Here is a 50,390-nt window from a genome sequence, read left to right as displayed (position 1 = left end):
TCAGCGCATGTGCAGAAATTTTGTTCAGAATAGCAACATTTACAGGTGTGGTCAAGGCGGATTTCCCTTTATTTACGCGGCTTTTCGGCGATTTTCACTTTAGGTATTATAAAGTTCAAAAAGTACTATTTGTTATATAACGAGGTCGATTTTGTGCAAGGAGGACGGCCGGGATTTTATTCATTTAGATTTTTCAAGGGGATGGATTCGGATGGATTCTCTGCAGGGGATCTCCTTCGGCAACATTTAGGACAGTGACCGTTAAAAACAGCCCAAGATTGACACATGCTCTTATAGTGGCAAGCACACTCCTAAAGCCGGTTTTTATTACAATGATTAAAAAAGACAATGGAGGGTATAAGGAGCGCTACATTGTACAATAGACCGCCGAACCTAAGTTTTGTGAATATATAGATGCGGCACTGAGTTCGCAGGAAGCGACAGACAACGTCATGGGTAAAGAGGGGAGGAGGAGCAGAGGATTTGTCGTGGCGACGCAGAGCTCTTTGTTGTGAAAGCGCTTAAGAAATGGGAGTACATGAAAAAGGAGAGGGTTAACGTATGAAGAAGAGCAAAAGATGGAGCATGCTGGTTCTTGCCTTTATGATCGGTTTATTGACTTTGATTGTGCCTGCAGGTACTGAGGTGCAGGCGGAGAGCACGTCTACGCATTCATTCTATATTTCCCAGCAAGGCTCGGATTCCAATGACGGCTCGGTGACCGCGCCATTCGCCACGCTGGAGGCTGCGAGGGATGCCATTCGGGCCATAAAAGCAAATGGCGGCCTGCCAGCCGGCGGCATTACCGTTTTTTTGCGCGAGGGCCATTATTCCATTAGCGAAAGCTTCGAGCTGACAGGACAAGACTCCGGCTCGGCTACCGCGCCTATCGAATACCGTTCTTACCCAGGGGAAGAAGCCGTTCTTGTAGGCGGAATTCGACTGGACGGCTCGCAGTTTACGGCAGTCGGCAATGGCTCGATTCGAGATCGGCTGCAGCCGGCTGTCCGTGAACATGTGCTTGAATATGATCTGACTCCGCATGGAGCTTTGAACTATGGCTCACATATGCAGGTCGGATTCGGATTAACAGAACCTCCTGGCAGCGGCCAATACGTTCATCACAATCCAAGCTCGGAGCTTTTTGTAGATGCTGAACCTTTCAGGCTGGCACGTTGGCCGGACACTGGTTTCGTCTTGATCGGTGAAGCTGATCCGCTCACAACGAGCACAAGCTTCGAATACCTGGATCCGCGTCCGGAATCGTGGGCAGACTTGACCGATGTATGGATGTACGGATATAAGCGTTGGGATTGGGCCGACGGGAATTTGAGGCTCGATGGTATCAATACGATTACCAAGCGAATTCTTTCCGACCAGATTACGGCGTTTGCCGAAGTGAAAAAAGGACAACGTTATTACTACTATAATGTACTGGAAGAGTTGGATGTTCCAGGTGAATGGTATCTGGATCGTAATGCCAACAAGCTTTACGCCTATCTTCCTCCAACAGGCACTCCAAGCGAGAAGGATATGTATCTTTCCTTGCTGAATGAGCCGATGGTAACGATGGATGGAGCTTCCCATATCACCTTTAAAGGGCTCAGTTTCGAGGCTTCGCGCGATATCGGAGTTGTCGTAGAGGGCGGCAGCAGCGTGGTTCTGGACAATAACATTTTCCGGAATTTGGGTAATATCGCGCTATCTATTGATGGCGGCCAAGATCATATTGTCATCGACAATCAAATTTATAATACAGGTTACGGCGCCATTTATCTGAATGGCGGAGATCGCGCGACGTTAACGCCTAGCAATTTTAATGTAGTCAATAACGAGATTTACAATTTCAGCCGCATACAGGCTACATATTCGCCGGGCGTCGAGCTGCGGGGAGTAGGCCACAGATTTGCGCATAACGAGATTTATGATGGCCCGCATATGGCCATATGGATTCACGGCAATAACCATGTCATTGAATACAATGAAATCTATGATGTATTGAAGACCACAAGCGATGCCGGCGCCATGTATATAGGGTCTGATTGGGCAGAGCAAGGCACCGTCATACGCTACAACTATTTGCACAACCTTTATGGTGTAGCCGGAATTGGACAAATAGGCGTTTATTTGGATGATATGGCTAGCGGTTCTCTCGTGTATGGAAATGTAATAGATCGGGCGCAAACAGGGATGCTGGTTGGCGGCGGTCGCAATAATATGGTTGCCAATAATATCGTGATGGAAGGCAAATATTCGATCCGGATGGATGACAGGGGCGTGACTTGGGCGTGGGGAGCATGCGCTCCGAATGGCATGCTTCATAACAAGCTGCAGCAGCTGCCTATAAATACCGATCCGTGGGCCTCGCGGTATACCAACTTGACGACATTATGGGGCGATACGCCATGTTTGCCAAAGTATAATACGCTTCAGGATAATGTGTATCAACTCAACGAAGAATTGATTATTGATCCCAATGTATCTACTTACGGATATATTCACAGCAACTGGGTAACGGAAGAGGATCCAGGCTTCGTGAACCGGTCTGGAAAAGATTTCTCATTGGCGCAGGATGCGAAAGTGTTCGACAAGCTGCCGCGCTTCAATCACATTCCGTTCGAACAAATAGGGCTTCGCGAGGACCCGTGGACGTATCTGGAGAGCAGCCCGCTTGCGTCGATCGAATTGATCGCGAGCGCCTATATGCTTGTTCATGATGCTGTGCAGCCTTGGGTCATGGCGGATAACACCTCAGGCGTTCTGATGGACATATTCGGCTCTGTCAGCTTCGTAAGTTCAGACACTAGCGTAGCAAGGGTTCACCCGACGAACGGCACGGTTACCGCAGTCGCTCCAGGTAAGGTTACCATAACGGCGACCATAGAGCGGGGAGGCGTGACGCGCACCGACTCGGCTGAGATCGAAGTGCTTGCCGCTGGCTTGGATAGAATGGAGGTGCAAGTCGCGCCTCATTTATTGCGCGTGGGACATCTGGCACAGCTTAACGTCACTGGCGTGTTGACCAACAATGAGCAGACCAATATGGATGTTGCGATGATGACCTATACATCCAATAATAATGGCGTTGCCGAGATCAATCTGGACGGGATCATTAAACCGAAGCAGGAAGGCATTGTGACCTTCACGGCCCACGCGAATTGGTTCGGCGTTGTCAGGTCGGCGAGCATTACGATGACCGTATACCCTGAAGGACACTTGGAGGCGCCTTGGACTCTCGTCAACTACGGCGACACAGATGGCTATGTCGTTCAGAATAACGGGGCGTTCACCATTCGAACCAACGGAGCCAACGTATGGGGTGAAGCAGACGCTTTTACTTATGCGTATCGTAATGTGGATTTAAACGATATAGAGGGCGACTTCGAAATAAGTACCAAAGTAAACTCGCTGGTCAACACGCATCCGGACGCAGCAGCGGGCATTATGATAAGGGATAAAGACAGCGCGAATGCCAAGCAAGTAAACCTGCGCGTTCTGCATGATGGAGTATTGCGCTTTGTTTTCCGGGAGGAAGAAGGAGGAGAGTCGGACTACGCTTTCCCCGCGAATCCAATTCCGCTTCCGACAGAGTTGAAGCTAACGAAATCAGGGAATGTTTTTGAAGCTTTTTACAAGCAAAATAATGAGTGGGTCTCTTTTGCGGAGGCCGAAGTGGAAATGGACAATATGGTGCTGGCGGGTATTATGACCATTGCCCATTCCGATGCCAATACGTACACGACTTCTGTACAATCGAATGTGCAAATGACAATGCCTAACAAGCCGCCTGTCGCACCTCAGAATCTGGCGGGAGTAGCCGGGAATACATCGGTAAGTCTGAGCTGGAGCCCTGTCGCAGGCGCAGACAGCTATACGCTTTATAAGTATCAAGGGGCATCGGCTCCGTTGGATACGCAACAATGGGAGGTTGTTCAAGCCTCGCTTACGGAGGCGTCTTATCAGGTGACGGGTCTGACAAACGGGAATGCATATTCCTTCGCGGTAACAGCAGTTGGCCCAGGTGGGGAAAGTCTATTCTCCACGTCGGCAACAGCGACCCCGTTAGCGCCGACAACGCCTACAAATCCAACACCGCCGCCATCGACGCCGACGCCAACAACGTCGCCGACACCAACACCAACGCCAACAGCAACGCCAACCCCGACTGATCCAAGCGACGGGGATGGAGATTCAAGCGGGAATTCGGAACCTGAATTCTCGGATATGGACGGACATTGGAGTCAGCAGATCGTCAAGAAGGCCGCGTCTCTGAAGTTGATTCAGGGTTATCCCGATGGTAAATTCCGTCCGGATCAGGGCGTAACAAGGGCACAATTCGCGGTTATGCTGGCCAATGCGCTGAAGCTGAATACTACAGTAACCGCGCCGGCTTTTACGGATAGCGAGCAAATTCCGGGCTGGGCTCGGGAAGCGGTTGCCGGGGCGGCTGCAGCGGGACTGATAAACGGGTATGAGGACGGTTCGTTTCATGCAAACGCGATTGTTACTCGTGCCCAGATGGCAGTCATGCTGCAAAGAGCCTTGCGGATAGAGGCCGCGACTGGCGATGCCGAGCGCTTTGCCGACCATGGAGATATTCCGGTATGGGCCAGACCTGCGGTGGAGGCGCTGCGAGCAAGCGGACTGATCGAAGGACGCGGGGGCAATCGCTTCGCTCCGAATGCGGAAACCTCCCGTGCGGAAGCAGCCGCTATGCTGCTGGCCATGCTGGAATTTAAGAACGAATAGAAGTTGTGAAGGGAAGAGGCGTACGGTGGAGAAGTAACTCCATTGTGCGCCTTTTTACGCAGTATCCATACTAACTTCTATAAGAAGTGCTACTTTATCCACATTGTACAATTCCGAATAAGTTCCTTGTGTGCCAATATACAAATAAGAACATTTCCATATTGCCTAGTAGAGATAGCTGGTAGAATAGGATCAGACAGACAGGGTGGGGGGACTGCATATGGGATTTGTAAGGAAACTCAAAGCCAAATACACGTCGAGATTGCATTTGCGTAAAATGGTGATTTTAATCTCCATTTTAACCCTGCTGTCATTGAGCGCGTTTGCTACCGTTTTTTATTTTGTTTCGCAAGAAAAGATCGTGAAGCAGCAGGTGCAATCCAACACCAAAGTGTTGCAGCAGGTTAGATATAACATTACTTATATGAATGAGATTATAAAAAACATGGCCATCTCCATTTTTTTTGACGAAGAATTGATGCCGCTGATGAACAGCCGCAGCGAAGATATATTCGATATGCATAACCGAATGAAGAAACAGAAAAAACGGGTGGATTCCACCTCGTTCCTGTATTCCATTGTCGTATATAACGGAAAGACGCAAAGCTTTTATTCCAATCAATCCAAATATGCCTTGGAGTCCATATCGGAAGAAGATTCCGATAAGCTGCTTGCCAATTTTTTGCCCATCCTGAACAAGGAAGTTCCTTGGGACAAAATGAAGCTCATGCCGATGAGCACGACAAGCATGTTGGACGATAAGCAGCCCAACTATGATATTTTTACGTTGGCCATGTATCAGTCCCTGGACTACTACGAGAAGGGAGAAAGCGTCCTTTTTATTAACGTGAAGTCCGAATGGCTTTTGAACAACTTGAAGATGTTGAACCAACTGGACGGTTTAAACAGCAATGGCGACTTTTTTATTATGGATCGCGAGGGCAATGTCCTGCTTCCATCCCATACGGATCACTCCGATCGGCTGGAGTTGAGTCAATATCTAAATGCCGAATCGACGGAAATGCTAGAGACGCACAATGCCAAGTATTTTACAGCGACTCTTAACGGGGCCAAACAAATCGTAACCATTATGGATGCCGACGTAAACAATTGGCAGGTCGTGATGGTGCAGCCCTACAAATCGGTGATGGAGACGTTGTATCAGATTCGAAATACATTGATTCTGGTTACGGTTTGTTTTCTTATTGTGATGTCCGTACTGGCCGTAATGGTTAGCCTGAGATTGTATAGGCCGATCGATCATCTGATGCTGCAGGTCGGAGGAGATGGTCAGTCGGAGCCATCGTCTATTTCCGCCAAGGACGAAGTAGACTACGTGATCCATGCTTATCGATCCATGAAAGAAAAGCTGGCAGTGCTGAAAACGGAACAAACCAGCAAAAGAAACATTGTAAAGGAGTACTATGTTCAAAAACTGCTAAAGGAAAGCGATTCCATTAATCCTGGGGAATTCCGGCAGTTTATAAAGGATAATGCGCTCCATATCGAAACAGATTCTTCCTATGTGATGGCGCTGTTAACGATCGACGAACGTTCCGTTCGCCAGATGGATGCACAGTTATCCGCTTTTGCCCTGATGAACATTGTGGAGGAGACGTTTTATCGGCATTTTCAGTGTGAAGCCATCGACATGCAAACGGGGCACCTGGTCCTTCTAATCAGTATTTCCGACGAATCGGAAGGAACGATGGATACCATTAGCGAACTGCTGCGCGAGGTCAAGAAGACGGTGACCGGTTACTATGGCATGGCATTTAATGTTGCGATTAGCGAGCCTATTGAAGGTTATACGGAACTATCCGAGAGGTATTTGGAATTGCAGGAGATTGCGATGTATCGCATTATTTATGGAATGGACAGCGTCATCTATCCCGAAATGACGGCAGATAACAGGAAAAACGAGGATGTCGGCATTTCGCTGGATACGGAGCAGAAGCTGATTGAAAGCATCAAGCTAAACAATCAGGACAAGATTAAGCTGCAACTGGAGGATATATTCGCGCAGCTGTCCAGGCTCAATTACCATAACATGATTACGAGCCTGTTCCATCTCATTCTTGTCGTGCGAAAAACGATTACGGAGATGAATACGTACAAAATCCAACCCATCACGATCAGCTTAAACGTGCTGCATCAAAGCTTGTCGGAGCAAAAAACGCTAGAGGAGATCAAAAACGATTTTCTGCGGATTTTCGAGGAGCTGTCCGAAGAGATCCAGGAGAGCGGGAAACAAAAAAATACGGTCCTCATTACAAAAATCAAGGAAATTATCGAGGATAATTACAAGGATGAAAATCTGAGTCTGCAAGGAATATCATCCATGCTCAAAATGTCGTCGGCCTATGTCGGACGTATGTTCAAAGCGAGCGAGGCTATGTCCGTCGGGGATTATATGAACGAGGTTCGCATGAAGCATGTGATCCGGCTGATGGACAATGAAAATTATACGATCAAGGACATGATGGAGATGGTCGGCTACAGCAACTTAAGCTATTTTTGGAGGCTATTCAAAAAGAAATACGGCACGACGCCAAAGGAATACCGACAGAAGAAAGCTGTCCGTTAATAGCGGATAGCTTTTTACATAGAAAGTGTAATAAATACAACGCAGGGATCAAGAAAATACGAAAAGTACAATATACAAGGGCTATATATTGAGCCAAACTGGGGCTTGCAAGACGCTAACCATACAAAATTACAGGAGGTCAGGTAACATGAAAAAAGCGACAAAATGGACGACCGCGGCACTCGCTACTCTACTTGTCTTAAGCGGTTGCAGCGGTAATGGAAACGGAAATGGGAACGGGAACGCAGAAACGCCGAATGCGACAAACGGCAGCCAGCCCGAGGAAACGAGTTCTCAGCAGCCTTTAGTCGAACTAATCTGGTATTACCCGCAAGCGGCGGCCCAGCCGGATCTTGCTTCCGTTCAAACGGCGGTCAACGAGATCACGCAAAAGGAAATCAATGCAACGGTTAAGCTGATGCCTGTCGACTTCGGCAGCTATGAGCAGAAGTTGAATACGGAGCTGGCGGCTAATGAAGCCATCGACATCGTCTGGACCTCGAACTGGTTGTTCAGCTACGAGTTAAACGCTCAAAAAGGCGCTTTTCTTTCCATAGACGAATTGATTGAGGGTTTCCCTGCGCTGAAGGAGCAAATCCCGCAAAAGGTATGGGATGCCGCGAAAATCGACGGTAAGCTGTACGCCGTGCCAAGCTATCAAACGATTACCAACCAACCTGGCTTTTATATGCAAAAAAGATTTATCGATAAATACAACTTTGATGTAAGCAAGGTACAGAAGGCAGAGGATCTTGAGCCGCTTCTCGAGCAAATCGCCAAGAATGAAGAAGGGATCATTCCGCTTGCGAATCCGGTTTTTAATCCGTACGTGCATGGCATGCATAAGCTGAGCGGCGGCTTCGGCGCCAACAGCGCCGTTGTCTATCAGGATGATCCGAGCTACAAGGTTCATGCGTTAATGGATACGCCGGAATATCAGGAATATTTGAAAACGGCGCGTTCCTGGTACGAAAAAGGAATCTTCAAGCAGGATATCGCCATTATCGATATTCAGGCAGAGCGCGGGAAAGGAAACGTAGCCGCTACCTTCGAAACCTCCATTAAACCCGGCGGCGAGGTGGAAGCTCAATCGCGCGGAGGCGGTCATGAAATTGTAGGCATAACCATTATGGATCCCTTTATCGCCGCGGACATTAACGCTACCCTTAATGCCGTCAGCTTTACCTCCAAACATCCGGAGCGCGCCATGCAGTTGTTGAACCTTGTTAATACCAACAAAGATTTATACAACCTGCTAAGCTTTGGCATCGAAGGCAAGGACTACACGAAAGTAGCGGATAACATCATCAAGAAAAATGAAAATGCCGGTTATTGGAGCAATGTAAACTGGGTGTACGGCAATGTATTCAACGGTTATCTGGAGGAAGGAAAACCCGCGGATACATGGGAGAAAACGATTAAGCAAAATGAGGAAGCCACGGTATCTCCTTTTATCGGATTTAAGTACGACAGCAACAATATCAAAACGGAGGAAGCGAACACGACGGCCCTTAGCGAAGAATACGATACCTTGCTGATGACCGGCTCCATCAACCCCGACGAAAAGTTCCCGGAGTATGCGGACCGATTGAAGAAAGCGGGCATCGACAAAATTATCGCTGAAATTCAAACGCAGTTCGATGCGTGGCTTGCGGCAAACGGCATGAAGTAACTTAAACATTCTATTGTGTAAAAAATAGCGGGCGGAAATATACGTGCACATCTTGTGGTCGTCTATTTCCCCTGCCATCTAAAGAGGTGACGCGATGCGACCGAAAAAGAGATTTCCCATCAATATGGAATTAACCGCGCTTGCGCTTCCCGCAGCCATTGCTGTTTTTATATTTTCTTATTTGCCATTGGGCGGTATTGTTTTGGCTTTTAAGGATTTTCGTTATAATCTGGGCATTTTCGGAAGCGATTGGGTCGGGCTCAAAAATTTCGAGTTTTTGTTTACCTCGGATACCGCGTACCGAATTACCCGGAATACGCTGCTGTATAACGTAACGTTTATTATTACAACGATGGTTGCCGCGTTGGTCATTGCGATGTTGCTTAATGAAATCAGCAAAAAATGGCTAAAGCTGTACCAAACGGCCATGTTCTTGCCTTATTTTCTATCCTGGGTCGTCGTGAGTTATATTGCCATGGCCCTGCTGGATCAATCCAGCGGATTTATCAATCAGTTCCTGCAGCAATTGGGCATGGAGCCGAAGCAATGGTACCAGGACCCTTCATTTTGGCCCTATATTTTAAGTTTGACGAATTTGTGGAAAGCCGTTGGATTTTCCGCTTTGATCTATTATGCGGGCATTATCGGGATTGATTCTTCCTATTACGAAGCCGCGACGATCGACGGAGCGTCCAAACCTCAGATGGCATTGAAAATTACCATTCCGTTGTTGGCCCCGCTCATTATCATCTTGTTGATCATAAGTATTGGCAATATATTCAGGGCCGACTTTGGACTGTTTTATTTTATTCCGGACGATTCCAAGTTTATCTATGCCACGACCGATGTTATCGATACGTTTGTCTATCGTTCGTTAAGGCAGCTTGGCGATGTAGGCATGTCCGCCGCAGTAGGACTGTACCAGTCTGTCGTTGGTTTCTTCCTGGTCATTGGCGCCAATCTGCTTATCAAAAAAATCGACGAGGAAAATTCGTTATGGTAAGGGAATGATGACATGAATATTGCAAAAAAAAGGATACGACCGGCCAAGATTGCCATCCATCTGTTTTTCATCGTATTGACGATCGTTTTCGTACTTCCGTTGGCGTTGGTAGTCTCGACTTCGTTATCGAGCGAGGAGTCGTTGCTTCAGCATGGCTATTCATTTTTTCCGCACGAGTTCAGTTTGTTTGCTTTCGAATATTTGTTTAAAGCGCCGCAGGCCCTGTTAAATGCCTATGGCGTAACCATTCTGATCACGGTTATAGGCGCGGCGAGCGGACTGCTGCTCACCGCGATGATTGCTTATGCCATTTCCCGCAGGGACTATAAGCTGGCTCGGCCGCTAACGTTTTATGTTTTTTTTACGATGTTGTTCAGCGGCGGCCTGGTTCCGTGGTATATCTTGATTTCTCAATATTTGCATTTAAAAGATACGATATGGGCGCTTATCCTTCCCATGATGGTCTCTCCTTTTAATATCATCGTCATGAAAGGGTTTATGGCGAAAATCCCGATGGAAATTATCGAGTCGGGCAAAATGGACGGAGCAAGAGAGTGGCAGATCTTTTTTCGCATCATCATGCCGCTATCCACGCCGGCTCTGGCAACGATTGGATTATTGATATCTTTTACGTATTGGAATGACTGGTATTTGGGTCTGTTGTTTATTAACAACGACAATTTGGTCCCCCTGCAGCTGTTGCTGATCCGGATGATGAATAGTATCGATTTTATTAAAAACATGGATGTGTCCATGTCCATGAGCATTAACATCAATGATTTTCCCGACCTGTCCGTTAGAATGGCCATGGTGATGCTGGCGGCGGGGCCTATGTTGTTCGTTTTTCCGTTTTTCCAAAAATATTTCGTGCAAGGGCTGACAGTAGGATCGTTGAAGGGTTAGACCATTCGAGAAGGAAGTGTTGATATGAGATTTCGGCAAGTGCATCTAGATTTTCATACGTCTGAGGCAATTCCGTTAATAGGTGCGTCCTTCAAAAAAGAACAATTCCAAGAGATGCTGCAGTTGGGGCATGTGGATTCCATTACCATATTCTCCAAGTGCCATCACGGCTGGGCGTATCATCCCTCGGAAGCGAACGAGATCCATCCCGGTCTAAGCTTCGACCTGTTGGGGGCGCAGATTGAAGCCGCTCATGAAATAGGGGTCAAAACGCCGGTGTATCTCTCAGGCGGCTTGGACGAGAGATTGGCGAGACGACATCCGGAGTGGCTGATTCGCGATTTCGACGCCGCCACGACATGGACCAAGGGCTATAACGTACCCGGCTACCACGAGTTGTGTCTGAATTCGCCTTATCTGGATGTGCTGCTATCGCAAGTGCGGGAGACCTTGTCCCGTTATGATGCGGACAGCTTGTTCATTGACATTGTCGGGGTGCGGGAGTGTTACTGCCATACCTGCATGGAGGTTGCGCGAAACGAAGGGAAGGATAGACGCGACAAGGCCGCCTTGCGGTCGATATGGGAAAGAACTTATGCAACCTATACGGCCAAAGTAAGGGAGACGGTAGAAGCCGTGAAGCCGGGTTTGCCCGTTTTTCACAATAGCGGTCATATTACCCGCGGGCGTCGCGATCTCGCACGTATGAACAGTCATCTCGAGGTTGAATCGCTGCCGACGGGCGGAGGAGGTTATGACCACTTTCCGCTGTCGGCGAGATACGCGGGTACGTTGGGCATGGACTACCTTGGCATGACGGGCAAGTTCCATACGGCTTGGGGAGAATTCGGCGGATACAAACATCCCAATGCGCTTCGATACGAAGCTGCGCTTAGCCTTGCGAACGGCGCGCGGGTGTCGATCGGCGATCAGCTGCATCCAAGCGGATTGATGGACGAGGCTACTTACGCATTAATTGGCGAAGCCTACCGCGAGGTTGAAAGCAAGCAAGAATGGTGCACAGCGACCCGTTCCGTTGCCGATGTTGCGCTCCTGACACTGGAGGCAACGGGCGTACATCCCAAGGCGCAGATCGAAGAGGGGGCAACGCCAGGGTCTGATGCAGGAGCGATTCGCATGCTTCTCGAAGGCAACTTCCTGTTCGACGTGGTTGATCTTGAGTCAAACTTCTCGGCATACCGCGCCATAATCTTGCCGGATTATGTTCCGGTAGGGGAGGAGCTGCGGTTCAAGCTGGAGGAGTATATCCGGCAAGGAGGCAAGCTGCTGGCGACAGGCTGGTCGGGGCTGGATGAGCAGGGGGAGCGTTATGTGCTTGATCTAGGGGTAAAGCATGAAGGATTAAACCCGTATAGGCCTGATTATTTCCGGCCGTTGTTCCAGCCCGGGAAGCTGGGCAAGGCAGCCTTTGTTTTCTATTCGCAAGGACAGCGGATTAGCCTCTCCGGGGGAACCGAGCTGGGTCGGCGCGAGGATCCCTATTTCAACCGCGATGAAAACAGATTCTGCTCTCACTTGCATACCCCGAACAGTGAAACGTATGGCGGACCCGGCATGGTGGAGAGCGCAAGCGGCATCTACATCGCCTGGAATGTATTCGACGACTATTCGACGAAGGGCAGCCTGATTTTAAAGGAGACGGTACTGTTTGCGCTGAATCGCCTGCTTCCGGACAAAACGTTGGTTACCAGCTTGCCGGCGCAGGGCGTTGTCACGCTGCAGGAGCAGCGGGAGGAGAATCGCCTGATTAACCATCTGCTATATGTGTCGCCGGTGCGCCGGGGCGATGGCATTGAGGTCATAGAGGACATTATTCCGCTTCAGGATACGAAGGTTTCGATTACAACAGACCGCAACGTTGCGAGTGTATATTTGGCACCGCAAATGACTCCCCTATTGTATCAGCAGGATAGCGGAGTGGTTTCCTATTCCGTCCCGGTGCTGGAGTGTCATCAGATGGTCGTTATTGCGTTTGAGAGTTAGGCGAGTTTGCAAACACGCCTTATTGTTGGAAGGTGGAGAGCACTGTGGACAATGGAATCGAGAAGCCGCAAGGACGAGGGATAGATCAGCGCAGGCTTTACCAAGAGGCGGAGAATGCTGGCAATGACTATCGCGAGCGGCAATTCGACGGGCTGAACGACTGGATCGAAGAGCTGCAGCGGGAATCGGCGACGCGGCGTGATCATTATTTTGCGCCGGATTACAGGGATTGCGATGCTTATGCTGCCAGCACGGAACGTTATCGGGGGGACTTCGCCGCGATGTTGGGTTTGCCGCTCCCGTCCCCATTGGATGCTCCCGTGGACGGCGCTGCCTGGCTGGGCGAAGCCCAATATAAAAAAATCGCGGAGGACGGGCTGGGCGAGATTTATCGGGTGACGGTGCCGGTCCATGGGGAATTGACGGCCTACGGCTTGTTTTTTCTCCCGGAGGGAGAGGGACCTTTCCCCTTGGTCATCTCCCAGCATGGCGGCCAGGGGACGCCGGAGATGACGGCCGGATTTTTCGATTCCAGCAACTATAACGACATGACGCGCAGAATTCTGAGGCGGGGAGCCGCCGTGTTCGCTCCCCAGCTTCTGTTGTGGGAGGGAGGCCGCTTCGGTCCGGGCTTCGATCGCACCATGATCGATGTCAGGCTGAAGCAGCTCGGCACCTCCATTACGGCTGTGGAATTGGCGAAAATTCGGCGTTGCCTGGACAGCTTGCTGCTGCGTCCCGATATTGACGGCGGACGGGTCGGTATGTTGGGGTTGTCTTACGGGGGCTTCTACACGCTGTTCGCGGCCGCGCTGGACACCCGGATTTCCGTCGCCGTATCCTCCTGCTTCGTGAACGATCGGTTCGCCAACGGATGGTCCGACTGGACCTGGACCGGTTCCGGGAATACGTTCCTGGACGCCGAAATATGCGGCCTTGTCTGCCCGAGGCCGTTATACGTCGAAGGCGGCTCGCGCGACGAGTTGTTCGCGGCGGAGGGCTTCCGGTCGGAGAGCGGGAGGGCGAAGCGGCACTATGAGAGGCTGGGCATCGAGGAACGGTTTCGGGCCGTCGTATTCCAAGGCGGACACGAATTTAACCCGGATGACGAGCCGCTCGATTTCCTATTTCGGCATTTGCGTTAACGCAGGTCGATGTCATCATGGGGAAGACAAAGGGCCAGCGGAAGCGATAGCGCAGGCATAGCAACCCACGCATAGCAAGCACAAGCATAGCAACCAACCACAAGCATAGCAACCAACCACAAGCATAGCAACCAACCACAAGCATAGCAACCATAGCAACTACAAAAGGCCGAGCCGCAGGAAATCTGCGGCCGGCCTTTCGTGTCCGTATAGTATGTTCACCATTTGTCTGCTGGCGATTAATGATACAACGGCGGAGTCTTGGGCTCCGGCTCGTAAGGCGTAATCGTAAGCTCCCGCTTGGCGTTAAGGGAAGCGAAAAATATATCCTCCGCAAGAAGCCCCTTGCTTTCCAATTGCTGATGCAGCCAAGTCTCGCTAAGCGTAAGCTCGGCTAGCGTTTTTTGCAGGATAATACCTTCCTTGACGACCGCGTAGGCGATGTCGACGCTACTTTCAGGTAGCCCCAGAGACTCCGGGGTCACTTGCTGTTTCCGCGCTTTTTTGAGCACGCTTAATTGTCCATCGCCCTCCAGCACGGCCAGCTCTACGACCGCCGGATCAAAGAAGCCCTGCGCGCGGAGCAACTGAAGGATGTCGTCGGTCGTGTACAAGAGCTTCTTTAAGCTGCGATGCAGGAAGATGCCGTCTTTTAGCACGATGGCGGGTTCAAACGAAACGAGCTTGCCGAACTTGCGATAACGGATGACGAGCCGCGAGAACAGCCGCTGCATGAGGCCGATCGCCAGGATGGCGACGGCTGTGTGAATATGCTGAATTTTGGGGTCGGCGATGTCCGCGCCTACGACGGAGCCCAGCGACAGAATGATCAGAAAGTCGAACACGGGAAGCTGTCCCACGGAACGTCTTCCCATATATAAGGTGACGGCCAACAGTAGCGGGTAGATTGTATAGATGCGCGCAATGACTAACAACGAGTCTTTGAGAATCGCCAACGGAATACCACCTCCTTAACGGGAAAGGCGGTTCTCTACGTAGTAACGCCTCCCGTTAAGATGTGTCAGAGACCTGGAAAATATTCCTAAAGCGGCGATTTCTCGCGAAGGGACTTCCATAAGGCAAGCTGTTCTTCCAGTTGCTCCACCACGGCGTCGACCTCGTGCGTAAACAACACTTGACCCTCTCCGTCGGATTCGACCACCAACTTGGCGATGGAACGTGAGAGCTCAGTTTGACGAGGGAGCTCTTGCTGCAGCTTGCGCAGCAAGTCGGACACGTTGACGTTTTTACTAGCCGCCCCAGCTCCAACCGCTTGCGAAGATGAACCGTCTGCCGCCCTTCCGGCGCCGTCATAAGCGGATGGGCTTAACGGTTCGCCAGCGGCGCCACTAGCCGCCTGTGACGTCGTGTAGCCAGTCGATGCCGCTCCGGCCGCGGTCGCACCAGTTGTCGCATTCGATGCTGCCCCGGACACCGACGCACCAGATGTCGCATTCGATGCGTTTCCAGTCGCCGATCCCTTACGATTTGGTTCGTCAGCCTCCGCTTCCTCAGCCGCTTTCTTGTTCTTCCGGTTCTGCTCGTACACCGACCAGGTCTCGATCAAGCCGCTGCCCGTCTTGAGCAGCAGCTTCTCTTTGGTGTTGTCGGAGATTGTTTTGTCCTTGAACAGCTTGGCGATCTTCTTTACGTCGCTGACGGGAAGCTCGTCCCGCGCTGCGATGAGCGCCAGAGGATCCCGATGCTCCATGGACAGATCCTTAAGCGGCATCAGTTGATCCTCCGTCAGCTTATCCTTGCGAATCTCCGTCCCGCTGACGATCAGCTTCTGGACAGCCTTGCTGAACTTCAACAGCTCGCACTTGTTCTTAATGTAGCTCTCCGGCTTGCCGAGCTTGGCGGAGAGAAACTTGAGCGAACTGCGGAACCGTCCATCGTTCATCAGCTTATCGAACGCGATGGCCTCCTCGATGGGGGAGAAGCCCTCTCTCGTCAAGTTCTCCGCAATCTGCTCCAGATAGATTTCCATCTCGTCCGATGTGGTAGAGACGATACACGGGATCGTCTTCCGTCCCAGCATTTCGGTTGCCTTGTACCGACGATTGCCATAAATGATACGGTACCGTCCGCCTTCCATCGTCCGAACCTTGATGGGAGAGAGCAGTCCCAATTCCTCGATGCTCTGCATGAGCTCCCCCAGCGCTTCCTCGTCGAACTGATAGCGCGGCTGATCCTTATCCTCTTCGATGAGCGACAAGGGAATTTCGATAATGTCCATGAGTTCTCTCCTTCATCTATGCATCATGATTGTCGTATTCCTTCTTGATACTGCTGATACTTCTATTATAACTGAGCGCTGATACGAATCAATGAAAGTCCGCGAGATACAAGGTTGTTTCATCCCTGCTTCCTGCGGTTAATAGTAATCAAGCTAGCGAATGACAATTTCAAAAGGAGTGATTCCTATGTTAGGCTGGGCACTATTGTTCTTCATTTTTGCAGTAGCAGCGGGCATCTTCGGATTTATGGGGATTGCCTCCGCGATGGCGGGCATAGCCAAAATCTTATTCGTCGTATTCCTGGTTCTATTCATTGCTTCTCTTATTCTCGGCAGAAGGCGAGTCTAACCCGACTGGGACGGAAGCTACGACAGAACGGAACGGAGACAAAGAACATCACCTATCAAATAGCTGCAATCTATAAGTGAGAGTTCAAAAAGTTCGGTTTTCAGCACCGAGAAAATTGGATGAAGGTAGAAACTGAGTAGCGGAGCGTAGTGGAAGCTACGTGAGCAACGGAAGTTTCGCCTGAATGCAAGATTCGATGTCGAGTAGGCTTCGTGGCTTGCTTCGTGATCAAAAGCGGACTTTTTGAACAACCGCTATAAACGAACCGTAAATGGAGGGAATTCAAATGACAACGATCAACACGCAACTGACGAAGGTTCACACGGTAATGACGAGGGAAGAAGTACAGGAGCAGGTGGAACGGTTCCGCCGGGAAGGTTATGAGGAGGATCGGATTTTCGTTCTGACGCATGACAAGACGAGAACGAAGCGAATCGCAGAGCGGACGGATGCCGAAGAGATCGGCATCATGGATCAAGGAATCGGGACCGCGATCGGCAATATCTTTCGCAGCACGGGAGACGAGCTCAGAGCCAAGATGAGGTCGCTGGGCGTGGCCAAGGCGGAGGCGGAACGTCTCGAGGCCGAGATGGATCGCGACAAAATCGTTGTCATCGCTTGGGGCGGTCGCGAATACGAAAACGACGATTATGACCGCGAAGTTTACTTTCACCCCTATATGATGTACAACAGCTATAATAACCAACCGCCAATGAAATAGGTTGCAATAGCCTGCCCGCGGGGGTAGGCTATTGTCATGGGCATTTATGCGAATCTAGCAAGCATTAATGGGAGGAACAGCACGTGAGCATTATAATCGTAGACGACAATATAACCAACCAAATGATTATTCGCGCTATTCTGACCAAGGCCGGATATACCGATACGCGCATCGCCTCTTCAGCAAGAGAGCTGTATGACCTGCTTGGTTTGGAGGACGACTCCGCTCCGGAGGAGCCCGTCGATCTCATTCTGATGGACATGATGATGCCGGAAATTGATGGGCTTGAAGCTTGCAGACGCATTCAGGCGGGAGAGAAGTACAGGGATGTGCCGATTATTTTCGTTACGGCGGTCGGTGATTCCAATAAGCTTGCAGAGGCGCTCGATGCGGGAGCGTCCGATTATGTGATGAAACCGATCAACAAGCTGGAGCTGTTGGCCCGGATGCGGTCCGCATTGAGGCTCAAGCATGAGAAGGATTGGCATAAGGAGCGCGACAAGCGGATCCAATACGAGCTGGAGCTCTCCAAGCAGGTACAGCGAAGCGTTCTTAGCGGACCAATCCGCAATAGGAGCATCGAGATCGAAGCGGCTTACCGTCCCTCTTCGGAGCTCGCCGGCGATTATTATGCCTGGTTCCGGATGGATGCCAGCAGGTACGGCGTTATTCTGCTGGATATGATGGGACATGGCATTTCTTCTTCATTGGTCTGCATGTTTATTTCGTCTGTGCTGCGCGATATGATCATGCGCGTTAACGATCCCGTAGAGGTGATGCAGGAGCTCAATCGCTACATGGGAGAGCTCTATCGATCGGATGAGCTGATTAACTATTACTTTACGGCTATTTTTGTCGTGGTCGACACGGATTCGAGAAGTATGGAATATGTGAATGCCGGTCATCCGGCAGGTGTTATACTCTCTGGCGGCGAAGTGGTATATATGGAGCCTACCGGACCAGCCGTCGGTTTGTTCGATAAACTTGCTATTCGGAAGGTGAAATTGGCTTATGAGCCGGGTACGGATCTATTTCTGTATACGGACGGATTGCTGGATGCGCTTGAGGTTAGCGACTGCGGCATGCGGGAGCTGGCCGAATCCATGAGCTCGAAGAAAAGTTTGGAGCTTAATCCTGAGGAACTCGTCGAGTCGCTGCTGGCCGAGCATGGCGGGGATAAGCAACGTGACGATATCTGTCTGGTACGTGCCGTCCTGCACTAAAATTTCCTTGCGAAAATAATTCTGACCTGCTGTTTCAAACCCTTCGGAATGGTTTATACCTTATGTATAGACTCTAGCAAAGCGTTTGATTGCAGGGAGGGTTTACGAATGAAAATATTCCTTTTGGTGGCACTGATAGTAAGCGGAATGTTATCGACTGGCGGAGAAAGCCAAGATCATACAGGATTCGAACCGGTGGCCGTTTCGCCGGGTCACGTCGAGGCGGATCAAGCGGCGCCTTCCGAAGTAACGGAGCCTCACGAATGGCCAAGCGGAGAAGCGGCCTATTATCCGGAGGAGGAATCTTCCGTTGTGCAGACCGTCGACCAGGACGAGGCTGCATGGGGCGCCGAAGAAGGTATTCTGCTTCGAAGCGTTCAGGAGCTTACGTTGTACGACGACCGCGCGGCGGTCATCGGCAAGCTGGGCGAGCCGCGCGGCGTAACGCAGGATGAATTCTACAGCGATCTTGTTATTATGGAGTATGAAGATCTGCGCGTTGTTTTCGCCGGCGAATACATCCAGGCTATTGATATTCCCGGCGATGCCAAGAAGATTTTGCTGGACGATGTTACGGTTCCCATGACGGTTGCCGATCTTAAAGCCGTATTAGGCGAACCCGACTATATCGCGGAAGACGGAATCGTCTTCCAGCGAGACGAAGCGCTGCTTAAGCTGTTCCTGGACGAAGAGACAGGGGAGCTTGCATATATCAGCTATTATCATTTGGCAACAGTCTAATCCCTTTAGAGGTTGTTCAAAAAGTCCGATTCCCATTACGAAGTATGCCAAGAAGCTGACTCGACATCGAATATTGAACGCAACCGAACCTTCCGGTGCTCACGTAGCTCTGCTACGCTCCGCTCCTCAGTTTCTAGTTGCCTTCAATCTTCTCGGTACTGAGAACCAAACTTCTTGAACACGCATTTTATTCATTTTAAGAAAGCGAAGTGAACTCATGATGAAGTTGGAACCATTCAAGATTAGAACCGAAGAGCAGGGCAGCGAATACGTCATGTATCTGGAGGGGGAACTCGATCTGGCTGCCGTGCCGCAACTGCAATGCGCGCTTGAGCATGTGTTGAAACGCAAGGATATTGCGCTTGTTTTGAATCTAAGAAATTTGACGTATATCGACAGCACGGGTATCGGCGTTATCGTATCTATTTTGAAGACACGGGATGGATTGCGAGCACCGTTCTACGTACAGGAGATACCGGCCAAAGTGAAGCGTTTGTTCGACTTGACGGGTATTTCGGGATATATAAAGGAAGGAGCCGGAGCGTAAGAGATGAAAGCTGTTCAATTGCACATACCGGCTCATGCGGATCAAATCGACTTGGTCAGAATTTGTTTGTACGGCATCGCCAGCAAGCTTGGTTTCGAATACGAAGATATCGAGGACATGAAGGTGGCCGTATCGGAGGCCTGCAGCAACGCTGTTCTGCATGGAGGACATTCCGGAGAAGGCATGATCGAGGTCACCTTTCACCACGATGACCAAGCCCTTGTTATCCAGGTGCACAACGAAGGTTCGCCATTCGTCCTGGAAGGGGCTGGGCTGGCATCCACTCCGCTGGGCGGAGCAGCAGTGTCAGAGCTTCAGGCCGGAGGGCTTGGCATCTATTTGATGGAGGCGCTGATGGACAAAGTGGAGGTATTTCCCACGTCAGAAGGCACCGATGTATGGTTAACCAAATATCGCCAATGAGACAAACTTCTGTCGAAGTCGTTCGTGGGTGCGGGTTTCGGTTTTCGAATGCTCGAAGCTTATATATTCGATTGTGTTAAAAAAGAGGCGCTCAAACCAGTTGAGGCCTCTTTTTGCGTGCTTATATAGGATCGCCGCTTTTGCGGAAGATCCGCTGCTCCGGGTTAAACTCCGTAAAGCCGTTACGATGGGGGGCCAGCAGCGATTCCTTGCTGCCAAGAACGAGGAAACCGTCCGGCGCCAGGCTTTCGTTAAGTATGCCGTGAACGCGAGACTGCAGCGCAGGGTTGAAATAGATCAACACATTTCTGCATAAAATGACCTGGAATTCATTGAACGAGCCGTCCGTAACCAGATTATGCTGCGCGAACACCATATGATTTTTGAGCGTGGGAAGGAATCGCGCGTAGGCATGGTCGGTTGTGTAATAAGCCGAGAACTCCCGTGATCCGCCTGCCTGTAGATAATTTTTGGTATAAGCCTGCATGCGTTTAAGCGGAAATCGTCCTTCCTTGGAGAGGGCGATTGCAGCTCTGCTCATATCCGTCGCATAGATCATCGTACGTTCCAGCAGTCCCTCTTCCTCCAGTAAAATGGCCATAGAGTATACTTCTTCTCCGGTCGCGCAGCCGGCGTTCCATATTCGCAATCGGTCATACTGGCGGAGCAGGGGCACCACTTCCGAGCGGAACGTCTGGAAGAATGCCGGGTCTCGAAACATCTCCGTCACCTTGATGGAGAAGTCCTCCAGCAATCGTTCCATGCAGCCTTCTTCGTGCAAGATACGATCCTGCAGCGAGGATATCGTCAAAGCGCCTTCCAGATGCATGCGATGGCGAATTCTTCGGCGAAGCGATGAGCGCAAGTAGTTGCGGAAGTCGAAGCCGCGCATACGATGAATGGCCTCAAGCAACAGATCAATCTCCAATTCCTCGAGCTCCGTAATGGCTATGTCGTCGTCGGCATCGCCTGCCGCGGCTTCTTCGTACGCGGCGAAATCATTTGATCTCCTGCCCATTCTGGCGTAATCGAAACTTTCGAACCCCGGCATTAATGTCCCACCTGCTTTGTCAGCCAAACCCTCATCAGCGAGAACAGCTGCTCCATGTGGATGGGTTTGCTGATATAATCCGAAGCACCTGCTTGCAGACAGCTTTCCTGGTCGCTCTTCATCGCTTTGGCCGTGAGCGCAATGATCGGTTTGTCGTGCATGGATTCATCCGCACGCAGCGCGCGAGTCGTCTCGAAGCCGTCCATGATCGGCATCATAATGTCCATAAGAACCAGATCGAAGTTGGAGTCGCTTGCTACGATGTCCAAACATTCTCGTCCATTGCGTGCGATAACGACTTCCAGCCCTTTGTTCTTGAGAGCTTTGTCAATCGCAAAAATATTGCGTTCGTCGTCCTCCACCAGCAAAACCCGCTTGCCCAGGAACAAGGCGGTTTCTTCGGAACCGCCCATTCCAGAGCTTGCGGCGGCAGGCGTGTTCTTTACGGGCTCCGATTGCGAAATCGGAGGAGAAGCGGCTGCCGTCGCGTTATCACCGACGTTTACGTCCTCGAACTGACGTCCCGGAGCAGAATAGGAAGCCGACGCTTGCATAGACGCCTGCTCCAGCTCGATTGCGGCGCAATGAGTCGCCGGCAAGTACAGGGTGAAGGAGCTTCCCTTATGAAGCTCGCTCTCTACGACGATGCATCCGCCAAGCAGATTGGCAAGCTCGTTGCAGATGGAGAGTCCCAGGCCAGTTCCGCCATACACGCGATTTGTATTGCCGTCTAACTGCTGGAACGCTCCGAAGATCAGATCTTGTTTGTCTCTAGGTATGCCTATGCCGGTATCGACGACGGAGAAAGCAAGCAGCTCCTCCGGGGCGCTGCCGGGCATCTTATCCGCCACAACAGCTGGATCTGCCTGATGGAGCTTTAACGTGACGGTACCGGACTCGGTAAATTTGAACGCGTTGGACAACAGGTTTTTCAGAATTTGCTGGAGGCGTTGACCATCCGTGCGGACAACGCTCGGAATATCGTGCTGCAGCTCGATGCGGAACGTAATGCCTTTTTTGTCCGCTACCGGGTCGAACAGCATCCTCATCATTTCCGGAATTTCGGTTACATTGACGTCATCCATGACGAGAGCGATCTTGCCAGCCTCGATCTTGGACAAATCCAGAATATCATTAATGAGGGAGAGCAGATCATTCCCGGACGAATGGATGACGCGGGCATAACCTTCCTCTTCTTCCGTAAGCAGCTTGTTCTCGTTCTCGTAGAGCATCTGGGACAGGATCAGGATACTGTTAAGCGGCGTTCGAAGCTCATGCGACATGTTGGCCAGGAAATTGGATTTGTACTGCGCGCTCTGTTTGAGCTTTTCGGCGTAAGCTTCCAGTTCGGTTTTGGCATGCTCCAGCTCCTTGGTTTTCTGTGCGGCGAAGAGATTCTGCTCCTCCAGATGCTCTGTCGTCATCCGCATCTCTTCCTGCTGCATCTGCAATTCCTCGGATTGCGCCTGCAACTCCTCGGTCTGTGTCTGCAGCTCCTCCGTGAGCGCTTGAGACTCGCTCAGCAGGCGCTCTACTTCCATACGGCCCGTTACATTGTCGATGGTGACGCCGAAGTAGTCCTCGATGCTCTCGAGCAGCTTCAGATGCTGGGCAGTAAACGGTTCAAGCGAAGCGAACTCGACAACGGCTACGACTTTGCCCTCGTATTCGATGGGCACAATAAGCAGATTGCGAGGATGAAGCTCGGTCGTCCCGGATTGAATGCCGGCTTTGTAATCGTCTGGCGCGCTCAGCAGGTACGTTCTTTTATCCATCGCGCATTGGCCGATGAGACCTTCGCCGAACCGGAAGCTTGCCCTGGCCTCTGCATCGCCGGATTCCGCATAAGCCGCCAGCTTGTTCATGCGAGGCTCCGACCCTTTGGCACCTCGGATATAGAAGACGCCGTACGGTGCGCCGACCATGGGAGCCACGCGGCTTAGGAATGATCGTCCAAGCTCTTCCAGATTGTTCAGGCCTTGCGTCATCGTGGCAATCTCCGCGACCCGGGTTGTAATCCAGGATTGCGCCTCCAGACTGACAAGAAGGGCATTTGTAGCCTCGGCAAGCTCCTTGATCTCGTCATTTGTTTTCACATGTATTCGCTTCGAAAGATCTCCCTTTGCAACGGATATCCCTGCAATTGTAGAGGAAACCTGCCGTATCGTCTTGACGATGGAGCTCGAGACAAAGGATACGATGAGCAACGAAACAATGACGACTGCAAATAGCAGAATATACAGGCTCAGAGTGACGACGCGATTGCGGCTTTCGAGCTGTAGAATATAGGATTTGGTATCGTCGATATGGGACAAGCGCATATCCTCCAGTTGAGTCCGGAGCTTGTCGATATCGGCTTTGCCGGGATCGTTCCGGTAAAACGTCTGGATGCCCTCTGTATCGTTATTGGCCCTCATTGCGATTGTCGGTTCGCCGGTGGTGTTAATCCAGTTCTGAATCGTCAGCTTGATCGCTTCCAATTCCTTGAGCGCGCTCGCGTTATTGTCAAGCAAGGCCGCAAGACTGGTGTGGTTGGCTTCCCATTGGGACTTGCCTTCTTGGTAGGGCAATAGATAGGCTTGTCTGCCCGTAAGAAGGTAGCCGCGCTGGCTGGTCTCCATGCTGACTACGTTGTAACGAATATTCGTTATAAAATTTTGGATCTCCAGGTCTCGGGTAACAATCTGCTCCATCTCATTGTGCAAAGTATTAATTCGTTCCGATACGACGGCGATCGTAATTCCGAGACAACAAATGATAAGCAAATAACCAATCGCGATCTTCATGCGAATGGTGTAATTCATATTTTTAAACATAGGGCAGTGGTCCTCTCATTATAGGTTCCGTCCTAAATTAACGATTTAATTTATAAACAACCTCTATAAACAGCCTCTTTTAAACTATTAACCATTATAGCATGTATCGTCCCATTACCCAATTCGGAGGCGGCTTATTCCAGCTGTTTCAAGAGACTTTCGGCGGGGTAAGAACGGATAGAGCATCATAAACCATGAATCGAGGTGACCTTGATGAATATTCTAATCGGCATTTGTTTGGTCGTGATCACAGTATCTCTCATCATACTGGTCTTAGCGGTGACGAAGACGGTCAAACAAGCGGAGACGTTTATTGCGGAGACCAAACGGACCGTTAACGAGCTTCGGACGGAAGTGCTGCAGATGAGCAGCGAGGCCAGGGAAGTTGTTCAGAATACGAATGCGGTTACGGTCGACGCAAGGCGCAAGCTGAAGGATCTCGATGGATTGTTTCATACTGTCAGCGACATCGGAGAAGCGGCGCATGCACTGACGACGGCCGCGAAACATGCGGCGGCAGGCGTGCTAGAGAAGACGGCTGCGAAGACGGAACAAGCGACGCGCGCCGGCATCTCCAATGCTGCGAGAATGGGGCATGAGTCTGCGGGAGCGGGCAATAGCGGAGCTCAGATTAGAAAGACGGCAGCTGCCATTGCAGAGATGGTTGCATCGTCGGTTAAGATCTGGAGCAGAATGAAAGCCAACTGAGTTATACTAGATGAAGACGGAGAGGAACGTGTATATGATGAGCCATTCGCCAATCAAGCTGCGCATACCCGCGGAAGCCGACTATCTGGATATTGTCCGCGCTGCCTTGTATGCCATTGCCGCCAAAGCGGGATTCCCTTATGAGGATATTGAAGATATGAAGGTTGCGGTGACAGAAGCCTGTTCTAATGCCATCCTCCATGCCTATAAGGGAAATGATGACAGAGGCGAGGTCGATGTAGAGTTTATTTGCCATGAGGATGGTCTGACTATGACCGTAAGAGATTACGGCGGCGCCCGTGAAGAACGACCCGAACCGATAAGAACGGCCGGGCTGCAAGGGACCCCTATCAGTGATGCGCCGATCGGCGGCCTGGGTTTGTTCATGATGAGGGCGTTGATGGATGAAGTCAAGGTCCGGGTGAATAACGGTACGGAGGTTGTACTCACCAAGCGCATGAGCAGAAATGAGGAGATGGTATGAATTCAAGTTCCTCTGAGCTGACTCCGCAGCAAACGATGCAGCTTCTGGAGCAGTATCAAGAGACGGGCTGTAACGATACCGCGACGGCGCTCCTCCGACATTACGAGCCAATCGTTCGGATGGCGGCGGGCAAGCTGTCGAGGAGCAGGCCGGATCTGTACGAGGATATGTATCAGGTTGGCCAGATGTCTATGCTGCGGCTCTTCGCGCAGTATAATGCAGATCGTGAAATTCCGTTCGAAGCATACGCGATGAAGAGCGTAGTCGGACATCTCAAAAATTATTTGCGGGACAAGTCCTGGTATATTCAGGTGCCGAGGCGCCTTAAGGAGAAGGGCTTGCTGCTCGGACGCGCGATCGACGACTTATCCGTGCAGCTTGGCCGTTCGCCGAATGTAGATGAGATTGCGAATTATCTGGAGCTGTCGGTTGAAGAAACCATAGAGGTGATGACCTCCAGAGAATCGTACCAATATGTGTCGCTTGATACGCCTTTGTCCTCCGAGGGAGAAAGCGCTGCTACGATCGGCGACATGATCAGCACCAATAACGACGAGATGCTGACGCTGGATGGTCGTCTGGATCTCCAGGAAGCCTTCGGCAAGCTCAAGGATGAAGAAGCCAAGGTGTTGACCCTGGTCTACTCCAGCGGGCTGTCGCAGCGCGAAATCGCAGCCAAACTGGGTATCTCCCAGATGAGCGTGTCCCGCATACAGCGCCGCGCGATCGGCAAGCTTCGCGAGCTTCTGGGCGATGATTACGGCGAAAGCGCCGAGGCTCTGGAAGAACGGGATGACTAAGCATTTCGCGTTGTCCTTGCGTTCTGCCGCAAATTGCCTTTATGCTGTTAATAAACGCCGCCAAGCATCATTGGGGGCGGATTAACTGCATGAAGGCATTTTTTGGGAACCTAGGAAAGGAGGAAACCATCCTTGCGTCTGATCATAGAAAATATCGACAAGCAATTCGGCGACAAACAGGTTCTGCGGTCCGCAAGCTTCAGCTTTGACGGCGGTAAGATATACGGACTTCTGGGCCGTAACGGAGCGGGAAAAACAACGCTGTTCGACTGTCTAAGCGGAGAGAAGGGAATGGATGGCGGACAGGTGCTGCTGGAAGAGAACGGCCGAACGCGGAAGATAACCGAACAAGACGTGGGATATGTCTATTCGCTGCCTATTCTGCCGGAATTTCTGACCGGGTATGAGTTTGTTAAATTTTTTATGGATATCAATAAGGACAAGCTGCAAACGGAATTGACGATCGATGGCTGCTTCGAAATGATGAGCATGACGGAGGAAGAACGGCATCGGCTGATCAAGGGATATTCGCACGGCATGAAAAACAAGCTCCAGATGCTGTTGTTCCTCATCACGAAACCTCCGATTATTTTGCTGGACGAACCGCTAACCTCCTTCGACGTCATTGTGGCTCTGGAGATGAAGCGAATGCTGAAGGAGCTCAAGAAGGACCATATTCTCATCTTCTCGACCCATATTCTGCAACTGGCCTCCGATCTGTGCGACGAGCTGGTTGTCTTGCATAAGGGAGAATTGTCCGCAGTGCCGTCCGAGCTGCTTCATAGTGCGGAATTTGAGCAATCCGTCATTAATCTGTTGAAGGATGATGAGCATGCTGAGAATGTTTAGTACGCTGATGGCGATTCGCACATCCATCGCCGCCAACCTGCTTATCTTCTACATTCAGAAGCTCCCGGTCATGGGCAAGCTTATCAAAAACACGATTTACGCCAATCTTGAGCTTAAAAAAATCATTTCCGTCGCCGCGCTCCTGCTTACATGGATAGGGGGTTTCCTGCTCCCATTTATGTATATTGGACTTTTGATTTATCTGCCTGTCGTGAGTATAGGAGAAGATTTGACGAAGGCGGAGCAACTTAGTCAGTTTATACATATTTTTACCATCATCAGCTTTGTGATTGCGGCTGTCAGCAGCGCGACCATCCTGGAGCCCAAGCGGGAGAAATACATCGCGGTTAAGCTGATGAGATTGTCGCCAGCACGCTATATGAAAACTACGCTGGCCTACCGTTATACGACCTTCGGCATCTATTTGCTGCCTGCCATGTTATTATTCGCGGGACTTCTGGGTGCCGCCATTGTGGAAGCCGTTATGTTGACGGTGCTGCTTGCGCTGTGGCGTATAGTAAGCGAATATTTGCATCTCAAGCTTTTTGAACGGACCGGCGTGGTATTGATTAAACAAACAGCGATTGTTTGGAGCGTTATTCTGGCTGGATATGCCGGAGCGTATGCGCCGCTGCTGCTTGGAGCGGCTCCCATAACGGATAACGTCCTTCTTAATCTGCCGCTGTATATCGCGATCCCATTGGGAGGAGTGTTTGCTGCTTTCCAACTGGCTCGTTATACGGGATACAGAGAAGCCGTTGACGTCGCCACCAAGCGAGACGATCCGCTGCTTAATATGGGCCGTATGATGGCGGATGCGCAGAAGAAAAGCGTGGAGACGAAGCAAAGCGATTATGACACTGTGCTTGTCGGGAAAGGCAGGCTGCTCAAAAAGGAAGGCCATGCATACCTTAACGAATTGTTTTTCATGAGGCATCGGAGCTTGATTCGCGGACCGATTAACAAACGACTCGTCATCATAGGAGCAATTGGAGTAGTCGGAGTCATCTTTATGCTTCTATTCCGCGGGCAACTGCAGGAACAGCAATGGAATGCGGGTACCATCATTCCTTTTCTGGTTCTGACCATGTACTTCCTGTCTGTCGGCGATAGTCTATGCAAGGCCATGTTCTACAATTGCGATCTCAGTCTGATGAGGTACAGCTTTTACCGCAGTTCGGCCTATGATCACTTTAGAATCCGGCTGGGCGCCATGGTCAAAAATAATCTGCTTATTGCCGCAACTCTCGGTTTAGCGATTACGGCCGTCACAGCCGCAACGGGGAGCGAGTGGCTCCATCTTGAGCTGCTTATGGTATGGGTTTGCGTCATCTCTCTGGCGATTTTCTATTCCGTTCACCACTTGTTTATGTATTACTACCTCCAGCCGTATTCGACGGAGCTGAATGTCAAAAATCCGCTTTTCTTTGCGGTAAACCTGCTTGTTTCATTTGCGAGCGGTTTTAGTATCATTTGGCGCGGGGCATCTTCTTCGTTTACGATTGTCATTGTCGGCGCGACTCTGCTGTACCTGATTGTCGCTTTGATGCTGGTGCGGAAGCACGGGGCAAGAACGTTCCGGGTCAAATAATATCGGACATGCGGGCGCAGGGCCACGCGACAATCTGTCGCGTGGCCCTGCGATAACCCCGCTTATTGCGCCGGGTCAGGCTGGAGCCCTTTGCTCTTAACCTCGGAGTTGGTTGGCATTTTGTCCATCTCCTTGCCGAGGCGCTGAATATCGTCTTGCAGCGGTGCCATGGAATTGATATCGGATTTTACGCCGTCAACCGCTCCCTTGACGCCGTCTACTGCGCCTTTAACGCCCTCAACGGCTCCTTGTGCCGCTTCCTTCGTGTTTTCGCAGACGCTTGCGGCAACCTCTTTCGTACGCTGCCCAAATGCTTGCAGCGCGTTCATCAAATCGGCTCTAAGTTTCTCGCCAGACTTCGGCGCGAGGAGCAGGGCTGCCGCCGCTCCGATGAGTCCTCCTACTACTGCCCCGGTTACGATGCCACTTGATCCTTGTTCCTTAGACATATGCGATCACTCCTGTTCTCGAATTGGTAAAGGCGTCCTTGCCTTATGACTCTACTTAACCCATCCCCCCGAACTTGAATCACGCGGTTATAATTCCTCCATTCTGCAAAATATAACTTCATCTGATCCAGATGGGAGATGAAGAGAAGGATTGTCACCGAAAAAGAAATGGATTGTCGCCGCTGTATGGCTGCTCTTTGCCGTTGCGATCGGCTTGCCCTGGTTCATGGACACGGCATCGCGGCCCAGCGCCAGTTCTGCGGAGGCCGTGGGATTAACGCTTTCAAAGGCGGCAATCGAGAAGTATGACGTTATAGTTGCGGGGACAGACCCGGAGGGGATAGCTGCAGCATTGTCCGCGGCGAGGAACGGACTTCGCGTGCTGCTCGTAGATGGCAGAGGGCGAGATCGGCTGGGGGGCCTGCTCACGATGGGCTGGCTTAATTCGCTGGATCTGAATCTGGCTCCTCAGCAGACTGCCGAGGCGAAGCGGAGCGGCAATTATGATTTTCTGAACAAGGGCATCTTCCAGAAGTGGTACGATCAGCTTGGCGGGACTTCGTTTGATGCTAATGCGGCGGCAGATCTGTTCGAGCAAATGGTCAGAGACGAGAGGAATATTTCGCTTCTATTAGGTGTCAAATCCATGGAACCCAAGCTGGAAGGTAAAGTAGTCCGGGGACTGGCCATTACCGATGGGAACGGGCGACGCCGCGTCCTGCAAGCTCGGGCGGTCATCGACGCGACGCAGGATGGCGATATTGCCGCTCTAGCCGGCGCGCCTTACACCGTCGGGCGCGAGGATCTTGGCAATCCGGATGCGCGCATGGCCGTTACGCTCGTGTTCAAGCTAAGCGGCATGACGGAGGACATCTGGCAATCCTTCGGCAGACGCAAGGACACCGGCGTGGATCAAAGCAGCGCATGGGGGTTCCTGGAGGCGAGCAACTATCCCTCCTCCAATCCGGACAGGGTGGCGCTGCGCGGATTAAACATTGGACGGCAGAAAGACGGTACGATACTCGTCAACGCCATGCATATTTTTGGCGTAGATCCTCTCGATCCGGTCTCCGTGCAGGAAGGGCTGCGGATCGGGCGGCGGGAAGCGCCGCTTATTGTCGAGTTTTTGAAAACAACGTTCGAGGAAATGAAAGATCTGAGCTACGCCGGCACGGCGCCGGAGCTGTATGTCCGCGAGAGTCGGCATTTGCGGGGGGAATATCGGCTGACGATGGCGGATTTGATGGAGAACCGGGACTTCTGGGATGCGATCGCGTACGGCTCTTACGACGTCGATATCCAGCGGCTTGGACGAGGTGATTACGGCGCGATTATGATGTCGCCCCGGCAATACGGCGTTCCATTTAGAAGCCTCGTTCCCAAAGAAATCGATGGGCTGCTCGTCGTCGGGAGATCGGCCAGCTTCGATTCGCTGCCTCATGGCAGCGCCCGTGTCGTCCCGCTCGGCATGGCGACGGGAGAAGCGGCCGGAGCAGCGGCCAGGCTGGCCATAGACGGGGGAATATCGTTCCGGCAGTTGGCCGCATCAAGGAGCGGAATTTCGAAGCTCCAAGCTATGCTGCGCGGCCAAGGCATGGACCTTCGCATGCGCGAAGCAAAGCAGCCGGCGTATCAGGGCCATCCGACTTACCCGGGACTGCTGGCCGCGGTCAGCATGGGCATGACGCTGGGCGGATATGACAATAATCGCTGGGATCTGGACGGCCTTTCGAGCAAGGACCGATATTTGACGATGATGCAGAGGCTGGTCAAGATGCATCCCCGCTATTTCCGGGGCAAACCTGATGGAGTGATGGCCGGCTATTTGAAGTCGGGGGAGCCGGTTACGCTTGAGAATGCTGCCCATGCGTTGCTGCTGACGTCGGGAGTTCAGGTTAAGCGTGAGCAAGCGGTGGCTGAATTAAAGAAGCGGGATTGGATAACGCCAGCGACTTGGTCGCTGATCAGCCATCCCGGCGGACTGACGAACGGAGAGACATTCATGCTGGTGCGAGACGCCGTCGCCAGACATGCGGGCGTGACATATCGGTAAGTATGAACCTGCCTGCCATATCCCTTTAAAGCGCATATATAAACCTATACCCTCGATATTGCTGCTAAAGGGGGACACCGTGCGTTGGGAGCTGCGCGCGGTGCAGATTCTAACTCACCCTTCTCCTTCACACCGACCGTGACCCTACATTACCATTTGGGAGTTGGCTCTTAGCGGTACGGGTGTAAGCGGGCGGGGAAATTAGGAGGAAAAATGCCATCTAATCACAAGAGTATCCTTGAATTTCTCCACTTAAAGGGAAAAACGCCATCTAATTCGCTGCTTTCGAGTCTGTATTGATGGTTTCGGGCGAATTAGAGGGTACTTTTCCCTTAATTTTATCCAGGGAGTGGAGATTGATAAATTTAGTGGGAGGTTTTCCCACTCGCTTCAATCGATCCCCATTAGTCAAAAGAATGAGAAGCTTCGCAGCCCGCTATTTGAGTTGCCAATGCAACTGGATTGGGCGATAACACTTACCTTACGCTTCAGAAGAGGCTTTGCTTTGCAAAGCTGGAGTTCGCTCATCTTCGAGGGGCCTTGCGAGAGGTTTTCTTTATTAGAATGTTCTTTATTAAGAACAATAATGGTGTTATAGTAGATAATGTGTTCCATAACAAGATCGGGGGTCAAGGTGAAGGATGGCATGGCGCAGCGAGTATCAAACGGGCACGGTTCCTGCGATGCTGGAGCAACGGGCTTTGGAGCATCCGGGCGCGGTTGCTTATTGTTTTCCTGAGTGGGGGCAACGACACACTTGGCGCGACATCTGGACGGAGGTGCGTCCGCTTGCCTGCGGGTTGCGCCGTCTTGGCGTGCGCAAAGGCGACAAGGTCGCCCTGCTGATGACAGGGCGAATGGAAATGATTGTCGCGATGTATGCGGCAGCTTGTTTGGGCGCGATACTGGTACCGCTCAATGCTTACTCCCGCAAGGAAGAGCTGGCCGTGTATCTCGAAGAGTCTTCCCCCTCTGTGTTGCTGCTTGGAGCGGAAGGCCACAAGCAGCAGTATCCCGCCATGACAAGAGAACTGGCGGAGGAGCTTAAGGCGCGTCATGGCTCGCTGCCGGACTGGCTGCCCGGAGCGGAGCGAATATTCGTGGTTGGCGGCGGATCAGATGGCGACAGATGCGGATTCCGTTCCTATCAGGAGCTGGCGACGAGCGTTGGTACGAAGGAAGAAGAGGATGCCCTATTCCGGGAAGCAAGTCAGCAAACGGCGGCTCGCGACCCGCTCGTGCTGCTGTTCACCTCGGGTACGCTCGGCAAACCCAAGGGCGTACTGCGTACGACGGCTTCCTTTCTTGCGCCGTCGGCTAAGGAGCCGGGACGAGGCCGGTTAGCTACCTTAACGGCAAAAGCGAGCAGCTGGATCATGACGCGATTTAATATGCTGAATTTGCTGCCTCTTTACCACATGGGGGGCTTCGCAACGATTCTTACAACGATGACAAGCGCACCCGTCGCCACGGTCATGCTTAGCCGCTACAACCCCATGCAAGCTTTGGAAGTCATCGAGAAGGAACGATGCAGGGTACTTGTCGGCACGCCGTTTATGCTGCAGGGAGTGATTGGCGCTCCCGAGAGAAGCCGGTACGATCTGTCATCGCTGATTGGAGTGGCATTTACTTCGGCTGCCGTTAACCCCGTCATTATCAGGCGTGTGACGGACGAGCTGAAGCTGCGATTTTTTCTGGTCAGCTATGGCTCCTCCGAGGCGGGGGCGGTGGCGAGCGGCACCTGTCTGATGGGAGGTGGGATTGTGCTGCCGCTTCTGTACCGCATGCTTAAGCACACCAGGCTGCTGGGCGGACTTATTCCTTACGATAAATTTATGAGCGAGAAATACAGTCTCGCGGGCAAGGTTGACCGAAGCATCGAGATCCGCATCGAGGATCCCGTGACGGGGTTAGCTTTGCCACGCGGCGAGCAGGGGGAAATTCTTATTCGCGGGCATCGGGTCATGCGATATATTCGCGACGAGGCGGAGCGCCCTTGCCATCAGCACGACGGCTGGTACCGTTCGGGTGATCTGGGTACGATCGACGAACAGAATCAGCTTACCATTGCGGGACGAATGCACCGGATCATTTCGCGGGGCGGCGAAAAGATCTCGCCGGTCGAAATCGAGAACGCGATTCTGCGAATCCGCGATGTAGAGGATGTGATGGTGCTCGGCATTCCCGACGAGCTGTACGGGGAGCAGATCTGCGCATGCGTCGTGCCGAAGCCGGGAGCCAAGTTGTCGGCGGAGCGCTTGCGGGTGGAGCTGGCTCCGTACCTGTCTGCGTTCAAGCTGCCAAAGGAAACGATCTTCCTGTCCCAGCTGCCCATGTCCGGAACGGGCAAAGTATCCGTAGCAGAGATGAAGCAACTGGTGCTGCAAGAGCTTGGCTCGCTGCGGAGACATGCGTAATGAGGCGGTTCTACCCCGGCATTACGTTGTTCAAGCTGGCCGGCGCGACTCTCGTGCTGGTTGCGCACGCTCTCTTGATACCATCCATGGTTGCGATGGACCTGCCGCCGCTTGCGTCATTCCTTATGTTGGAGGGACGTGTCGTCGTGCCGTGTTTTTACGTCGTATCGGGCTTCCTGCTGTACAAGGGTTGGTCGCATGCTTCTAAGCCAGGAGCCTACGTCAGGAAATATTGGCTCCGGATCGCCGCCGTATACGCCGTCTTCTGCCTGTTGTTCGCAGCCGAATTCAATGTGCCCGCGCTGCTCCAAGGCGGACTGGGATTATCCAACCTCATTCTGCAGGCCAAAATATTGGTGATGGCCGTGTTCGTGAACGGTCCGCTGCTCCAGCTGTGGTTCATTCCGCCCTTGCTGTTCGGCTCCGTCGCAGCCTACTGGTTGTTGAACCGGCTGTCTCTTAAAATGATTCTTATCATGCTCGCTGTATTGTATGGTGTCGTCCAGTTGGCCTCGGGCAGCTTGCTCAGCTTTACCGGGATGGGCCAGGTTGACATCGCGTCGCTGTCAGGTATCTTGTGGACAGGCGCCACTCGTTATCTGGGTTTCGGGCTTACATTTGTCGTGATGGGAGCATTAATGGCGAAATACGAGGAGCAATTCCTGAGGATGAATGTCCGCTTGGTTGCGGTACTCGCGATTGGCGCCACGGCTGCGGAGACGGTGCTATTGACGACTCTCGCACCTTGGAGCGACGCTTACAAGCTGACAATCGCTATGCTGCCGAATACGGCGCTTCTGTTCTACGGCGTGCTTCGCATTCGCAACGCGACCATAACGGCGCATCATCGTCTGCTGAATCTATTCAGCATCGTCACGTTCGTCGGGCATATCCCGCTTATGCGATTAAACAAGATTCTGTTCGGCTGGGGTGGAAGCTTGGACCTCGTCCTGTGGCAGCAGATGCTGCAATCGCTGCTTACGTTCGCCGAATGCGCGGCGCTGACCCTGTTGCTTTATCGCAGGAGCCGCAAGTCCGGACTTGCGGGTGAGCGCGCGGCATCGCCAGGAGAGGTGGAAACGTCGGCGGGAATGTCTTCCGACCCGATGATTGGGTCGAAGCGGCAGACGCGGACTTCCGCGGGATGACCGCCCATAAATTTGAAGGCTGAACGGCATGGGCTGCCTTGTGCTTGTGTATACAAACCAAAGAAGCTTCCAGAACCAAAACGAGGGGCTGAAAGCTTCTTATTATTTTCCGATTCGGAGACTTTGGATGCAGTTAACCGAAAGACGCTTCGAATGCCTTTTTAATGGCTTCCTGGTCGTGCGAGATGGAGAACAGCACGTAGTTGCCGTTACGGACAATTTGATAGTTTTTGGCATCCTCGTATTGGTCAGGGAGGTAGGTCGAGAACGTCTCGATGATGTCCTCGGCGCGTTTCGTTAAACCTTCCTTAACCGCATCATAGTGCTTAGAGGATTTCAGTTTGACGACGACCAGCTCCGTTGCTTTGACGTTCATCATCGCTTGTTTGAATATACCTTCCTCGAGCAGCTCGGCTCCGTCGAAGTAGTAGAAGTCTTTGATCTGCTCTCCGGAAACCTCGATAAGCGCCGGCAACTCGATGTCACCCGTGATGTTGGCCGCGATATCACTCACCGCCACATTAGCGCCAGGAGTATCGGGCTTGGCCGTCGGGCTGGGTTTCGCGGTAGGCTTGGCGTCAGGTTTAGTTGTTGGTTTCACAGTAGGTTTAGTCGTCGGCTTAGTCGTCGGCTTTGCTGTAGCCGCAGGCTTCTCCGCGGGTTTGACCGTCGGCTTGGCGCTCGGGGCGGGTTTCTCGCCAGCGTTGCCCGAGGCTGATGCGGATGGTTTAGTTCCGGGCCGATTCGCATCCACTGGTGGGGACGCGGAAGGAGCTGCCTCCGCTTCTTCTGATGGAGCTGAAGAAGCTGATGACTCCGTCGAAGGCGAAGCAGTCGGGTTTGATGTTCCGTCCGCAGGCGAATTTTCCGGCGAGGCGCTCTGATCCGGTGTTTCCGTCTGACTGGCGTTGCTGCTGCTTCCGTTGGAGTCGTTACTGCTCCCGTTGCTGCAGCCGGAGGCGACCAGCGATAGGGCGATGGTGAGAGTGGCTGCGATTTTGAGCCAAGGTGTGCGATGATTCATTATGTAATCTCTCCTCGTCATGATGTCGAACATCTAGACGGGAGGAGGGAGAGTAAGGTTGCAGAACGCGTAAAAGCTATGACTCCGTACCCAAGTATGTTGACATCGTCAAAGCAGCGCAGAGACGTTCCCGAACAGCCGTGTTTCGGTGACACCGGCAAAGCAGCGCAGAAACGCGCCGGAACGGCCCGAGTTTCTGCGAGACCTGAACACACTAGTTAGTGTACGGATTTGGAGTGATCAAGCCGGCGTGCTCGCCGTCCATGCGCCCAGTGATTGGTGGGACCGTGTCCCGAGCCGATGTCCAGGCTGTCTTCGATGGCCGCGCGGATAAACGACTTGGCGAGTTCGGCGGCTTCGGGGACGTTCAGTCCCGCTGCAAGTCCTGCCGCCAGCGCGGCCGAATAGGTGCAGCCTGTTCCGTGGGTGTGCCTCGTATCTACGCGAGGGCTTTCCCAGTAGCGGAAGCGGCCGTCGTCGTACAGCAGATCGACGGTGACGTCTCGCGTCGATTCGTCATGCCCGCCTTTGATAGCGACGCTGCCGGCCCCCATCGCAACCAGCAGCCGTGCCGCTTTTTCGCGATCCGCCATCGTGGCGATCTTCATCCCGGTCAGCGTCTCCGCTTCCGGGATGTTCGGCGTGATGACGCGTGCCAGCGGCAGCAGACGTTCCTTTAGCGAGCGCAGCGCATCTTGCCGCAATAGCTCGGAGCCGCCCTTGGCGATCATGACGGGGTCGATGACCAGATTGCGCCAGCCGAAGGAAGCAACCTGATCCGCGACGGCGTCAATGATAGGCGCTCCGACGAGCATGCCTGTTTTGACCGCATCCGGAACCAGGTCATCGCCTACGGCGCCGAGCTGAGCGACAACGGCGTCTGCGGTCATTGGATAGACGGCGCGTACCCCCAGCGTATTTTGCGCAGTAACCGCCGTGACCGCCGACATGCCATAAACGCCGAGCTCCTGAAACGTCTTTAGGTCGGCCTGAATGCCGGCGCCGCCGCCGCTGTCCGACCCCGCAATCGTCAGCGCCTTGCGGACGGTGCCATCGTCTCTTTTGGGAGCTTGAGCCTTCATTCCGTCGCCCCCTCATCCACGCCATATCGCTGCAGCGCCCAGGAGACGGTCTGCTTCATGCGGGCGATGAGCCGATCGTTTTCGACGATGCGGATGCGTTTGCCGAGGAAACGCGCCTTCGACAATACGTATTCCTGCTCGTTAAGCGAGAAGTACAGCTTGATCCGGTATTCGTCCCGCTCTTCGTCGAACGACACCTCCCGCTCGAAGCAGGAAAAAGCGTACAGGATGCGCGACAGCTCCTCGTTATAGGCCGGCACAACGGCGATGACGGCCTCGGCCCGGCGCGAGACGAGATAAGCCTTGGCCTGGGCCGTACATCTTGCGAAGCGTTCGGGATCGCAAGGCTTCTCGCTGACCTCGGCGAGCTTCGACAGCCTAGTATTCATCAGCATGCTTTTGCGGGAGTCGTACCAGAGCAGATACCATTCCCGCTTTACCATGGAGTATTCCAGCTTGAAGGGAATTGCGTTCTCGTGGGCGTTGGAGCCGCCGCTCTTAACGCTGTACGCGATCCGAAGTGCACTGCAGGCATGGATGGCACGGCGAATGGTGCGGATATGAGGGTGGTACACCATCTTCTCCTTGCTGGCCGCCTTGTGCAGCAGATGCGGCGTCCAGTCCACAACGGGCTCCTCCCGGAGCATATCGCGCAGTTTGTCCAGCGTCTCCGGGAGAAACGCCTCCTCCGCGGCGGGATGCGCCAGCATGGACTTCAGCCATGAGCGCTCGTGCGAGGTAACCATCGCCGCGCCGCCGTCCTGTAGGCGGGAGAGGAGCTGGTAATTGAATATTTTCTCAAAGGGATTCATAATACTCTCTCAGCTCCTTCCATTCCGCAATCATTTCTTCCCGGAGCCGCGCCGGCTCCAATACCTCGCAGCTTGAGCCGAAGCTGCGAAGCCAAGGCTTAATCTCAATGATCCCGTTGACTTCGATCTCATAAAGGAACGATATTTCATCTTCCTCCGTAATGACGCCCCATTGTCCTTGCTGCAGCACGCGTTCGCGAACAAAGTCCGGGATCGACGGTCCCGGCTTATAAAAGCGGGCCCGGACGAGCGTCTTGCGGCCCGTGTCGACGAGCCAGCTGTGGCGGATGCGCTGCTCCAGCAGCCCAAGCTTTTCGTTCCAGCTGTCCGCATCGGCGGCATCGCCCACGGACAGATCCGTCACTCCTTCGAGACGGTACTTCTTGATCCCGTGCCGCGCCCCCCAGCCTAGCAGATACCATCTCCCGTATTGATGATCGTAGACGATCTTGAGCGGCAATACCCTCTCCCGATTGCCTCCGGCCTCGCGTTCGAAGAGCGGATTGGTGTTGCGGGAGGAGTAGCTGGTCTCTTTTTTGGGCGAAAAATAACGAAAAGAAACATAACAACGCCCCTCGATAGCCTCGAACAACGGAAATAAGTGGGCCTCGTCCAGAATGCGGGAGTAATAATGGTATTTATAGCGGAATACGTCCAGGCTCTCCGCGTCGAACCCGCGATCGCGCGTCAGCAGCTTGCTCATCATGTCCCGCAGCAGGTACCCTTGCACGGATGGGAGCTGGGTATTCGCCATCATGCAGGCGTAGTCGTGCACATCGAGAAGCTCGTCCTCCGCGAGCAAGCCTGCGAACCTGTCCCACAGCGCGTACCGGTAAGGGCGCGGACCGGGCTCACGGATAATGACGCCTACTCCCTCCAAATATTTCAGATCGCCGCGAATCGTCTTCTCATCCGGCAAGGCGAGCTCAGGCGGCATGGCTTCGCTGCAAGCGTCCAGCAGCTCCATAGCCGTCTTGGCGTCTTCCTTCATCGCGCCGAGCAGAATCGACAGACGTTCGCTCTCGGATTCTTTGAGCGACTTCGCGCGGAACAGGAACAGCAGCAGCGGGTCCGAGGAATCCAGATAGCTAAAGCGCAGCAGCTCCGCCATGTCCCGCTGCTCCGCGGCGCCGTCTCGTCCGTTAAGCGAGCTGGCGGCGATTTCGCGCAGCCGTTTCATCATTTTATCGAAGGTGTGGACGGAGATGCCGAGCTTCTCCGCATACTGTTGGCGGCTGTAGGCACCGCTCGTCAAGGCAAGCATACGCAGGAACTGGATTTCCTTGTCGAAGCTTTCTCTGGCCATACTTTCTCTCCTCTCACGGTCCGTTTGGCGTTCCACTCATTGTAACAGTTCTGCGGCAGGTGCCCATAGCTTAAATTTCCTTTCCCCTCGCCTAACGGCATGACGGCGCTATCCTTCCAAGCTCCATAATGCGTCCAAGTCATCGCCCGGGAGGCTGTGCTTCTCTCGTTCATAACGCTCTCGTAATACTTTCGCCATGTTCGCAGTATTTCCCATCCCTTATGATAAAGAAGGTTCATAAAGCACTGGCGTTGCAACCCGGCGGGGATGTCCATTCATCCCGCAGTGCGGGCGCAAGTATGCGCTCGTATGCTGTGCGCGTGCAGGCTATGAACCTCCATTAATCGGGTTCGACTCCCGATCGCTTTAAGAGCGAGCTCATGGTAGAGCACTCAACTGATAATTGAGTCCAAGTATGATTTTCCCCAGAAGACCCCGGGACGGAAGCGGACGAAGACGCCAAGGCGGATTCGCCGCGAACGGAGCTATGCAGCAGGGCGGATCCCGATCGGCGCAAGGGACGAAGAATGTTTACTGGAAAGGCAGTGTGATGCAATCGAAGTCGGATTGCCGAGCGCTGCCCGGATAAGGGGCATGCCTGTCGTCCGTCTTAGCGCCCATCTCAAGCCCTGTTCCGCTGCCGGAGCGGTAGCGCCGCTTCCGTATCAGGTCGCCACAACGAAAGGAGCAATGAACATGATACATACATTTACGGTTCGAAATGATCAGCGAGGCCTGTTGTTCAAAAAAGGAAGCTTTGTCAAATCGCTTCGCCCAGGCACATACCGATTCGCCGCTTGGTCGGGCTACACGATGACGATGATGAATCTTGCGGAGCCCTTCGCGGTTCCCGGCAAGGAGCTGATGTTTTTCTTGAAGGACGGGGAGCTGCGGAGCGAGCTTGCGATCGTGGAGGTAGGCGATCACGAATACGTTCTGCATTACGAGGACGGCAGGTTCTCCCGACTGCTGACGCCCGGCAAGTACGCCTTCTGGAATGTGGCCGTCAGCCATGATTTCCGCCGGATCGACGTTCGGGTACCGGAGCTCGGCCCCGAGATCGAACGCTCCATTCTGCCCAAGCTTGCGGGCTACTATCACATGCACGAGGTCGCAAGCTGGGAGACGGGGTTGCTCTTCTACGACAACGTTCTGCAGCGAGAGCTTCGTCCCGGCCGCTACTACTTTTGGAGAGGGCCCGTCAGCGTCGCGCTGAAGAACGTCGATCTTCGCCAGCAGCAGCTAGACATGACAGGCCAGGAAATCATGACGGAGGACAAGGTGACGCTCCGCCTCAACTTCGTCTGCCAATACCGTATCGTTCATCCGCTCAAAGCGCTGGAAATTCGCGGCTTCGACGAACAAATGTACATCCTGCTGCAGTTGATCCTTAGGGAATACGTCGGCACGATGAAGCTGGACGATCTGCTTCGTACGAAGCAGGAGATCGGGGCTTACGCGCTGGGCAAGCTGAACGAGCGCAGCGAGGAATACGGGGTCGCCTTCCAGTCGGCGGGCGTGAAGGACGTTATTTTGCCGGGCGATGTGAGGGATATTCTGAACACGGTTCTCCTGGCGGAGAAGAAGGCGCAGGCCAATCTCATCACGCGCCGCGAGGAGACGGCATCCACGAGAAGCCTCCTGAACACGGCGAAGCTGATGGACGAGAATGTCACCTTGTACCGTCTGAAGGAGCTGGAATTTCTGGAGAAGATCTGCGAGAAGATCGGCACGATCTCCCTGACGGGCGGCGGTGGCAGCTTGCTGGAAGGACTCAACTCGTTGCTTGCGGCGAATGGCGCGGGGGGAGCTGGCGGTGCGGGTAGTACGGGCAGTGCGGGCTGAACTGGCGGCACGATCGGAACGTAGCGGACTTAACGGTCCGCTGCGTTTTTTTGGTGCGCTTGGCAGCGCAACGACTAAGGAGTGAAAGTCTCCAGTACACCGCGAGGTGGCGGAAGTACATAGCTGACACATAGTGCGCAGTCCGTGAGGATGCGTACGGAGGATGTGAAGGCAAACCCCGGAACAGGCGGCACAACCATGTTGGCTGGCAAGATCGGACGACCCTGCCAACAAAGGGGATGTCCAATACCACCATTGGTCTTGCAAGTTAGGAGGACTGGATTCGGGGGAAAGTCGAATGACGTGACCCAAGGAGATCTCATCGTTTCCGCTAAGCGGTAACCCCACCTCAAGACCGCGAAGGTCAAGGGGAGACTATGGATGGTGAGAAGTCAGACGTAGGGATAGTAGTGAAGAAGTTTGCTGGAAAAGCCGCAAAGGCAAACGAATCGGCACTTTGTTGTCGATGCAGGCATCGACCCAAAAGGCGGTGACCTGTGTGAAGCCCGAAACCGTGGAAGAAGAGAGATTGAAGGACGCCATGTGCCAGACAGGAGCCGGTGAGCTACGATGTGCGAAGAACCGGGGAATGAACATAAGGAGAAGCCGTCTGGGGCGAGTACCATCAGAGAAGTGGAGATTGCCGAAAGGCTACAAGCCATGAAACTGAAAGGGAAGGAGAACGAGCATGGACGAACAAGGGAAACACAATCGCTCTCGTGAAGCAGTAAAGCAAGGAGACCGCAAATGGTACAGCCTCATCGACAAGATTTGGGCGAAGCCAAACCTGGAGGAAGCCTTTAAGGAGGTTAAACGCAACCGAGGTGCCGCAGGGATCGATCGGATGACCATACAGGCATTCGAATTGCAGTTGGAACACCATCTAGAAGTGCTTCAACAGACACTGAAGGACAAAACGTATCGTCCCAAACCGGTACGTCGTGTCTACATCCCGAAAGCAGATGGAACGCAAAGACCCCTAGGCATTCCTACCGTGGGAGACCGAGTGGTACAAGCCGCGGCAAGACGCATATTGGAACCGATCTTTGAAGCCAAGTTCATGGACTGCAGTTATGGATTCCGCCCGGGCAGAAGTGCGCATATGGCCCTTCAGAAAATAAGGGATGACCTGGATGACGATTATCGGTACGTCATTGACGCGGACTTGAAATCGTACTTCGACACCATCCCGCATGAGAAACTAATCGGAATGGTTAAAGAGACGGTAACAGACGGCAGCGTACTGTCCTTAATCGAGAAATTTCTGAAAGCTGGCATACTGGAAGACGGGAGTTTTCATCTCAATGAACAAGGAACGCCTCAGGGAGGAGTCATTAGCCCACTGCTAGCGAACATTTATCTTCACCCACTGGATCAAGCTATGACCGAGAGAGGACACAGGCTGACGCGATACGCGGATGACTTTGTTATCTGTTGCAAAACTCAAAAAGGGGCGGAGCGCGTCCTGAAGTCTATCGTCAAACTGCTTGAAAGAGAGATGGGGCTAAAAGTTCATCCGGAGAAAACGAAGATCGTCAACAGCAAGAGGGAGGCATTTGTGTTTCTAGGTCATATGTTCAAACCGGGAAAACGAATGACGCCATCAGACAAAGCGATGACGAAATTTAAAGAGCGGGTGAAGGAGATAACGAAGCGGAACCAAACCGTGGATGTACAGCAGCTGGTGAGGAAAATGCTCAATCCCTATCTGCGGGGATGGGGCAATTATTACGGTACAGGTGATGTACGTAAGCAATTCCAAGACTTGGACGGTTGGATAAGAAGAAGACTTCGTTCGGTACAATTACGAAGTTGGCGTAAAGTGAGGAAGCTCCATCGAGAGATGCGAAGAAGAGGCTGGACAGGTGGAGTAATGCCAAAGATGCGTATGACAGCATGGAGAAACTCCAAAAGCCAACACGTCCATTATGCGTTACCCAATAAGTGGTTTGAAGAGATCGGACTTTGTAGTCTCTACTTGATTTGCAAAGACCTTCATCCCCAGCGGGGATAATCATGGAGGAGCCGGATGCGACGACCCGCATGTCCGGATCTGTGAGAGGCCTATGCGCTTGCGCATAGGCCTACTCGATTTGGCGATAAGAAAGGTTTAAAATCTAACAGCCTCGCCGGCGACGCTATTTGTCCGATAGGCAGTGAGTAAAAAGCATTAAACGGTTCAATGTGTTTGTGCGGGGTGTAATTGTGTATACTTAGATCGTTTGGATGGAGGCGATACGGGATGGAAATCAGGGGATTTCAGGATTCGGATATAGAGGAGATCATAACCTTGTTCTATGACGCGGTACATACTGTGAACAGCAGGGACTATACGCGGGAGCAGTTGGATGCATGGGCGCCGGCGGAGGACATGGAGCGTCGTGCGGCAGCATGGCTGGAATCCATGGCGGCGAATTTTACTTTGGTTGCCGTCATCGAAGGCACCCTAACGGGATTCGCGGATATGACAGAGCATGGTCATCTGGAAAGGCTGTTCGTTCACAAGGATTATCAAGGCCGGGGCATTGCATCTGTTTTGGTAGGGATGCTGGAAGCGGAGGCTGGCAGGCTTGGGCTCCCGACGATCGATACAGATGCCAGCGTGACGGCAAGGCCGTTCTTCGAGCGCCGAGGTTATGTTGTGGTCAAGGAGCAAGCCCCCGTTCGTAACGGGATTGCGTTAAGAAATTATAAAATGATCAAATCGCTGAGCTAGAGAGTCGGTTCCCAAGCGGAAGATGGTATACTCATGGCATGCCCCGCAATCGAAACATGAGATGCACATGATCGTATAAACCCATTATTGGGTATGAAGGAAGATAGATCGTAAGGCAATCGACCGAGGGGGCCAATAGGATGGCTGAAGATTGGAAAGCAGCGGAAGCATGCATCGCCCGCATTAAAGTCATAGGCGACGAAAGCAACCGTCAAGTGGATGTGATCGGCGAAGCAGACGGGCTGAATCTCATCGGCATCGGTACGGACGCGGCCGTTTTTCATTACGAGGGAACGCCTCGGTATGCGTATAAGGTGTATTCGGACCATGCCGTTTACAAAAAGAGCATCGAACGCGACGTCTACGAGCGGCTCGCGGGCATTCCGTATTTTCCGAGCCTGCACGGAGAGGGCGACAACTATCTCGTCATCAGCTACGAGCCCGGACCGACGCTGCAGGACTGTCTGACCGAAGGCATTCCGGTGCCGGCGCAGGCGATCCGGGACGTCGAGGAAGCAAGGCGGCTCGTACGGGAGCGCGGATTGAATCCGCGGGACATTCATCTTAAGAACGTCATTCTGCAAAACGGTCGCGGCAAAGTGCTTGATGTCTCCGAATACGTAGAGGGCGGCAACGACAAGCGCTGGGAGCATCTCGTATGGGCGTACGAGAAGTTCTACGGTGCCATCGAAGGCCGGCGCATACCGGAGTGGCTGCTGGAAGCGGTGAAAAAAAGCTATAACAAGCTGGATCAATCCAGCTTGAATTTGGAGGATATCGCGGCCAGAGTGAACCGCGTGCTGGCTAGATTCAAATGAAACGGGAGGATGGAACGGTATGGCATTGGAGATCGAAAAAAAATATTTGCTGGCGGTGGAACCCGCCGTTTTGACCAAGGAAGGCGTACTTTCCGCGCACAAGGAGCAGCTCATCGAGCAGACGTATCTCGCGATCGACGAGACGCAGGAGCTGCGCGTTAGACGAATCCAGGAGCTCGGGAACGGAGAGGTGACTTACACGCACACCTTCAAGAACGGCAACGGGCTTGTGCGCGAGGAAGTCGAGTACGAGATTACGGCGGGAATCTATGAGCAGATGGTGAATGCATTCGGTTTCTTGCCGCTGACGAAGAAGCGCATCACGGCGGTGTGGAACGGCAGGGTTGTCGAGATCGATATTTACGATCAGTTGGAGTTGTCCGTCGTGGAGGTCGAATTCAGTTCCGTGGACGAAGCTAACGCGTTTCAGGCGCCGGACTGGTTCGGCGAGGACATCAGCTCGCAGAAGCAATACAGCAACAAGACGGTCTGGAAGCAGCTGCAAGGGGAGAAGTGGCAACGGTAGAATTCGGAATGGGGGAGAGGCATGTCGATCCATCGTAACGGTCATTATTTGCGCAAAATGGTGCTGGAACGAGACAACGTCCCAACTTTCGGCCGTTATCCGTTCAGCTTGGACGCGATAAGGGAATTCGACGAGTTGTCGTTCCATCCCAAGGTGACGTATCTCGTTGGCGAAAACGGAGCGGGGAAGTCGACGTTGATCGAGGCGATCGCGGTGGCGCTGGGCTTCAATCCGGAGGGCGGCACGATCAACTTTAACTTCGAGACCGCGCGCACGCATTCGGAACTCCATGATTACATGCGCCCGGTTCGCGGAGCTCAGCGTCCCAAGGACGGCTTCTTTTTCCGGGCGGAGAGCTACTTCAACGTGGCGACTTATCTCGATGAGCTGGACCGCGAGCCGGGATTCGGCGGGCCCTTGATCGCTTCCTACGGAGGCTCGTCTCTGCATGAGCAATCGCACGGGGAGTCGTTTTTTGCGACGTTCCTGCATCGGTTCGGCGGTAACGGCCTGTACATTATGGACGAGCCGGAGGCGGCGTTGTCGCCCTCCAGGCAGCTGGCGATGCTGGCGCGCATGCACGAACTGGTGCGGGACAACTCCCAGTTCATCATCGCGACCCACTCCCCCATTCTGATGGCGTACCCCGACGCATGGATCTACCGGCTGACGGAGAGCGGCATCGAACGGACGGCTTGGGAGGACACGGACCATTACGTCATTACGTCGCAATTTCTGAACAACCGCGATCGGATGCTGCGCGAACTGCTGGAGGAAGGGTAGGAGAAGCGGATAGAGGGGTTAGTTGGCGAAGCGGCTCGGGAGAAAGTGGCGTTTGTTTGAGCGGCAATGGTGCGACGCAGAGTTTGAATGTCGGCTCTTTCAAGTAACTATTTGTTGCAGCTTGGTTGTCGGTGAGAGCGACTTAATTGTGCAAACCGGCGGTTGTGGAGGCAGCTAAGTCGTCAAGAGCGACTTAATTGTGCAAACCGGCGGTTGTGGAGGCAGCTAAGTCGACGAGGCCGACCTAATTGTGCAAACCGGCAGTTCTGGAGGCAGTTAAGTCGTCGAGAGCGACCTAATTATGCAAACCGGCGGTTCTGGAGGCAGTTAAGTCGTCGAGAGCGACCTAATTATGCAAACCGGCGGTTTTGGAGGTAGTTAGGTCTTCGAGAGCGACCTAATTATGCAAACCGGCAGTTCTGGAGGCAGCTAAGTCGTCGAGACCGACAAATTCGCCCGAAAAGGCGAGATTGGAGGCCAGTTTGTCCGTCTCATCGACGCCGACATCGACATTGACAGAAAAACCAACCTCCACGTCGCGAGTTCGCCCTGAAAGCAGCTAACTAGCTACCCCGCCGTTAGCGCCTTCAGTTGACTGAACAGCGTTGCCGTCGCGGCGGGATCCTTTTCGTTGTAGACGACATAGCGGTCCGGCAGCTTGATGAGGATGTACGGCGCGTTTCCCTTGAAGACGTATAGCTTCGCCGCCCCAAGCTCCGTCAATTTGAAGTCGCCGCGCGCATATTCCGACGTGGCGATGCCGTTTTGACGGAAGCCGCTCGGCATGTCGTCTTCCAGCGTCAGCTCCAGCACGTCCTCCAGCGCGAACCTCAGCGGATACATCGAATCCTCGATGATCACGTTTTGTTCGTCCTGGATGATAAGCTTCGGCGGGCTCGTATCCGCGCGGACGACCATCATCGCGATCGGGATGATAATAGCCGCGACGACGGCCAGCGTGCCGTAGTAGAACATTCGTCCCGCGCGCGTGGCCATGTTGACCGTCGAACCGATGCCGACCCGCTTGGGGACGAAAACGGACTTGTCCTTGGGATTGTAATAGGACAGGCCATGGCGCCACAGGGCATCGCCGTCTGCCGGGTAAGTGCTGCCATCCGTATCCCCGTAACGGTACTCCAGCTCTTTAATATGCTGATGCACGACATAGATGCCGATCAGCGGTACGAGCGACACCATAAAGATGCCGCCGAACCACAAGCCGGGATCTCCCGAATACCCTTTGGAGAGCACGTTATAAGCGACAAAAGCGTTCACCGCCTCGAACAAAGCCAATGCCAGCCAAAGGATCGACCATAACCTGGCCGCCGCAGCGTTAATCGCCATATTCGGCAAAGCGTTTCGGCTATGCGCCCGAGGTTTGCCGCGGCTAAATGCCAGGTACAGCAGGAACATGACGGCTGTCATAACAAGCGACGCGAAGCCGGACAGCCTAAGCACGCCGACGCCGCCCTTCAGCGAGATCACGATCAGCGGGACGGACATCAATGCGGGCAAGACGAACCAATAGGGAGAAAGCGGAAGTTTGCCCTTCATAAGCGCGATGTCGATGTCGACTCGCACTTTTTTGCGAGTGCCGGGCGCGAACCAGTCGTTGTCGCGTTTCAGCTTGGCCGCCTTGTAGTGAATCCGTTTGAATGGTACGGTAGACGTGTACATAACGCCGGCCAGCCATAAGAATACATAGATGAAGCCTAATGAGAATGTATCGCCGAACCATAGAATGGGAAGCGCCGCGACCGCGGCCATAACGGCGAACAACGCGTAACTTTGGCGATATTCCCTCTTAAGAGAGAGAAGCCGCTCGTCCTCCAGCACCTCGATTGGGAGTTTAACGCCGAACCATAGCCCGTCTTTGGGCTTGGAATGCCCGAGATAGATAGCGACAACCGTGGCAAGAACGATCAGAACAGGCGCAAGCAATAGGTATGTTTCCATAAGTAGCCCCCTTCAGGCATGCTTGTCAGTTGCTCCGACCCACTATAATATAGACGAATTTTTTTGTCAAAAAAGAAAGGACGTACAACATGATCAGATTCGGCATTATCGGTACGAACTGGATTACGGACAGATTCCTGGCGGGAGCGGCGCTGCATCAGCAATTTAAGCTGTCAGCCGTCTACTCCCGGACGGAGGAACGCGCCAGGGAGTTCGCCGACAAATACGTTATTCCTCACGCATTTACAGATATGGACGCCATGTTCGCGAGCGGCGAGATCGATGCCGTGTACATCGCGAGCCCGAACAGCCTGCACGCCGAATACGCCATCGCGGCCATGAACCGAGGCATCCACGTTCTTTGCGAGAAACCGATCGCATCCAATAGCCGCGAGCTTGAGGAGATGATCGACGCCGCGCAGCGGAACGGCGTGCTGCTGATGGAGGCGCTGAAGTCGACGTTGATGCCCGGGTTCGGAGCCGTTCGCGAAGGGATAGGGCGGATCGGGAAGGTACGGCGTTATTTTGCGAGCTTCTGCCAGTACTCCTCCCGTTATGACGCTTACCGCGCGGGCACGGTGATGAACGCGTTCCGTCCGGAGTTCTCCAATGGATCTCTTATGGATATCGGCATCTATTGCCTGTATCCGGTCGTCGCGCTGTTCGGCAGGCCGAATTCCGTAAAGGCTTCCGGCTATATGCTGGAGTCGGGCGTTGACGGGGAAGGCAGCATTCTGATGCAATACGACGAGATGGACGCGGTAGTCCTCTATTCCAAAATAACGAGCTCTTCGCTCCCGAACGAAATCCACGGAGAAGACGGCAATCTTGTCATCGACAAGATCAGCGAGCCGGAGGTGGTGCAGCTCCAGTTCCGCGACGGCTCCGTAGAGGATCTAACCAGGCCGACCGTGGAGTTTAACATGTTCTACGAGGTGGAGGAGTTCATCCGGTTGATTCAAGAGGGCAAGACGGAGTCGGAGGTCAACTCGCATGAGCTCTCCCTGATCGTCATGGAGATTATGGACGAGGCGAGGAAGCAGATCGGTCTGGTCTACCCGGCCGATGCCCAATGATCATGCGTTACTTCACGGCCGAGCTATACGAGAAAATGCAGGTGCGGGGTAGTCTCGTCTTCCATGAAACGCTGGAGGATCACGAGGAGGACCTCCGATGGTATGCGGAGCAGAATCGGGATTACGACGCGATCGCGCGCGATAACTATCTCATGCTTGAGCCGTACTTCAACCGATATATGCCGAAAGTCGTGCGGGAAGCCGTTGATAGAGGGGAAGGAGACTTGCTTCGCTCCAGCTGGCCGTCTCCGGCCTTTCGCTCACTCTTGGAAGGATGGGCGCAGTCCCTGGAGAAGGAATGGAGAGCGGCGTGCGAGACCTACCGGGAGCATTACCGCACGATAGAGAGCCGTCTTCCTCCCGAAAAGGAAAGCCTGGTTCGGCTGCATGACGCCAAAGTGCTTCAGGTCACAGTCACGGACGGCGGCTCGGGCATCGATCTGCTGCTGGATACAGGAGGCTCCATGCTGAGCGCGAGCGAGACGTTGCTTCGGTTCAACGGAGTCACGCGTTACGACCTCCCGGATGACCTCGTCGGCAATTGGTGGCTGTACGAGGAGCTTGAGCTTCCGGCAGGGGGCATTGCGAGAGATGGAGCGGGAGAGACGGGCTTTCAAATCCGCGCGCTGCTGAGCTCCCCGAGGGGTTACCTGGCGATGAACGAGCTGTCGATTACGGCGGAGTCGGTTGACGTCGTTTTAACCGCATAAGAAAGCGACGGGGTCGATACTTTCGATCATGCTTGAATATTAGGGTGAACAAGGCTTGTCCCGCTGCAACCTTGCTTTGCGAAGCAGCGTCAAGGAGTTAAACCCTTGTGAGGAGTGGTCGAATGCGAAAGCTGGTCGCAACGGCATTGATAATGTTGGTAGCTTTGTTGGGCGGTTGTTCGGGGGACGGAGGCGCGACAGGAGACAAGCCGGGGAGCGGCAGCCCCCACGACGAAGAGTGGGAGTATGGCACCGGTTACGTTTTGGAGAAAGCGGACGGCAGGCTGCTCATCGTGTCGAAGGAGTTCGAGGCGGGAGCGACAAGCGAAGACGTATTGAAGCTGGGCTCGGTAAAAGCGATTTGGCTGAAGGTCGATGCCGGCCCGTACGAGGATGCTGCTATCGGAGACCATGTCCGGATTACCGTGGTCGGCGCGGTCGCGGAATCGTACCCCGAGCAAGGAACGGGCAGCATAGAGAAGATAGAGTAACGGCGCTCGACAAAGAGCGCAAACGTATTTGCTACTCCAAGCGCCATCGGCGTTATTAACGCCTACAGCAGCTTATTCGCCTACATTTTGGCTCCATCAGCGTTATTAACGCCTACAGCAGCTCGTTTGCCTACATTTTAGCTCCATCGGCGTTATTAACGCCTACAGCAGCTTGTTCGTCTACATTTTGGCTCCATAGTCGTTATTAACGCCTACAGCAGCTTATTCGCCTACATTTTGGCTCCATCGGCGTTATTAACGCCTATAGTAGCTAATTCGCCTACATTTTGCAGAAATTTTGCAAAGAACCGTAACCGCTAATTACAAAGGATAATTTTACAAAAAGAAGAGGTTCCTGTACCGTAGTGAGTAACGACAAACCCTACGGAAAGGAAACCTCTTGCATACAATCGTATCGAAGAATTCGGTTATCCGTCAAGTAATAAGGGAGTTTGTCTCTCACATTCCGCAATTGTGGAAGGATGCTTACGCCAAGAAATTATTTACAGGGAACACATCGCTCTTATATCTCTTCGGTATTTTGCGGCAATGTCGCTCGGTTGCAAGCATTGC

General features: G+C 53.0%; 41 protein-coding genes. 30 read left to right on the top strand and 11 right to left on the bottom strand.

Annotated features, from left to right (window positions below):
• Positions 1–561 precede the first annotated feature (561 nt).
• From B1748_RS19870 to B1748_RS19840, 7 genes are all read left to right on the top strand, one after another.
• Positions 562–4,749 carry an S-layer homology domain-containing protein gene (locus B1748_RS19870; RefSeq protein ID WP_087569691.1) on the top strand — a complete coding sequence of 1,396 codons (4,188 nt, stop codon included), beginning with the start codon at positions 562–564 and terminating at the stop codon, positions 4,747–4,749.
• A 220-nt stretch (positions 4,750–4,969) separates the two neighbouring features.
• Positions 4,970–7,336: a helix-turn-helix domain-containing protein gene (locus tag B1748_RS19865; protein ID WP_087569690.1), complete on the top strand. Its 2,367-nt coding sequence runs from the start codon at positions 4,970–4,972 to the stop codon at positions 7,334–7,336.
• A 148-nt stretch (positions 7,337–7,484) separates the two neighbouring features.
• The gene (locus B1748_RS19860) at positions 7,485–9,008 is read left to right on the top strand and encodes an ABC transporter substrate-binding protein (RefSeq protein WP_087569689.1); all 1,524 of its coding nucleotides are present in this window, start codon (positions 7,485–7,487) and stop codon (positions 9,006–9,008) included.
• A 94-nt stretch (positions 9,009–9,102) separates the two neighbouring features.
• The gene (locus B1748_RS19855; RefSeq protein ID WP_087569688.1) at positions 9,103–10,011 is read left to right on the top strand and encodes an ABC transporter permease; all 909 of its coding nucleotides are present in this window, start codon (positions 9,103–9,105) and stop codon (positions 10,009–10,011) included.
• 12 nt (positions 10,012–10,023) lie between these two features.
• Positions 10,024–10,914, top strand: coding sequence for a carbohydrate ABC transporter permease (locus B1748_RS19850; RefSeq protein ID WP_087569687.1), 891 nt, complete (start codon positions 10,024–10,026; stop codon positions 10,912–10,914).
• 24 nt (positions 10,915–10,938) lie between these two features.
• Complete coding sequence (locus B1748_RS19845; RefSeq protein WP_087569686.1) at positions 10,939–12,918, top strand: alpha-amylase family protein; 1,980 nt, start codon at positions 10,939–10,941, stop codon at positions 12,916–12,918.
• A 44-nt stretch (positions 12,919–12,962) separates the two neighbouring features.
• Positions 12,963–14,063, top strand: a complete 1,101-nt coding sequence (locus tag B1748_RS19840) for a dienelactone hydrolase family protein (protein WP_087569685.1) — start codon at positions 12,963–12,965, stop codon at positions 14,061–14,063.
• Between the two features lie 239 nt (positions 14,064–14,302).
• Here B1748_RS19840 and B1748_RS19835 read toward each other — a convergent pair whose 3' ends face one another.
• Positions 14,303–15,019 (bottom strand): DUF421 domain-containing protein, encoded by a 717-nt coding sequence (locus tag B1748_RS19835; RefSeq protein ID WP_087569684.1) that lies wholly within the window; start codon positions 15,017–15,019, stop codon positions 14,303–14,305.
• 86 nt (positions 15,020–15,105) lie between these two features.
• Positions 15,106–16,302 (bottom strand): ParB/RepB/Spo0J family partition protein, encoded by a 1,197-nt coding sequence (locus B1748_RS19830; RefSeq protein WP_087569683.1) that lies wholly within the window; start codon positions 16,300–16,302, stop codon positions 15,106–15,108.
• A gap of 187 nt (positions 16,303–16,489) precedes the next feature.
• On the opposite strand from B1748_RS19830, the gene B1748_RS19825 reads away from it, so the two are divergent.
• The 6 genes from B1748_RS19825 (at position 16,490) to B1748_RS19800 (ending at position 20,306) form a co-directional block, all read left to right on the top strand.
• Entirely contained in the window at positions 16,490–16,651 is a 162-nt protein-coding gene (locus B1748_RS19825) for a DUF1328 domain-containing protein (RefSeq protein WP_087569682.1), read from the top strand.
• A gap of 286 nt (positions 16,652–16,937) precedes the next feature.
• Complete coding sequence (locus tag B1748_RS19820; RefSeq protein WP_087569681.1) at positions 16,938–17,372, top strand: YflT domain-containing protein; 435 nt, start codon at positions 16,938–16,940, stop codon at positions 17,370–17,372.
• An 83-nt stretch (positions 17,373–17,455) separates the two neighbouring features.
• A complete protein-coding gene (locus tag B1748_RS19815) occupies positions 17,456–18,595 on the top strand; it encodes a PP2C family protein-serine/threonine phosphatase (RefSeq protein WP_087569680.1) in 1,140 nt (379 codons plus the stop codon).
• A 108-nt stretch (positions 18,596–18,703) separates the two neighbouring features.
• Positions 18,704–19,336 carry a hypothetical protein gene (locus B1748_RS19810; protein WP_087569679.1) on the top strand — a complete coding sequence of 211 codons (633 nt, stop codon included), beginning with the start codon at positions 18,704–18,706 and terminating at the stop codon, positions 19,334–19,336.
• Between the two features lie 217 nt (positions 19,337–19,553).
• On the top strand, positions 19,554–19,883 hold the full coding sequence (locus B1748_RS19805) for an STAS domain-containing protein (protein ID WP_246608490.1): 330 nt from the start codon (positions 19,554–19,556) through the stop codon (positions 19,881–19,883).
• A gap of 3 nt (positions 19,884–19,886) precedes the next feature.
• A complete protein-coding gene (locus B1748_RS19800) occupies positions 19,887–20,306 on the top strand; it encodes an ATP-binding protein (protein WP_087569678.1) in 420 nt (139 codons plus the stop codon).
• A gap of 121 nt (positions 20,307–20,427) precedes the next feature.
• Here the strand turns inward: B1748_RS19800 and B1748_RS19795 are convergent, their stop codons facing one another.
• Together B1748_RS19795 and B1748_RS19790 are read right to left on the bottom strand one after the other, a co-directional pair.
• Positions 20,428–21,324 (bottom strand): CheR family methyltransferase, encoded by an 897-nt coding sequence (locus tag B1748_RS19795; protein WP_087569692.1) that lies wholly within the window; start codon positions 21,322–21,324, stop codon positions 20,428–20,430.
• A 32-nt stretch (positions 21,325–21,356) separates the two neighbouring features.
• Complete coding sequence (locus tag B1748_RS19790) at positions 21,357–24,173, bottom strand: ATP-binding protein (protein WP_087569677.1); 2,817 nt, start codon at positions 24,171–24,173, stop codon at positions 21,357–21,359.
• Between the two features lie 213 nt (positions 24,174–24,386).
• Here B1748_RS19790 and B1748_RS19785 point away from each other — a divergent pair, with 213 nt between their 5' ends.
• The 5 genes from B1748_RS19785 to B1748_RS19765 all read left to right on the top strand — a co-directional run bounded on the left by B1748_RS19785 (position 24,387) and on the right by B1748_RS19765 (position 28,605).
• Positions 24,387–24,881: a DUF948 domain-containing protein gene (locus B1748_RS19785; RefSeq protein ID WP_087569676.1), complete on the top strand. Its 495-nt coding sequence runs from the start codon at positions 24,387–24,389 to the stop codon at positions 24,879–24,881.
• A 10-nt stretch (positions 24,882–24,891) separates the two neighbouring features.
• Complete coding sequence (locus B1748_RS19780) at positions 24,892–25,365, top strand: ATP-binding protein (RefSeq protein WP_246608492.1); 474 nt, start codon at positions 24,892–24,894, stop codon at positions 25,363–25,365.
• A complete protein-coding gene (locus B1748_RS19775; protein ID WP_087569674.1) occupies positions 25,362–26,165 on the top strand; it encodes a sigma-70 family RNA polymerase sigma factor in 804 nt (267 codons plus the stop codon). Before B1748_RS19780 ends, B1748_RS19775 begins: the two co-directional genes overlap by 4 nt.
• Positions 26,166–26,297: 132 nt before the next feature.
• On the top strand, positions 26,298–27,014 hold the full coding sequence (locus B1748_RS19770) for an ABC transporter ATP-binding protein (protein WP_087569673.1): 717 nt from the start codon (positions 26,298–26,300) through the stop codon (positions 27,012–27,014).
• Entirely contained in the window at positions 26,998–28,605 is a 1,608-nt protein-coding gene (locus B1748_RS19765; RefSeq protein ID WP_087569672.1) for a hypothetical protein, read from the top strand. The genes B1748_RS19770 and B1748_RS19765 overlap by 17 nt, the downstream gene beginning before the upstream one ends.
• Before the next feature lie 62 nt (positions 28,606–28,667).
• Here the strand turns inward: B1748_RS19765 and B1748_RS19760 are convergent, their stop codons facing one another.
• A complete protein-coding gene (locus B1748_RS19760; RefSeq protein WP_087569671.1) occupies positions 28,668–29,054 on the bottom strand; it encodes a YtxH domain-containing protein in 387 nt (128 codons plus the stop codon).
• A 151-nt stretch (positions 29,055–29,205) separates the two neighbouring features.
• Here B1748_RS19760 and B1748_RS19755 point away from each other — a divergent pair, with 151 nt between their 5' ends.
• The 3 genes from B1748_RS19755 (at position 29,206) to B1748_RS19745 (ending at position 34,672) form a co-directional block, all read left to right on the top strand.
• On the top strand, positions 29,206–31,107 hold the full coding sequence (locus tag B1748_RS19755) for an FAD-dependent oxidoreductase (protein ID WP_087569670.1): 1,902 nt from the start codon (positions 29,206–29,208) through the stop codon (positions 31,105–31,107).
• 641 nt (positions 31,108–31,748) lie between these two features.
• Positions 31,749–33,524, top strand: coding sequence for a class I adenylate-forming enzyme family protein (locus tag B1748_RS19750; RefSeq protein ID WP_087569669.1), 1,776 nt, complete (start codon positions 31,749–31,751; stop codon positions 33,522–33,524).
• Positions 33,524–34,672 (top strand): acyltransferase family protein, encoded by a 1,149-nt coding sequence (locus tag B1748_RS19745; RefSeq protein WP_087569668.1) that lies wholly within the window; start codon positions 33,524–33,526, stop codon positions 34,670–34,672. The genes B1748_RS19750 and B1748_RS19745 overlap by 1 nt, the downstream gene beginning before the upstream one ends.
• Positions 34,673–34,805: 133 nt before the next feature.
• On the opposite strand, the gene B1748_RS19740 is transcribed toward B1748_RS19745, so the two are convergent.
• The 4 genes from B1748_RS19740 to B1748_RS19725 all read right to left on the bottom strand — a co-directional run bounded on the left by B1748_RS19740 (position 34,806) and on the right by B1748_RS19725 (position 38,896).
• Entirely contained in the window at positions 34,806–35,696 is an 891-nt protein-coding gene (locus B1748_RS19740) for a DUF4358 domain-containing protein (RefSeq protein ID WP_179215688.1), read from the bottom strand.
• A gap of 218 nt (positions 35,697–35,914) precedes the next feature.
• The gene (gene thiD, locus B1748_RS19735) at positions 35,915–36,778 is read right to left on the bottom strand and encodes a bifunctional hydroxymethylpyrimidine kinase/phosphomethylpyrimidine kinase (RefSeq protein ID WP_087569666.1); all 864 of its coding nucleotides are present in this window, start codon (positions 36,776–36,778) and stop codon (positions 35,915–35,917) included.
• On the bottom strand, positions 36,775–37,590 hold the full coding sequence (locus B1748_RS19730; RefSeq protein ID WP_087569665.1) for a WYL domain-containing protein: 816 nt from the start codon (positions 37,588–37,590) through the stop codon (positions 36,775–36,777). Before B1748_RS19730 ends, thiD begins: the two co-directional genes overlap by 4 nt.
• Positions 37,577–38,896 carry a helix-turn-helix transcriptional regulator gene (locus B1748_RS19725; protein WP_087569664.1) on the bottom strand — a complete coding sequence of 440 codons (1,320 nt, stop codon included), beginning with the start codon at positions 38,894–38,896 and terminating at the stop codon, positions 37,577–37,579. Before B1748_RS19725 ends, B1748_RS19730 begins: the two co-directional genes overlap by 14 nt.
• Positions 38,897–39,592: 696 nt before the next feature.
• Between B1748_RS19725 and B1748_RS19720 the strand changes: the two genes are divergently transcribed.
• From B1748_RS19720 to B1748_RS19695, 6 genes are all read left to right on the top strand, one after another.
• Entirely contained in the window at positions 39,593–40,741 is a 1,149-nt protein-coding gene (locus B1748_RS19720) for a slipin family protein (RefSeq protein ID WP_087569663.1), read from the top strand.
• Positions 40,742–41,429: 688 nt separating this feature from the next.
• Complete coding sequence (ltrA, locus tag B1748_RS19715) at positions 41,430–42,755, top strand: group II intron reverse transcriptase/maturase (protein WP_087569662.1); 1,326 nt, start codon at positions 41,430–41,432, stop codon at positions 42,753–42,755.
• A 228-nt stretch (positions 42,756–42,983) separates the two neighbouring features.
• On the top strand, positions 42,984–43,457 hold the full coding sequence (locus tag B1748_RS19710) for a GNAT family N-acetyltransferase (RefSeq protein WP_087569661.1): 474 nt from the start codon (positions 42,984–42,986) through the stop codon (positions 43,455–43,457).
• Between the two features lie 140 nt (positions 43,458–43,597).
• Entirely contained in the window at positions 43,598–44,275 is a 678-nt protein-coding gene (locus B1748_RS19705; protein WP_087569660.1) for a protein kinase family protein, read from the top strand.
• Between the two features lie 19 nt (positions 44,276–44,294).
• The gene (locus B1748_RS19700; protein WP_087569659.1) at positions 44,295–44,801 is read left to right on the top strand and encodes a CYTH domain-containing protein; all 507 of its coding nucleotides are present in this window, start codon (positions 44,295–44,297) and stop codon (positions 44,799–44,801) included.
• 57 nt (positions 44,802–44,858) lie between these two features.
• Positions 44,859–45,584 carry an AAA family ATPase gene (locus B1748_RS19695; protein ID WP_373271288.1) on the top strand — a complete coding sequence of 242 codons (726 nt, stop codon included), beginning with the start codon at positions 44,859–44,861 and terminating at the stop codon, positions 45,582–45,584.
• Positions 45,585–45,981: 397 nt separating this feature from the next.
• Here the strand turns inward: B1748_RS19695 and B1748_RS36900 are convergent, their stop codons facing one another.
• Together B1748_RS36900 and B1748_RS19690 are read right to left on the bottom strand one after the other, a co-directional pair.
• Positions 45,982–46,119, bottom strand: a complete 138-nt coding sequence (locus B1748_RS36900; protein WP_179215687.1) for a hypothetical protein — start codon at positions 46,117–46,119, stop codon at positions 45,982–45,984.
• Between the two features lie 32 nt (positions 46,120–46,151).
• Entirely contained in the window at positions 46,152–47,540 is a 1,389-nt protein-coding gene (locus tag B1748_RS19690; RefSeq protein ID WP_087569657.1) for a DUF5808 domain-containing protein, read from the bottom strand.
• Between the two features lie 89 nt (positions 47,541–47,629).
• Between B1748_RS19690 and B1748_RS19685 the strand changes: the two genes are divergently transcribed.
• From B1748_RS19685 to B1748_RS19675, 3 genes are all read left to right on the top strand, one after another.
• Positions 47,630–48,616 (top strand): Gfo/Idh/MocA family protein, encoded by a 987-nt coding sequence (locus B1748_RS19685; protein ID WP_087569656.1) that lies wholly within the window; start codon positions 47,630–47,632, stop codon positions 48,614–48,616.
• Entirely contained in the window at positions 48,613–49,326 is a 714-nt protein-coding gene (locus tag B1748_RS19680) for a DUF4085 family protein (protein WP_087569655.1), read from the top strand. The genes B1748_RS19685 and B1748_RS19680 overlap by 4 nt, the downstream gene beginning before the upstream one ends.
• Positions 49,327–49,448: 122 nt before the next feature.
• Positions 49,449–49,817 (top strand): DUF3221 domain-containing protein, encoded by a 369-nt coding sequence (locus B1748_RS19675; RefSeq protein WP_087569654.1) that lies wholly within the window; start codon positions 49,449–49,451, stop codon positions 49,815–49,817.
• The last annotated feature ends 573 nt before the right edge of the window (positions 49,818–50,390 follow it).

The sequence above is a fragment of the Paenibacillus sp. MY03 genome, from assembly GCF_002165585.1.
GTDB lineage: Bacteria > Bacillota > Bacilli > Paenibacillales > Paenibacillaceae > Pristimantibacillus > Pristimantibacillus agaridevorans.
The sequence above is the reverse complement of the archived record's forward strand: the minus strand, read 5'-3'. Positions and strand labels throughout refer to the sequence as shown.

Coding starts and splice junctions, on each gene's coding strand:
- B1748_RS19790 (WP_087569677.1), bottom strand. CDS start 24,173: ATGTTTAAAAATATGAATTACACCATTCGCATGAAGATCGCGATTGGT.
- B1748_RS19725 (WP_087569664.1), bottom strand. CDS start 38,896: ATGGCCAGAGAAAGCTTCGACAAGGAAATCCAGTTCCTGCGTATGCTT.
- B1748_RS19695 (WP_373271288.1), top strand. CDS start 44,859: ATGGTGCTGGAACGAGACAACGTCCCAACTTTCGGCCGTTATCCGTTC.
- B1748_RS19730 (WP_087569665.1), bottom strand. CDS start 37,590: ATGAATCCCTTTGAGAAAATATTCAATTACCAGCTCCTCTCCCGCCTA.
- B1748_RS19765 (WP_087569672.1), top strand. CDS start 26,998: ATGCTGAGAATGTTTAGTACGCTGATGGCGATTCGCACATCCATCGCC.
- B1748_RS19780 (WP_246608492.1), top strand. CDS start 24,892: ATGAAGACGGAGAGGAACGTGTATATGATGAGCCATTCGCCAATCAAG.
- B1748_RS19845 (WP_087569686.1), top strand. CDS start 10,939: ATGAGATTTCGGCAAGTGCATCTAGATTTTCATACGTCTGAGGCAATT.
- B1748_RS19810 (WP_087569679.1), top strand. CDS start 18,704: ATGAAAATATTCCTTTTGGTGGCACTGATAGTAAGCGGAATGTTATCG.
- B1748_RS19705 (WP_087569660.1), top strand. CDS start 43,598: ATGGCTGAAGATTGGAAAGCAGCGGAAGCATGCATCGCCCGCATTAAA.
- B1748_RS19740 (WP_179215688.1), bottom strand. CDS start 35,696: ATGAATCATCGCACACCTTGGCTCAAAATCGCAGCCACTCTCACCATC.
- B1748_RS19830 (WP_087569683.1), bottom strand. CDS start 16,302: ATGGACATTATCGAAATTCCCTTGTCGCTCATCGAAGAGGATAAGGAT.
- B1748_RS19760 (WP_087569671.1), bottom strand. CDS start 29,054: ATGTCTAAGGAACAAGGATCAAGTGGCATCGTAACCGGGGCAGTAGTA.
- B1748_RS19685 (WP_087569656.1), top strand. CDS start 47,630: ATGATCAGATTCGGCATTATCGGTACGAACTGGATTACGGACAGATTC.
- B1748_RS19745 (WP_087569668.1), top strand. CDS start 33,524: ATGAGGCGGTTCTACCCCGGCATTACGTTGTTCAAGCTGGCCGGCGCG.
- B1748_RS19750 (WP_087569669.1), top strand. CDS start 31,749: ATGGCATGGCGCAGCGAGTATCAAACGGGCACGGTTCCTGCGATGCTG.
- B1748_RS19800 (WP_087569678.1), top strand. CDS start 19,887: ATGAAAGCTGTTCAATTGCACATACCGGCTCATGCGGATCAAATCGAC.
- B1748_RS19860 (WP_087569689.1), top strand. CDS start 7,485: ATGAAAAAAGCGACAAAATGGACGACCGCGGCACTCGCTACTCTACTT.
- B1748_RS19825 (WP_087569682.1), top strand. CDS start 16,490: ATGTTAGGCTGGGCACTATTGTTCTTCATTTTTGCAGTAGCAGCGGGC.
- B1748_RS19805 (WP_246608490.1), top strand. CDS start 19,554: ATGATGAAGTTGGAACCATTCAAGATTAGAACCGAAGAGCAGGGCAGC.
- B1748_RS19820 (WP_087569681.1), top strand. CDS start 16,938: ATGACAACGATCAACACGCAACTGACGAAGGTTCACACGGTAATGACG.
- B1748_RS19700 (WP_087569659.1), top strand. CDS start 44,295: ATGGCATTGGAGATCGAAAAAAAATATTTGCTGGCGGTGGAACCCGCC.
- B1748_RS19720 (WP_087569663.1), top strand. CDS start 39,593: ATGATACATACATTTACGGTTCGAAATGATCAGCGAGGCCTGTTGTTC.
- B1748_RS19865 (WP_087569690.1), top strand. CDS start 4,970: ATGGGATTTGTAAGGAAACTCAAAGCCAAATACACGTCGAGATTGCAT.
- thiD (WP_087569666.1), bottom strand. CDS start 36,778: ATGAAGGCTCAAGCTCCCAAAAGAGACGATGGCACCGTCCGCAAGGCG.
- B1748_RS19795 (WP_087569692.1), bottom strand. CDS start 21,324: ATGGGCAGGAGATCAAATGATTTCGCCGCGTACGAAGAAGCCGCGGCA.
- B1748_RS19855 (WP_087569688.1), top strand. CDS start 9,103: ATGCGACCGAAAAAGAGATTTCCCATCAATATGGAATTAACCGCGCTT.
- ltrA (WP_087569662.1), top strand. CDS start 41,430: ATGGACGAACAAGGGAAACACAATCGCTCTCGTGAAGCAGTAAAGCAA.
- B1748_RS19870 (WP_087569691.1), top strand. CDS start 562: ATGAAGAAGAGCAAAAGATGGAGCATGCTGGTTCTTGCCTTTATGATC.
- B1748_RS19680 (WP_087569655.1), top strand. CDS start 48,613: ATGATCATGCGTTACTTCACGGCCGAGCTATACGAGAAAATGCAGGTG.
- B1748_RS19710 (WP_087569661.1), top strand. CDS start 42,984: ATGGAAATCAGGGGATTTCAGGATTCGGATATAGAGGAGATCATAACC.
- B1748_RS19785 (WP_087569676.1), top strand. CDS start 24,387: ATGAATATTCTAATCGGCATTTGTTTGGTCGTGATCACAGTATCTCTC.
- B1748_RS19850 (WP_087569687.1), top strand. CDS start 10,024: ATGAATATTGCAAAAAAAAGGATACGACCGGCCAAGATTGCCATCCAT.
- B1748_RS19775 (WP_087569674.1), top strand. CDS start 25,362: ATGAATTCAAGTTCCTCTGAGCTGACTCCGCAGCAAACGATGCAGCTT.
- B1748_RS19675 (WP_087569654.1), top strand. CDS start 49,449: ATGCGAAAGCTGGTCGCAACGGCATTGATAATGTTGGTAGCTTTGTTG.
- B1748_RS19690 (WP_087569657.1), bottom strand. CDS start 47,540: ATGGAAACATACCTATTGCTTGCGCCTGTTCTGATCGTTCTTGCCACG.